Origin of the sequence: Natronospirillum operosum, assembly GCF_004768465.1 — a bacterium.
In the GTDB taxonomy this organism is placed as follows: Bacteria; Pseudomonadota; Gammaproteobacteria; order Pseudomonadales; family Natronospirillaceae; genus Natronospirillum; species Natronospirillum operosum.
The window spans coordinates 845,893-901,883 of the sequence record NZ_SRMF01000001.1; the positions used below are offsets into that span (position 1 = coordinate 845,893).

Consider the following 55,991-nt stretch of genomic DNA (forward strand, 5'->3'; position numbering starts at 1 on the left):
CGTTGCTCGCTACAAATGAGGCACAGGCCCCTGTAGCGAAGCACGTGTAGTGAGGGACGCAAGTCCCGACTGAGGGGCGGCTGATGCCGCCATCGCGACTCGCGTTGCTCGCTACAAATGAGGCACAGGCCCCTGTAGCGAAGCACGTGTAGTGAGGGACGCAAGTCCCGACTGAGGGGCGACTGACACCGCCATCGCGACTCGCGTCGCTCGCTACAGAATTAGGTCCGTCAGCTAATGTGCAGGTCTTCAAACCCCTTGATCAGATCATCCAGCGCCTTCATCTGGCGCAGGAACGGCTTGAGCTGATCCAGCGGCAGGGCACAGGGACCGTCGCACCTGGCGTTGTCCGGGTCGGGGTGAGACTCCAGAAACAGCCCGGCAATCTTCTGTGACAACCCGGCCCGAGCCAGTTCGGTTACCTGCTGGCGACGCCCATCGGCCGAGTCACTGCGGCCGCCGGGTCGCTGCAGGGCATGGGTGACATCAAAGATCACCGGATAGTCGAACTGCTTCATGATGCCGAAGCCCAGCATGTCGACCACCAGATTGTTGTAACCGAAGGCACTGCCGCGCTCGCACAGAATCAGCTGGTCATTGCCAGCTTCCTCGCACTTGTGCAGGATGTGACGCATCTCCTCCGGGGCCAGAAACTGGGCCTTCTTGATATTGATCACGGCACCGGTGCGGGCCATGGCGACCACCAGATCGGTCTGCCGGGACAGAAAGGCCGGCAACTGGATGACATCGGCCACCTCGGCGGCCGGAGCGACCTGGTGCGGTTCATGCACATCGGTAATGACGGGCACCCCGAACTCGGCCTTCACATCGGCCAGAATGCGCAGCCCTTCCTCCAGGCCGGGGCCGCGAAACGAATGCATGGAAGACCGGTTGGCCTTGTCGAACGAGGCTTTGAACACATAGGGGATATCCAGTTCCGCGCAGACGGTCTTGTACTGCTCGGCCACGCGCAGCGCGAGGTCCCTGTTTTCCAGCACATTCATGCCACCAAACAGGGTGAAAGGCTGGTCATTGCTGACGGGGAGATTCTGTACCTTGATGGTTCTGGTCATTCGCTGAGCATCCTGTGCAGTTCAGTCGTGCGGGTTCATGTTGATCAACACCTGCACAGTGCCTGAGCGCCTTGTCCGGCCTGTTCCTGAACCTCGGCACAGGGGTCCCTGACATGGATTCCTGATACACTGTCGCACCGGTATCGATCAATGGCTCCTATGTTAACAGATCAACAGAAACAGCTCATTCAGAAGGCCTATCGGGATTATCTGGCCGCCCGGGAACTGCGTCCGCGCAGTGGTCAGCGGCACATGATCGCCCACATTGCCCGCCGCCTGGGCGGTGTTGCGCCTGAGGCGGCAGCAGAACCCGTTCCGGCCTCCACCGAAGAAGCCTCGGCGTCCGCAGAATCCGATACAGCCGTGGCCGACCGCATTGCGGTGGTGGAAGCGGGCACCGGCACAGGCAAGACGCTGGGCTACCTGATTCCGGCGCTGATTATCGCTGCCGAGGAGCGCAAGCAGGTGGTGCTGTCCACTGCCACCGTCGCCCTGCAGGGGCAACTGATGGACAAGGATCTGCCCGACCTGCAGGCCTATACCGACCTCTCGTTCGATTATGCCCTCGGCAAGGGCCGCGGCCGATTCTTCTGCGAGGTCAAAGCCGAGCAGGCGCGCGGCGAACTGGGCACAGAAGCCACTCTGTTTGATCGCGCTGCCGCCACCAGCCAGGCGCTGATGGAGCGCATTGACGGTCTGACCGAGGCCTTTGCCAGCAAGCAATGGAACGGCGACCTGGATGGTCTGGAAGAGCAGCCTGACCCGGCGCTGCGCCGGGCCATCACGGCAACCAGTTCGGACTGCCTCGGATCCCTGTGCAGCCGCTACAACGAGTGCCCCTATTTCAGTCACCGGCAGCGCCTGAAGGACGTGGATCTGCTGGTGGTCAATCATGATCTGGTGCTCAGCGATCTGGCGCTGGGCGGCGGCGTGGTGCTGCCGGACCCGGCAGATACGCTCTTCGTTTTCGACGAGGCGCACCATCTGCCCGAAAAGGCGCTGTCCCATTTCACCCTGCGACTCGAACTCAGTGCCTTCAGCCAGTTTATCGAGCAGGTCAATCGTCACGCCACCAAGATGGTGTCGGAGCTGCAGGCCTATGATGATCTGGGCGAAGGCCTGGCTGATCTGGAATTTCAGGCCCGTGAGACCCGGGACCAACTGCGTCAGATCAGCGCCATGCTGGATCTGGACTGGCAGGGGCAGGGCGGCGGGCGTCCCGGCTACTACCGCTTCCCGCTGGGGCAGGTGCCGGAGCCGCTGCGCGTGGCCCTGGTCGAGCTGACTCAGCACCTGAAGCCCATCATCGATTTTCTCAACCGCGCACAAAAGCTGATCAATCAGCAATTGCGGGCTGCCAATCCGCCGGCGGGACTGCCGGTGGTGCAGAGCTGGTCACAACAGATCGGCCAGGACCTGGAACTGGTGCAGGCCGCCATCGACCTGTCACGCCAGTATCAGCAGGCTGACGCCGACACGCCCAATGCGTTCTGGGTGGAGAAAGCCGAAGGCCGGGATGATCTGGCCCTGATGTGCAGCCCGTTTCTGGCCGGCGGAGTATTGAACCATTACCTCTGGAACCGGGCCTGGGGGGCTGTGCTGACATCCGCCACACTGAGTGTCGGTGGCGATTTCAGCCGCTTCCGGGTGCATTCCGGCATTCATGACGAGAGTGCTTATCTGCGTGTCGACAGTGCCTTTGACTATGCCCGCCAGGGCGTCATCTGGTTGCCTGGCAATGCAGCCAACGCCGGCCAGCAGGATCAGCACACCCGGGACCTGGTGTCCCGCCTGCCGACGCTGCTCACCGACCATGCGGCGACCCTGGTGCTGTTCTCTTCACGGGCGCAGATGGAATCGGTATACGAACAGCTGCCTTCCGCAGTGCGAGAGGCCATTCAGTGTCAGGGCCAGAAAAGCCGGGAAGCCATTATAGATACCCACCTGCAGCGCCTGGAGCAGGGCAGGAACAGTACCATCTTCGGGTTGGCGAGTTTCTCGGAGGGCATTGACCTGCCGGGCAAGGCGCTGACGCAGGTGATTATCGCCAAGTTGCCGTTCAGCGTGCCGGATGATCCACTGCAGTCGGCTTCGGCAGAATGGATAGAACAACGCGGCGGCAACCCCTTCATGCAACTGACGCTGCCCGAGGCCATTATCCGGCTGACGCAGGCCGTGGGCCGACTGATCCGGCAGGATGACGACGAGGGCAGGGTGGTCATTCTCGATGCCCGGGTGCGCACCGCGCGCTACGGCAGCCTGGTGCTGAATGCGCTGCCGCCGTTCCGGCGCGATTTCTCGTGATGCTCAGGTCCGGTGCGCCGTCTGCTGGGACAACAGATGCCGCGCCAGTTGCTGCCGCATGGGTTCGGGCATGTCCACAAAGGCGGCATGCAGGTTGTAGCCACCGGTGTCCGGCTCACAATTCACGATCTCGGCGCGCGGATAAATAGCCAGATAGGAAGGGGAAAATACCAGTGCCATGGCCACCCGGTCCCCGATCTTGTAGGCCTGGTGCGACCAGAAGCTCAGCCCGCCTTCACTGACGGTAATGGTCTGCGGGTCTTCATCAAGGCGGTCCAGTTGCTGGATCAGCAGATTCTGCCGGAACAGGTCGATTTTGCGGTTGAGTGCCCGCACATAGCGGCTCAGGGCTTTCTCATCCAGGTGCTCGCTCAGCTCCTTCAATTCCTGGTCGACTGCCGCCAGGGCGTTCTCGGCCGTGACATGGCGCAGTTGCGGGAAGTACTCCACCACACTGGGCCGGTCCTCGGCGAATGATGCGGTCAGCACCCAGGCGACATCTTCGATGCGGAAGTAGGCTCTGCGGTCGTATTCCATGGCGGGTCCTGCTGCTTTACCAGATGATGTCTTTACAGACAGAAAGGCCAGCCAGTAGACTGGCTGCCGTTTATCTCTTTCCTGAACTATAAGTGAACTTCCGGATGTTACAAAACCTTTCCGTTTTTATCGGACGACGGTACATCGGAGCCAAACGGCGCAATCACTTCATCTCTTTCATTTCCACGGTCTCCATGATTGGCCTTACCCTGGGGGTAATGGTACTGATCATCGTGCTTTCGGTCATGAATGGGTTCGAGCGTGAACTGCGCGAACGCATTCTTGGCATGGTGCCGCATGGCACAATATCCGGTGTGGAGCCGGTCGAGAACTGGGAGGCCCTGCGCGAGCAGGCGCTGGAACATCCCGAAGTGCGGGGTGCAGCACCCTACATCAGTGATACCTCCATGCTGATTTCACCCCGGCAGAGCCGTGGCGCTCTGGTCACGGGTACAGACCCGGCCTATATCGATGAGGTATCGATACTGCGCAATCACATGGTTTCGGGCAACCTGGACGATCTGACACCGGGGAACTGGAACATTGTGCTGGGGCAGTCCCTGGCGCGCCAACTGGGCGTGCAGGCGGGCGACCGCATCAATGTCATGGTGCCGGAAGTGTCGGTCAACATCATGGGTGTGCAGCCACGCTTCAAGCGTTTTACCGTTTCAGGCATTTTCCAGGTCGGCGCTCAGTTGGATGCGGATACCGCCTTTGTGCACATGGAGGACATGGCCACACTGAAGCGCATGCCGGGGGCTGTGCAAGGCATCCAGTTGTCGATGAATGATCTGTTCCAGGCGCCCCGTGTCACGCGGCAGCTGGCCATAGACATGCCCGGCCAGTACCAGTTCTCGGACTGGACGCGTACCCAGGGCAATCTGTTCCAGGCCATTCAGCTCGAGAAACGCATGGTGGGTCTGCTGCTGTTCATGATTGTGGCTGTGGCGGCTTTCAATATTGTGTCCAGCCTGATCATGCTGGTCACCGAGAAACAGTCCGATATCGCCATTTTGCGCACCATGGGCGCACGGCCCAGCCAGATCATGGGCATCTTCATGGTACAGGGCGGTGTGGTCGGCGTGGTCGGCGTGAGCATCGGCATCATACTGGGTATTCTCGGTGCCCTGACCATTGACCGCATTGTAGCCTTTGTCGAAAACCTGTTCGGCTTCCAGGTGCTGGACGGCAGCGTTTATTTCATCAGCTATCTGCCTTCTGAACTGCGCCTTGATGACGTGATCCTGGTGGCCTGTGTTTCGCTGGTGGCCAGCTTCCTGTCGACGCTGTATCCAGCGTGGCGGGCGTCCCGAACCCTGCCTGCGGAGGCCCTGCGCTATGAGTGAATCTGTGCTGTCATGCCGCGAGCTGACCAAGTCCTACCAGATCGGGCCTGAACCGGTATGGGTATTCGATGGTCTCAATCTGGACATTCAGGCCGGGGACATGGTGTCCATTGTCGGTACCAGCGGTGCCGGCAAATCAACCCTGTTGCATCTGATGGCAGGGCTGGATCTGCCCAGCAGCGGTGCGGTCACCGTCGATGGCGAGGATCTGAGCCGCATGAGCGAGCGTCGGCGCAGCCAGGTACGCAACGAGACGCTGGGCTTTGTGTTCCAGTTTCATCATCTGTTGCATGAATTCACCGCGCTGGACAACGTCCTGATGCCGACCCGCATTCGGCGCAAGCCCAATGCGCAGGATCGGGACTATGCACTCAGCCTGCTGGAAGGCGTGGGTGTGGCGCATCGCGCCGAGCACAAGCCTTCGGAGTTGTCGGGCGGCGAACGCCAACGCGTGGCCATTGCCCGGTCGCTGATGAACCGACCGCGTCTGGTGCTGATGGATGAACCGACCGGCAACCTGGACACCCAGACCTCCGGCCAGATTCAGGAGTTGATTCTGGGCCTCAACAAGACCGCCCAGTGCAGCTTTGTGGTGGTGACGCACAACCACGATCTTGCCGCCCGCATGCCCGTGCGCTATCGGCTGGAGCAGGGGCGTCTGGAGGCCTACTGAGGCGGTTGATACCGCTCAATCGGGACTTGCGTCCCTCGCTACCATGAGGCACAGCTCCCTGTCGGGACTTGCACTGCTCGCTACGAAAAAACCTATCCCTTGGGACTGCCCACCGAAACAGGGCCCCTTGATTTAGGCTCGGGGCTGTCTTGCTGGCTCAGGGAAGAGATCATGAAGCCGGATATCCATTCCTGGCGGGCCTCCTGGGGCATGGGTGGTTTTCTGCTTGGGGCGGCACTGCCGGTACTGTTCCAACCTGTCTGGTGGGCTATCGCTGCGCTGGCCGGCATTTTGGTATGGCGGTTGCGCTCGGACCTTGTTTGCGCTGCCCTGGTGGGCGTCCTGTGGACGCTGGGGGCGGTACACGGCAACGTCAGTCAGTTGCTCAGCGAACCCCGTGCGCTGGACCAGATGCCGCTGCAGATCGAACGCTGCTGGTCCTCGGACTGGTCAAGCCGCTGTCTGGTGAGACAACAGGGCGGTGGCCGCTACTACCTGAACTGGCGCACCGAGGGAACCCCAGAGCCCGGACAGACCGGTATGGCGACCGGGTCGCTGCGTCCCTGGCGAGCAACAGTCAGCCCCGGGCAGACTTCCTTTGCTCTCTGGATGCTGCGCCATCGTATTCAGGCACAGGGCCAAATAGACGACTTCGAGCAGACAGAACCCCGCGCGCTGAACCGCTGGTTGCTCAATCTGCGGGACCGGGTTCGTCAGCGCCCGGTATCGGGTCAGGCCAGAGGCTTCTACGAGGCCCTGGTGCTGGGTGATCGAGCTGCCATGGATGCGCAGGTCAGAGGGCAGGTTGCTCGCACCCAGACACAGCACCTGCTGGCCCTGTCCGGTTTGCATATCGGCAGCCTGGCCCTGTGGGCCTACTGGATAGCAGGCTGGGTCTGGCGCCTGCACCCGGTTGGTGTGCGCCAGGACTGGCAGAAACTGGCGGCACTGGTCATTGCTGGCGGCCTGCTCTGGCTCGCATTGCCGGCAGTGAGTCTGTGGCGGGCTTTTCTGATGGCGTTGCTGCCCGGACTGGCCTGGCTGTATCGCCGCCGTCTGGCGGCCCATCACCTGCTGCTGATCATCGGTTGTCTGATGGTCATCGGCGATCCGCTGCTGTGGCTGGACCTAGGTGCCTGGTTCAGTTGGTGGGCCACTCTGGTGCTGATCATGCTGGCACGCCATATCGGGCACTGGCCGGGCTGGCGGCAACTGGTCGGTATCCAGTTGAGCCTGTCACTGCTGCTGGTGCCGGTGCATGCGCTCTGGTCGTTGCCCCTGTTTCCCGCCGGCATGATGCTGAACCTGCTGCTGATTCCGCTGGTCAGCTTTGTGGCGTTGCCGCTGGCCTTTCTGGCCGCTCTCGGCGTGCCGCTGGCCGCAACCGGGTTTGGCCTGGCGGCCGACCTGTGGCGGCTGTTGCTGGTCCTGTTCGATCAGCCCTGGGCCTGGTTGCCGGTACTGGATCCGCTGCAAAGCCTGTTGCTGGCTGCGGGCTGTGCTCTGGGCCTGCTGGTTCGGGCCAGATGGATCTACTGGCTGCTGCTGATCGCGCTGGCCGGCAGTACCTTGTGGCACCAGAGCCGCGGGCCGGCGCTGGCTCTCGGGGAGTTTGAGCTCTGGGTGCTGGATGCCGGCCAGGGGCAGGCTGCCATAGTGGAAACTGCGGCTGGCCGGGTGGTCATGGATACCGGTACCGGGCCACCGGCAGCACTGAACCTGAGTCAGACCCTGTTGCGCTGGTTCTGGTGGCGCCCCCGCGGGGACTGGACCACGCTGGTGCTGTCGCGCCCGGGCCGGTTTACCGAGGGCGGCCTGGGGTCACTGGCCACCATGGGGTTCGCGCCCCAGCAGGCGTTCTCGGCCCGACCACCCAGGTTCTGGCCAGCCGACTGGTCGGAGCCTCGTTTTTGCGACCTGAATGTGCAGTGGCAGCAGGGCGGGGTGCAGTTCCGGTTTCTGCGTCCGCAGCCAGGCTATCAACCCGAGTCGACCACCGAAGGCGCCTGCATGCTTGAAGTGCGCAGCCCGCATGGGGCCGTGGTGATCTCCGGCGGGGCCGGGGCCACCACCGAGCATGGCCTGCTGTTGCGACAGCAACCGGCCCCGGTCGATGTGCTGGTCAGTAGTCGGGGCGGTACGGCGGCGGCCAATACCCGGGCCTGGCTGGAGGCGCTGCGGCCGCGCCGGGTGGTCCACAGTGCGCAGCGGAACCCTGCCGGTGAGGTTCAGGCCCGCATCGCCGCCGTGGAGGCGGAAGCTCATTGCACCTGTGGCCGGCACAGTTGGTGGTACCGGTTCACGGAATCGGGATTAATGGAGCAGAGCTATGGCCTAAGGTTGCTCCCATGGCTTAGAATCCCAGCGCATCAACATACTTAAAGCGCAGGGAGAATATCAGTGTTCGAGATCGTCAAGGCCGGTGGCTGGCTTATGGTCCCCATTATCATCTGTTCGATCCTCGCCATCGCCATCACTATCGAACGCTTCTGGGTGTTGCGGGCCGATCGGGTGGCCCCGCGCGACCTGCTGCCAGCAGTCTGGAAACAGTTGAAGGACAATCGCCTGTCGGCGGAGTACCTGAAGAACATGCGGCGTGAGACCTGGCTCGGCAGCATTCTGGCGGCGGGCCTGCAACAGAGCCGTATGGGCCGTGAAGCCATGAAGGACAGCGTGCAGCAGCAGGCCAGCCATGTGGCCCATGAGATGGAGCGTTTTCTGAACACCCTGGGCACCATTGCACTCATTTCGCCGCTGCTGGGGCTGCTGGGCACTGTACTGGGCATGATCGAGGTGTTTACCGCCATCATGCTGCAGGGCACCGGCAATGCCGGCGTGCTGGCCGGCGGTATTTCCCAGGCGCTTATTACCACGGCAGCGGGCCTGCTGGTGGCCATACCCGCCATGATCTTCTACCGGGCACTGCGCCGCCGCGTCGACACCATCCTGATCATGATGGAGCAGGACTGCGTCAAGCTGATCGATGCGCTGACGGCCGAACCCCAAAACGCCCAGTCCGGGCAATGAGGCAGTCATGAGTCTCAATTTCCGCCGTGCCCAGGAAGACGATGTCAGCATCAACCTGACGCCATTGATTGATGTGGTCTTTCTGTTGCTGATTTTCTTTATGGTGACGACCACCTTTACGCGTGAAACCCAGCTCGAGGTCGAATTGCCGCAGGTACAGTCGGAACAGGCTGTCACCGATAATTTCAGAGTCGATGTTGTCATTGATGCCAGTGGCAATATAGAGATCAATGGCGAAATGCTGATCAACAGCCAGGCAGATACGCTGCGCCGGGCGCTGGACACCGTGCTGGATGCCGGCAGTCAGCAGGTGGTGGTCATCACCACTGACCGGCAGACGCCGTCTCAGGCCCTGCTGACCGTAATGGATGTAGTCGGGCGCATGGGACACAGCCGGATTGCGTTTGCGGCCCAGATCGATGCAGACTGAAGCGCGAGTCTCCGCCCGATGAGCTGGCCGGCTCACTGGCAGCAGGTGACGCCACTGACGCGCCTGGCCCGCCCGCTGGCAGCTCTGTACGGACGCCTGTCCGCGCTTCATCAGCGCCAGTTGCTGCGCCGACGTCAGCCGTTGCCGGTGCCCGTTATCGTGGTCGGCAATATCGTGGTTGGCGGTACCGGCAAGACTCCCATGATCGGTTGGTTGGCCGATTGGCTGCGCGCTCAGGGGCACAATCCGGGCATCGTCAGCCGGGGCCATGGTGGTCGGGAGCGCGGTCCCAGCCTGGTACAGCAGCAGGACAGTGCGGCCCGGGTCGGCGATGAACCCCTGCTGTTGGCGCACCAGACCGGCTGCCCGGTCGCTGTCGGTCGGCGCCGTCCCGAGGCGGCGCGCCATCTGCTGCAGAAACACCCGGAAGTTGATGTGCTGATCAGTGATGACGGGCTGCAGCACCTGGCTCTGGACCGGCAATGCGAGCTCTGTCTGTTTGATGCAGAGGCAGGCTATGGTAATGGCGAATTGATCCCGGCCGGTCCCCTGCGGGAGCCGCTCAGCCGTCTGAACTCGGTGGACCTGGTGATCTGCAAGGGCAGCACCCGGGCCGCCGCCAGCAGCGCTCTGGCGCCCTGGCAGCCGTTGACCATGGCACTGCAACTTGGTGCTCTGCGAGCCTTGTCTCCGACGGCCAGCAGACCGGTCCCGACGCCAGCCAGTCAGACCGAGCCCGTGGTGGCCCTGTGCGGTATCGGGCAGCCAGAGTCCTTCTTCCGCCTGTTGCGGGCGGAGGGCTGGGCACTGGAGCCACTGGCGCTGTCGGATCACGGGGTGTTGTCACAACGACAACGCGCGGCCCTGCAGGGACGCACTGTGCTGATGACCAGCAAGGACGCGATCAAGCTGCAGGCAGACCCGTTGCCTTGCGCGGCCTATGAAGTACCATTGCAGGTGCAGTTCAGTCCGCTCGATCGGGAGCGCCTGGCGAGAACGCTGCAGCCAGTATTGAACCGACCGACTGCCTGACCGGTAGTCGCCAAGCCGATTGTTCCATTGAAGAGTCTCCGATGACAGCCAACTTGCCCGCTTTCAAGGTAGTGATCCCCGCCCGTTACGCCAGCAGCCGTCTGCCCGGCAAGCCATTGGCGGATATTCACGGTCGCCCCATGATCGCCTGGGTGGCAGATGCCGCTCGGCGCAGTCAGGCGGAGGAAGTCTGGGTGGCGACCGATGACCCGCGCATAGAGTCGGCGCTGCAGGCGATCGAGCTGCCCGTGGTGATGACTGCAGCAGACCATGAATCCGGTACCGATCGACTGGCCGAGGTGGCCAGGCTGCGCGGCTGGTCTGACGACACCATAGTGGTCAATGTGCAGGGTGATGAGCCTGGCATGCCCCCGACCCTGATCAATCAGGTTGCAGCATTGCTGGCGGCGCATCCGGAAGCCGGAGTGGCCTCGCTCTGTACCCCGATAGAGACCCTGACCGAATATCGCAACCCCAATGCCGTCAAGGTGGTCACAGCGGGCAACGGGCTGGCCCTTTATTTCAGTCGCGCCTCCGTGCCGTACCTGCGTGACAGTGCCGACACGGTTCCCGATCTGGCCCGGCGTCATCTGGGGATATATGCCTATCGGGCCGGGGCCCTGCAGGCCTTTACCGGCTGGTCGCCGTCACCGTTGGAGCAGACAGAGAAGCTGGAACAGTTGCGCTTTATGGAGCATGGCGTTGCGATCGCCATGGCCGAGGCCTGCGAGCCGCCACCCAGCGGAGTGGATACACCGGAAGATCTGGAGCAGATCCGCGGTCTGCTGAAGGGAGGTGTTGTGTGAAGCCTGTACGTGTGCTGTTTGTCTGCCTGGGCAATATCTGTCGTTCACCCACGGCCGAGGGCGTGTTCCGTGCGGCGGTGGCCCGGGCCGGCCTGTCAGATCGCATAGAGACAGATTCGGCCGGCACCGGTACCTGGCATGTGGGTAAACCGCCTGACTCCCGGGCGCGGGCTGAAGCCGCTGCGCGAGGCATTGAACTGGACGATCTGCGAGCACGCCAGGTGCAGACGGATGACTTCACCGCCTTCGACTATGTGTTGGCGATGGATAAACAGAATCTGCGGGATCTGGAAGCGCTTTACCGGGACAGCGGAGCTCAGGGGCAGGCTCCGGTGCTGTTTCTCGATTTTGCACCGCACCAGGCCCGACGTGAAGTGCCCGATCCCTACTACGGGGGTGAAGACGGTTTTCGCGATGTGTTTGATCTTTGTACCGAGGCGGCCGAAGGCCTGTTGAAGCACATCCAGGCACGCATGATGCAACAGCCAGGGTCCGACTCCTCGGAGCGCAGCGGGCCTGCCTTGTGATCCTGCATGATTTCAATCTCGGGCGGCTGCAGACCATGGCCTGTGCCAGTGTGGCGCAACACGCGGCCCCGGTTCGATCGCTGGCGGATCTGGAGCAGGCCCTGGCCTGGGCCAGTGAACACGATCAGCCGGTGCGCATCCTGGGGCAGGGCAGCAATGTGCTGGCGGCCGAACAGGTCGATGGCCTGACCCTGATCAATGAACTGTCCGGTCTGCAGGCTCTGGCCTGGGATGAAGACAGCGTGACGGTAGCGGTGGGCAGCGGTATCAACTGGCACTGGTGGGTGCGGTTCAGCAGCGCCCAGGGGTGGTATGGGTTGGAGAATCTGGCCCTGATTCCCGGTACGGTTGGTGCGGCGCCGGTACAGAATATCGGTGCCTATGGGGTAGAGGTGGAAAGCTTTATCGAGCACCTGGAAGCCGTCAGCCTGCATAGCGGAGAAATGCGTCAGTTTGCGCGCGCCGAATGTGCCTTCAGCTATCGGGATTCAGTGTTCAAACACGCCGAGGCGGGCCGCTGGTTTATCACCCAGGTAGTCTTCCGGCTACCGCGCCGGTTCCGTCCGGTGCTCACCTACGGACCTCTGCAGCGGCTTGTGCAGCCGACACCGAGGCAACTGATCGAACAGGTCTGTTCCGTACGACTGGAAAAGCTGCCGCAACCCCGGGCCGTCCCCAATGCGGGCAGTTTCTTCACCAACCCCATGGTTACCAGCAGCCATGCTGCGGCTTTGCAGGAGCGCCATCCTGATCTGCCCATGTTCAGGTCCGCTGATGGTCGCACCAAGCTGGCTGCAGGATGGCTGATCGATCAGGCTGGCTGGAAAGGCTGGCGTGATCCGGATAGCGGGGTGGGTACCTGGCATCAGCAGGCACTGGTGATCATCAATCCCCAGCGGCGTCCGCGCAGCGATGTGCTGGCAGTGGCGGGGCGCATTCAGGACGACATCGAGCAACGGTTTGGTGTGCGCCTGGAGCGGGAGCCCCGCCTGTTCGGCTGACTGTCGATTGGACGGATACAAAAAAGGCGGCCCGAAGGCCGCCTTTTTTAGGCTGGTGCAAGGTCAGACTCAGGAGTCTGCCTGCTGACGCTTGCGCATCTCACGCGGGTCGTTGGGCGCTCGGCCCGACTTCCGGCCCGAAGAGGCTTCTGCACTGTCCTTGTCGTTTGCCGGCGCCGATTGCTCTGCGCTGGTGGCAGCCGGTGGCGCTGCGGCCTCAGGCTTTTCCACCTTGGGCGGTTCGGCTTGGGGTGCTGCTGTCACGGGCGCTTCGGCCTTGGGCTTTTCGACCTTCGGTGCCTTGGCGGCCGGGACTTCAGCTTTTTCTTCAGCAGCCAAAGCTTTGGGGGCTTCTGGCGCCGGTTCAGGCTTGCTGTCTGTCGGCGCCGCAGGCTTTGCTTCCGGTTCGGCCTGCGCAGTAGCCTGATCCTCGGCTGTCGGTTTGGCCGGTTTTCTGGCTCTGGAAGCGGCTTTTGGCTTGTCGGCCTTGGGCTTGTCGGCCTGGACAGGAGCTTCCGCCGGCTCGCTGTCTGCTTCAGGTGCTGCCTGTGCGGCAGCAACCTTGGCGTCGGTCTGCGGCTGCTGGTCGGTCTGAGCATCGCTGTCAGTAGTTGCGGTGCCTTTCTGGTCCCCGGACTCGGACTCATTGCCGGCATCCTGGCCGCTGCTTCTGGAGCGCTTGGCGCCGCCACGGCTGCCGCGCTTGCGACCACCTGACTTGGGCTTGCTGTCTTCGTCGCCGCTGGCGCTGTCCTGGCTGTCTGCCAGTTGGTCCGCCTTCGCTTCTGTGGTTGCTTCCGCGTCTGCCGGTGCATTCTGTGCCTGCTCGGCCTTGCGCGGGGCCCTGGGCTTGCTCTCTTTCTTGCTGTCAGTAGCGGCCTGATCGCTGGCTGCTTTCTTTGCAGGGGCCTCTGCCGCAACATTGCCCTTGGCCGGTGCTGACTGTTCGGTGGCCGCAGTCTCCGTAGCCTGCTTCAGTTCTTCAGGGCGTTCATCACGACGCTCCTTGCGGTTCTGGCCCTTGGCGGCCTGACCTTGTTCACGGCCGGGACGCTTGCTCGGGCTCGCCATCGGTGCAGTGTCGTCTTGCGGCTGCTCGGCCTGATCATTCTGGTCTTTCTGCCGGTTGCCACTGCGACCGCCACGGCCTCTGCCGCCGCGAGCGTCATCCTGCTGACGACCACCGCGACCCCGGTTGCGCTCACCGGTGCCGCCACGCTCATTGCTGCGTTCGCCGTTGCCACCGCGCTCACTGCTGCGTTCGCTGTTGCCACGCTGGTCATTCTGCTGACCACCCTTGTTGTCGGTATTGGTGCCGCCCTTGCCACGACTGCCGCGACGACGATTATTGCCGCCCTGGCTGCTGTCATCGCTCTTGTCGGTACCACGGCCGCCACGGTTGTCAGCCTGATTCCGGTTGCCGCTGCCGCCGCGGGTGTTGTTACGCCCCCGGCTGTCGGCGCTGCGTCGCTGTTGAGCGCCACCGCGAGTCTGGGTGCCGCTGCGGCGACGGTCACTCTGGCGACCGCCCCGACGATTGTCATCGTCATTGCTGTCACTGCTGAACAGGTTGCTCAGCCAGCCACCCAGGCGGCTCATGACGCCGGGCTCTGCTCTGGCTGCTGCCGGTTTGGCCGCAGGGGCAGGGGCGCTGGGCTGCTGCGCTGCCGCAGGGGCCGGTGCAGGCGGTGCCATGACACCGGAAATGGCCGCTTCCTCCGGCTTGTGGCTGCGCTCCAGTACCGCTTCCTGCTCGGTGGTGGAATTGTCTTCCAGCTTCAGGGCGTAGGAGGGTTCATCGGTCAGGGTTTCATCGTCATCCCGCACACGGGTGACTTCATAATGCGGGGTCACCATGTCCGGGTTCGGAATGACCACCACCTGAACCTTCTGTGTGGCTTCGATACGTGCCAGATTCTCCCGCTTTTCGTTGAGCAGGAAGGTCGCTACCGGCATAGGTACAATGCACCGAACCTGAGCGGTGCGGTCCTTGAAGGATTCTTCTTCCATCAGACGCAGAATGGCCAGTGACAGCGACTTCACATCGCGGATCACACCATGGCCTTCACAGCGCGGGCACACGATACCGCTGGTTTCACCCAGAGAAGGACGCAGACGCTGGCGAGACATCTCCAGCAGCCCAAAACGGGAGATGCGGCCAATCTGAACACGGGCCCGATCGGAATCGGTGGCGTTTTTCAGACGGTTTTCCACTTCCTTTTGATTGCGGCTGCTCGACATGTCGATAAAGTCAATGACCACCAGGCCACCCATATCGCGCAGACGCAACTGGCGGGCGATCTCGTCGGCCGCTTCCAGGTTCGTGTTGAGTGCGGTTTCCTCGATATCACCACCCTTGGTGGCGCGTGAGGAATTGATGTCGATGGCGACAAAGGCTTCGGTCGGGTCAATAACGATGGAGCCGCCGGAAGGCAGTTTCACTTCGCGCTGGAAGGCGGACTCGATCTGCGCCTCGATCTGATAGCGGCTGAACAGCGGCACCTGATCTTCATACAGCTTGAGCTTGGCCTCGAAGTGCGGCATGACCTTGCGTACAAAATCCATGGCGTGTTCGTAGACTTCCTTGTTGTCGATCAGCACCTCGCCGATATCCTGGCGGAGATAGTCGCGGATGGCACGGATGATGACATTGCTCTCCTGCAGAATCAGGAAAGGGGCCGGGCGTTCACTAGCCGCGCCGTCAATGCTCTCCCAGAGTTGCATGAGGTAATCAAGATCCCACTGCAGTTCTTCCGAGGTACGGCCAATACCGGCCGTGCGCACGATGACACCCATGCCTTCGGGAATATTCACTCCACGCATGGCGTCTTTCAGGTTGGAACGTTCCTCACCCTCGATACGTCGGGAAATACCTCCGGCGCGCGGATTGTTGGGCATCAGCACCAGGTAGCGACCAGCCAGACTGATCAGGGTGGTCAGGGCGGCGCCCTTGGTGCCACGTTCTTCCTTGTCCACCTGCACAATGACTTCGGTGCCTTCGGCAACCACTTCCTTGATATTCACCCGTCCCTGAACATTCGGGTCCTTGAAATAGGTGCGGGCGATTTCCTTCAGCGGGAGAAATCCGTGGCGCTCGGAGCCGAAGTCGACAAAGGCGGCTTCCAGGGAGGGTTCTACGCGGGTGATCTTGCCTTTATAGATGTTGGCTTTTTTCTGCTCGTGGGAACCGTTTTCGATATCCAGATCGTAGAGGAATTGACCATCGACGAGGGCGACCCGAATCTCTTCGGACTGGGTCGCATTGATCAGCATTCTTTTCATAGAGAATCTGTACTCTTTTCCATGATTTTACGGAGTAGAGCCACAGTCTCAGTGCCTGAATGAAGCGTGCTCATGGGAGCAGACAGTGTCTGACCCGAGCAGGGCAGGTGGTACAGGCGGCACCCAACACAGGGGCGGGCCCGACCAACAGCGGGAATACTTTTGGGGACGGTATTGATAACGGCACAGCTCGGGGCTGTTTTAACCTGCCGGGCTCCGGGATGTCAGCGCGCCTGCCCGACGGCCTTGGCCGTCGCGGGGAAGAAACGATGTTGTCCAATTGACGTGCAATCCGGCTGCGAAATCTGGCTTAGGGCCGCAGGAAACCGTGTCTGACCGTCCAGTCTTACATTCAGTGAACCGAAGACTTGTCGCTCGGTTTTGGGTGGCCCGGCTCTTCTGAAGCCGCACACACCACTAAAATTGCGTCGCGTTTTCGTGTCAGCAGGGCAAGCCGGCATGTTCTTGGCCGGGGCCTCTGCGACTCTACGCAATATATCAGAAAATGGCGATACAGCAAATGCCTGCCAATGGTTCCTCCGCACGCAGGCTGATACCATACGCGCCATGACAGACTCCTCTCCAATCAATGCTGCGGCCGACACCACGGCCGATCAGCCGTACCGCGTGCGTCATGTGCGTATAGATGCCGGCCACGAAGGCCAGCGGCTGGACAATTTCCTGCTCCATGAACTGAAAGGCGCCCCCAAGAGCCTGATCTATCGCATTATTCGCAAGGGTGAGGTGCGCGTGAACAAGAAACGCGCCAAGCCTCTGCAGAAGCTGTGTATTGGCGATGACGTGCGGGTGCCACCGGTGCGTCTGCAGCAGAGTGATACTCCGCCGCCACCCTCGGCACAGCTCAGCCGCACGCTGCGCGAACGCATACTGTGGGATGATGATGCCTTCATGGTAATCGACAAACCCAGCGGTCTGGCCGTGCATGGCGGCAGCGGCATTACGCTGGGTCTGATCGAGAGCCTGCGGCAGATCTACCCCGACTATCATCACCTGGAACTGGTGCACCGGCTCGATCGCGAAACTTCCGGCTGTGTGATGATTGCGAAAAAACGCAGCGCTCTGCGTCAGTTGCACGCCATGCTGCGTGAGCATCATATCGACAAGCAGTATCATTGCATCGTGCACGGGCGCTGGCCGGACCACCGCACCCGCGTCAATGTACCGCTGCGCAAGCAGGTGCTGCAGTCGGGTGAGCGCATGGTCAAGCCGGAAACCGAGGCCGGTGACGGTGCCAAGCGGTCGGATACCCGCTTTGCCGTGGAGCAGGTTCTGAGCGGGCCGGGGCTGACGCTGGTCAGGGCCAGCCCCAGGACCGGACGCACACACCAGATTCGTGTGCATGCGCAGGTGGCCGGCCACCCCATTCTGGGTGATGACAAGTACGCCACCAGCGAGCAATTGGCAGAGGCGAGAACACTGGGCGTTAAACGGCTGCTGTTGCATGCCAGCGCCCTGAATTTCCGCCACCCGCTGACCGATGAGCCAGTGGCTATCGAAGCGCCGCTGCCGGAAGCCTTTACCCGGCTGCTGTCGTAGCGAGGGACGCAAGTCCCGATCAATTTCGACGCCTGACACCAGGCGCAGACACAAGACAAAGGAAGACACACCATGGCAGATAACAACGAAACCTGGGACCGCCGTCCACGCCCCGAAGGTGACAGCTCCGGTCAGAACAACCCTGGCAATAGCCAGGACAGCCCGGCCAGGGTCTCGCGCCGCGAAGCCAAGGAATGGCAACTGATCGAGAAGATCGTGCTGACCCACAGCAACGAACTGAAGCGCAGCCGCCGCTGGGGCATCCTGTTCAAGTCGCTGACCTTTATCTATCTGTTTGCATTGCTGTACTACCTGGTCATCGCGCCTGGCGTCATGACCCGGGGGCCGGTACAGACCGGCGGCCATATTGCCGTGGTCGAAATGCACGGCCAGATCGCGGACAACTGGGACATCTCCATGGAGACCCATCGCGAGCCGCTGCTGGATGCCTTTGCGCATCCGGATACTCAGGCTGTGGTGCTGGATATCAACTCGCCCGGCGGCAGCCCGCTGCAGGCGCATCTGCTGTATGAACTGATCAATGACCTCAAGGCCGACTACCCGGACATCCCGGTGTACGCCGTAGTTGGCGAGATGGCAGCCAGTGGTGGCTACTACATTGCCGCTGCCGCCGATGAAATCTATGCCGGCGGCTCCAGCCTGGTCGGTTCCATCGGCGTGATTTCCGGCAGCTTTGGCTTTGACCGCGCGCTGGAAGAACTGGGTGTGGACCGCCGCATCTACACGGCCGGTGAAAACAAGGCCTTCCTGGACATGTTCTCGCCCGAGAACGAGGAGGCCGTGGCGCACTGGCAGACCGTACTCGACAGCGTGCACGAGCAGTTCCTGGAAGCCGTCATTGCCGGCCGGGGCGATCGACTGGATGACAGCAACCCCGATGTGCTCAGCGGCTTCCTGTGGTCCGGCCGGCAGGCTGTCGACAATGGACTGATCGATGGCATCGAATCCATCTACAGCCTGGCCAACCGGCTGGAGATCGACGAATTGCTGTATTTCGATCCGAAACGGGACCCCTGGCGCCAGATTCTGGACGACCTGGGCATCGCCGTGGGGCAGGGTATTGGCCAGGCCATACAGGCCGACCGCTGGTTCGAACTGCGCTGAAGCACCAACTGGCTCAAGCCTGACTTGCCCGGACTGCAGCTTGCAAATCCGGGCGGGTCAGCTATACCTAGAGTCAGGTCCGAACAGGCTCCACCCCAAGGACCCCACAAACCGAAGGCACAAACCGAAAGATTGGACAGCCACCTCACCCGGCCGGGCGGTAGCGTGCCCAGACTCCTTGTAGCGAGGCACGCAAGTGCCGATCTGGGGCCCTTGGCCGCGCACACCACGACTACCGCACCTCGAGCGACGCTACCTTGTGACTGACGCCCGAAGAGCTGCTTCGGCGCTTTCTGCTGCATGTCTTGCCCAAGGGCTTCATGCGCATCCATCACTATGGTTTTCTGGCCAATGCGGTCAAACGGCGCTGCCTGTCGCTGATCCGCCGGCAACTGCCGGGCCAGCAGAGGCAAAAAGACAAGATCACGTCGGCGTCGACGGACAGGCCTGGCGCGCACTGCCCGAATTGCGGCCACCAGCCGGTGGCGTGTCTGGGTGAGGATCAACCTAGTGGGCACCGGATGCCCAGGCACAGAGTCACACAGAGACTGGATAGCAGTTAGCAGCCGACAGAACGGAATCAAAACCCTTGCTTTGGGGTGGGCCCGAGGGGTGGCCTTGTCGCAGGGGCAGCAGGGGTGTACGACCGGACAAGGTCTTCTCGTCGTGGATGGCGAGCGTGTTCGACGGCACAGTCGGACCATACCCCTCGCTGACGAGCAGGGACGCCCGAGGCAAAAAAAATTCCCTAGACAACGAGGTCAGGCGGCGTTCAACATGCGGTTGTAGCGGCGCTGCGCTGCCGTATAACCGCTTATTTGTTGGGCGGCAAAGCTAGGCAGCCACCAGAGCATTACACACACTATCAGGGAGTAAAACTTGCGCGAAGTTAGTTTCAAAGAGGCGCTGGCCGTTTGGATTCGAATTGGGTTTCTGAGTTTTGGCGGACCAGCGGGGCAAATTGCCTTGATGCATAGGATTCTAGTCGATGAAAAAAAATGGCTGGATGAATCCCGCTTTCTGCACGCGCTCAATTACTGCATGCTCCTTCCGGGGCCGGAAGCCCAGCAGTTGGCTACCTATGTCGGATGGTTGCTGCATGGGGTAAAAGGTGGGATTGTCGCTGGCGTTCTATTCATCCTTCCGGGTGCAGTCGCCATCTTTGCGCTTTCCTGGTTGTACGTATCTCTTGGTGATCTGGCGGTGGTTGAAGGCGTCTTTTTTGGCTTGAAGGCTGCTGTGCTCGCTATCGTCGTACAGGCATTGATGCGCATTGGCCGCCGAGCACTTAAAAATACATTGATGCCGGTATTGGCGGTGGCGGGATTCATCGCCTTGTTCGTATTTGACTTGCCGTTTCCGCTCGTGGTTCTGGGCGCGGGGGCCATTGGCTATACCGTCGCAAAGAGGATGGCGATGCAGGGTAGACTCCAATCGGAGCCTGATATCAACACGGAAACTGTCGTTCGAGCTGGAACCAAACGAGCGGCCGTGGTGTGCTTGCTGCTGTGGCTGCTGACCGTGGGTGGTTTGCTGGCATTATTAGGCTACGACAACGTATTCTCCCAAATCGCAGTTTTCTTCTCGAAGATGGCGACGGTAACATTCGGCGGCGCGTATGCGGTACTTGCTTATGTCGCCCAGCAGGGGGTAGAAAACTTCCAGTGGCTTGAGCCCGGCGAAATGCTAGAGGGGCTTGGCCTGGCCGAAACCACGCCAGGTCCCCTCATTCTGGTAACCCAGTTTGTTGGGTTCCTTGCCGCTTACCGAGAGGCCGCTATTGAGCCTAGTATTTTTTATGCATCAATGGGGGCATTGCTGACTCTCTGGGTGACGTTTCTGCCTTGCTTCCTTTGGATTTTTGCCGGGGCACCTTATGTGGAGAAGCTGCGAGCAAATCAATCACTTTCCACAGCTTTGGCGGCAATCACGGCCGTTGTGGTCGGTGTGATCGCAAATCTGGCTTTATGGTTTGCTATCAATGCGTTATTTGCAGAGCAGCACCGAATTTCAGGATTCGGCGTGGATATGAGTTTGCCTGTTCCAGGGAGCGTGGATCTTCCAATGTTGGCTTTATCAGCGGTCGCCTTTGTTCTGGTGTTCAGGCTGCGGTTGGGAATTCTGCCCTTGCTCGGCATTTCGTCAATGCTCGGTGCGCTGTGGGTTCTTTGGATCGCATGAATCGGTCGAACCTTTTCAGGGCGCCCAACACATATGAGACGTCTCGGCACAACAGGCAATAACGATTTTTTTTTGGCCGCGCCAAGCGGCCACTATCAAAACCATGAGCGAGCGCATCTACTTCGTCAGCCTTCGTGGGCTGTCGCACCAGGTGCTTACAGCAAACATATATTGAAGCTCACTTATTGTGGTTCTCACCACTGCCTGACCGGTTCGTTCCCTCCTGTCGGTCAGGTTACAAAATTCCACTTATCACCGCGATGGTTTTTAGGGGGGATTACCTTCTATGTTTTGGATAATATTAGTGAAATTTAAAGTAGTTTTTTCTTGCGCTGTTTTATTTTCTTCCTCATATTTGATTGCCGATGAAGGTCTTCTGATTAGTGAGATCGAACGTATTGAAAGCCATCTTGATGCACGCGTCGGCTTTGCCGCATACGACACGGAATCAGACATGAGATGGGAGTACAACTCCGAGCAACGCTTTGCACTAGCTAGCACATTTAAAACTCTAGCATGTGCGGCACTATTGGCGCGAGTAGACGCAGGAAGCGAACAGCTGACAAGGAGCATAAGTGTTTCATCATCGGATCTGGTAACTTACTCGCCAGTTTTAGAAGAGTATGCTGACAACCGTAATATAAATCTTTCAGAGCTTTGCGAAGCTACGATGACAATAAGTGATAACACAGCGGCCAACCTTATTTTACAGAGTTTAGGCGGGCCAGAAAGTGTCACAGCATTTGCTAGACAGCTAGGCGATGATGTTACGCGTTTGGACCGCTGGGAAACAGAGCTTAATGAAGCAGTGCCGGGTGATGAGCGAGATACAACGACACCAAATGCAATGATTGGCAACCTTGAGCAGTTGCTACTTGGTAATGTTTTAACAGAAGAGTCTATAAATTTATTAAAGACGTGGTTGATTAATAATCAAGTTGCAGATGATTTGTTTCGGTCGGTCAAACCCGATGGCTGGATCATTGGCGATAGAACTGGCGCAGGTGGATTTGGATCTAGAGCTATTACTGCAGTTATTTGGCCTCCCGAACGAAAACCGATCTTCGTAGCATTCTATATAACAGAAACAACAGCCTCATTCGAAGAAAGAAATGCTGCGATAGAACAGCTTGGGCGTGTTCTTATGGAATCAATAGAGTCAAGCGAATAAGTGCATGACAAGGCGCAGCAGTTCGCCACTGAACCTGCCCCGATAAAACGGGCACCCCAAAATTGCCCGAAGGTGTCCCATGCCAAAGTCCAACCTGGCCAAGAAAACCCGTCAGTACAGCCTTGAATTCAAGTGCAAGACCGTTGAAATGATGCTCAACCCGGAAGTCCTGATCAAGGACGTCGCCTAGCGCATGGGCATCCATCTGTTCATGCTGTCACGGTGGCGCAAGGAATACAGAGAAGGCCTGCTGAGGAGAACCAGAACCGTGGCCCCGAAGAAGCCCCGCAAGCCCAAGCCAGAACAATAGGATAGCGCTGTGGCAGCCCCTCTCTGTCAACCTAGTTGTCCATTCGGCGATTTCGCCGTTTAGCTCCTCGAGAGGGTGCTTTGGACAACGCTATGCCACGCTATTCAAAAGAGCGGAAAGCCGACGTGCTCAGCAGCATGAACCGACCAGGGCACTGTACTGACAACGGCTATGCCGAATCGTTTTTACACTCGCTGAAGGCCGAATTAATACATGGCACAACCTATAACACCGACCATGGGCTGTACACCGCAGTCCGTGACTACATCAATGACTTCTACAACACGCAGCGCCTGCATTCTGGCATCGGCTACCGAAGCCCGATAGAGTATGGGCAGACCGTTGCCTAACAGAAATGTGTCCGATTTATCGGGGCGAGATCACAGCCTTTCCGTTGCGGCTTCGCCTGCACTCCAAAGCTGCGCGTGTTGGGGACGTTGTGTTGATTGGGGCCAGCGATGCTCTCAAAAGTCATAAGTGGTGGACAAACCGGCGCCGACCGGGCGGCTCTTGACGCCGGTCTAGAGGCAGTCTTCCCAATTGGAGGTAGTTGCCCAGTGGGGCGAATGGCGGAAGATGGGCCGATCAGTAGCGCATATACTTTGACAGAAATTGGTGGCGGCTACCGACAGCGTACTAAGCAAAATGTCGCGAGTTCTGATGGTACCGCAATTTTTTATGAATCTTATGTGCAAGGCGGCACTGAAACTACGGTTCTCTTTTGTATTCGGCAAGGTAAGCCCTACAAGTTGATTGATATTGAGCTAGTTGAGCCCGATCGCGCAGCAGAGCTTTTGACTTCTTTCGTCCGTCAGTACAGCGTCGATGTTTTGAATGTGGCAGGACCCAGATCAAGCAGTTGCCCTAGAATTTATGACTATGTGAAGCAGGCCATCAGCCTGGTCATACAAAAATCAACATAGCCAGTGCAGGCACAGCGACGTCCTTTCCATTGCGCCTTTGGCTCCATTCCAAGGCCGCGCGTGCTGCAAACGTTATGTTCCATTGCGACCCTTCTTGCCAACATCACAGCTCAGGAGTGCACTTGGACGTACCATTAAGCGTACATAAGTGATTGCCATGTCAAAAATTCGCGTCGATGAAGATATTCGCCCCCTGTCTGAGTTTCGGGCGGGAGTCGCTACATTTGTGAAGCAGATCGATGAAACCCGTCGCCCTATGGTGTTAACTCAGAGGGGGCGCGGAGTTGCCGTGCTGATGGACATCCAGGAATACGCGAGAATGGAAGAGCGCCTGGAGCTGCTGGAGGATGTTGAATGGTCAGCTACTGCGGATATCTGAGTTTGGTGATGCAGTGGCTAAAGAGCCCCAGGCGGTCATAAAAGCATTGAGTGCATAGCGCAGATGCTGACAGTCCAATTCTTGTGCCCTTTGTGGAATCAGAGTCCAATCCGAGGAGGCCGGCGCAATGTCTACATCCGAGTGCAATGACATGTTGCCACCCTGGCTTCAGTATCCTGACATTCCGCTGGGGTCCATGGGTTGGCGCATGGGCCCGGGCGAAGAGTACTGGTATCAGTTTGTCGCCTGGCTCGGTGAGCTCAGTGCGGCGGAACGAGAAGCCTACAAGAGGCGGCACCCCAGGCCGGAAAGCTGGGCGGTATTCTGGCCCTACGTCCCTGAACAGCTGGCGGCCTTTTTTGACACGGAGGCATGAAATGGCGGGCCGCAGGGTAGAGCAGGGGCGGCAGTCTTGATTGATGCTTGACCAGTCAATCATTTCATGTATATGATTGAGCTATCAACTATCAAGCAAGGATCTTCCGCATGCCCGTTTCATCTCAACCGGCGCTGCTGCTCAAGCTGGTCGCTCTGCACTCGAAGATACAGCGGCAACTGGCCGGTCAGCTGTCATTTCATGGGATCAGTTTTACCGAGTATCTGGTACTGCGGCAGTTGCATGAAGCACCCGGCAACAAACTGCGCCGGGTCGATCTCGCGCAACGTGTCGGGCTGACCGCATCAGGCGTCACCCGCTTGCTGAACCCCATGCAGAAAACCGGCCTGATCGACAAGGAAGATGCGGCGCGCGATGCCAGGGTCAGCCTGGTGACGCTGACCAGCGCCGGTGCAACCATCTTCAAGGATGCCGATGTTTCGTTCACCGAGGTTGCACAGTCATTCTTTGAGCCATTGGCGGCTGAAGATCAGCGTGACCTGCTCCGAATGACAAGTGCCCTGATCTGACGCTGCGAACAACCACGGCGCTCAACGGTGTCAGGGCTATCGACATGCTGTTCGATATTCTGTGATTCATGTCGTATAAGAGACCTGTTACACAAGGCATTGAATCGTTTGAAATTTGACCGCCACCCGGCTTCAGACTAGTTTCTGACTAATAGCAGACGCCAGGACTGAGGGTATAAGGTGAGCTCAACGTTAAGTGCCAGCCAGGCAGATTCCAGAAATGTGACGCTCATGTCCGGCCGGGAGTCTGATTCAGACGGTTCTGTGACGGCACATCATCAACTGAGTATTCTCCTGATTGAGGACAACCCGGGTGATGCCGATCTGTGTGAGTCCTATCTGCATGAGGCCTTCGGTCCGCGCATTGAAGTTGTTCAGCTTGGCCGGCTCAGCCAGGCAGAAGCTATGCTGGAACAGCGGCCCTTCGATATAGTCCTGCTGGATCTGGGGTTGCCGGACAGTTCTGGCATTGACTCGCTCATCAGTCTGAGATTCAGTGTTCCCTCCGTACCCATCATCGTATTGACCGGTAATCGGGACAGTCGCATCGGCATCTGCGCGATTCGTGAGCATGCACAGGATTTCTGCGCCAAGCAGGACCTGAGTCCGGGAATGCTCTATCAGTCCATTCGCCATGCCATGGAGCGTCACCGTCTGCAGGAACAGTATTTGCGGGTTCTTGAAACGAACCCTGATGGCATGATTGTCCTTGACCGGCAGGACTGCCTTCTTTTTGCCAATCAGGCGGCTTGTCATCTGCTGGATATCAGTTTGCCTCAGGACATTGGGCATCGACTGTCGCTGGATATCATGCGGGCAGATGGTACAGAGCTGGCATTGCCTGCAGAGCGCTATGTAGAAATCCGCACGGCACACCTGGATTGGAACAGATCACCTGCAACGCTGATTGCCTGCCATGATATTACGGCGCGCAAGGAGGCCGAGCAGAAACTTGTGCAGATGGTGCAGGTAGACCAACTGACTGGTCTCTCCAGCCGCAGTTATTTCTTCGACTATTTGCAAAGGCTGCTGCCGCATGCTGACCGGGAAGGCGGCACAATTGCCATACTGTTCATCGACCTTGATCGTTTCAAGCACGTGAACGACACCCTGGGTCATGTTGTGGGCGATGAGTTGTTGCGTCTGGCCGGGGAGCGACTCCGCGCCAACTGCCGCCGCAGTGACTTTGTCGCGCGCATGGGCGGAGATGAATTTGCCATTGCACTGCCGGATGTGAAAGGCCCTGATGATGGTGCTCATATGGCAGAGAAGCTGATTAAAGCGTTCCGACAGCCCATAGACATTGGTGCATCCAGTGTCAGTATTGGTCTGAGTATCGGGATTGCCACCTACCCGCATTGCGGCACTGATGCTCAAGGGCTGTACGCTGCTGCTGACACGGCCATGTACCAGGCCAAGACTCAGGGCCAGAACCACTATCAGTTCTTTTCCGAGAAACTGCAGCATGAGGTGGAGGTTCGTTTGCACCGAGAGCAGATGGTGCGCCGTGCTGTTGCAGAGGACCGGCTCTGGCTGGCATTCCAGCCCCAGGTGTGCGCCAGAACCGGAAAAACAATGAGTTTCGAAGCCTTGTTGCGCTGGCCGAAAGGCTGGGGCACGCCGTTGTCACCGTCAGAGTTTGTCCCGGTGCTGGAAGACACAGGCCTGATCGAGCAGGTGGGCTTTCAGGTCCTGATGCAAGCTGCGGTATTTGCAAAAGAACTGGAGCGTGTAACAGGTGCTGCATACCGAATGGCGGTCAATGTGTCCATGCGCCAGCTATATGGTTCCGGGCTTTATGAGCAGGTGGCACAAGTGCTCGCTGCCACTAATCTGGCCCCGGATCGCCTCGAACTGGAGCTCACAGAGAGCGCGACCATGGTTGATCTGGAAACCACGGTCAAGACACTGACTTCTCTGCGCCAACTGGGCATAACGATCGCCATCGACGACTTTGGAACCGGCTACTCTTCGCTGAACTATCTGCGCCGTCTTCCTGTTGATGCGCTGAAGATTGATCGAAGCTTTGTCACCGAGATAGGCAACAACAGAGAGACGGAAGCGATTCTGCACAGTCTGCTGAGCCTGGCGCGAGCGCTACGCCTGAAAGTCATTGCCGAGGGGGTGGAAAATGCCCGGCAGGAGAAATTCCTGCGCAAGGCGGGCTGTGATCTGTTGCAGGGTTATCGGATCTGCAGGCCAGCGCCCACCGGGACCATCCTCGACTGGTTGGAACAGCAGAAAGATTCCTCTGAGGAACATTCATGACCGACCAGACAGGCAGTGTCAAAAAAAAGCATCTGGCCCGCAGCGCTGAGCACCAGCACCTGTCTGCCGGCTGTTCCCCGCAGGAAGCAGAATTGGAGGCAGAGCGTCGCCGCTACCGGGATATCATAGAAGCTTCGCCTTCGGCCTTGATTCTGGTTGGGCCTGACGGAGGTATTGTGCTGGTGAACCGCGCCACCGAAAGGCTTTTCGGTTACAGCCGGGACGAGTTGCTGGGCAATCCGGTCGAGATGCTGATCCCGACGTCTGTGCGCACTGGTCACAAGAAATATCGCAAGAGCTACTTTGCTGAGCCTCAGCCCAGAATCATGGGGCAGGGCAGAGATCTTTACGGGCTGAGCAAGAATGGCGAGGAGGTTCCGATAGAGGTTGGCCTGACACCGATTCAAATGCCCAACGGGATTCATGCACTCAGCGCCATCATTGACCTGACCCGACGCAAGCAGGCCGAAGATGCCCTGGCACTCCAGGCTGATGAACTGGCACGTTCCAACGCGGAGCTGGAACAGTTTGCCTATGTCGCCTCTCATGACCTGCAGGAGCCTCTGCGCATGGTGCGCAGTTATACCGAGCTGATGCAGAAGCGTCTGCCTGATGATCTCGATGCAAGCGCCCGCAAGGCCATGAAATATGTGGTTGAAGGGGCAGAGCGAATGCAGCTGTTGATCGACGATCTGCTCCTGTATTCCCGCGTTGGGCGAGCAGACCTGGCGATTGACCGGGTAGATGTCAATGCGGTGGTGGATCATGTGATCAACCTGGTCAGTGTGAGTCTTGCGGAACAGCCGGGTGCCTGTATTACCCGTGATGAACTGCCGACAATACGGGCATCCGAATCCATGCTGGTACAGCTGTTCCAGAATTTGATTTTCAATGGCCTCAAGTTTCACGGCGAAGAGCCGGCGCGGGTCCATGTCAGCTGCAAGGAGCTGAAAGACCGCTGGGATTTCTCGGTTCAGGACAATGGCATTGGCATTGATGCAAAGTATGCAGAACGGATTTTTCAGGTCTTTCAACGCTTGCACGAACGAGAGCGTTATCCGGGGACCGGCATCGGTCTGGCCATCGCCAAGCGCATTGTCGAGCGCCACGGCGGTGAAATAGGGTTCAAGTGCAAAGTGGGAAAAAGGGGCACCCGGTTTTACTTCAAGTTGCCCAAGGATCCTGCTGGTAGAAGGGGGGGCTCCCATGAAACAGCAGTCGAGACCGATTGAAATCCTTCTGGTGGAAGATAATCCGGCAGACGTGGATCTGACGCTGGAAAGCTTTGCCGAGATCAGCACCCGCAATCGACTGCACCCGGTCAAGGATGGCGAGGAAGCTCTGCGCTTTCTGCGCCAGCAGGGAGAATATACCAACGCTGTCCGACCCGACATGATTATGCTGGACCTGAACCTGCCGCGCATGGATGGCCTCGAGGTACTGGAAATCATAAAGAGTGATCCGGAGCTCAAAACCTTGCCGGTGCTTGTGCTGACCTCATCGCATTCGCAGAAAGACATTCTCGCCAGTTACAGCCTGCACGCCAATTGCTACCTGACCAAACCGCTCGGACTGGACCGGTTCTACCAGATTGCACGCGCTGTAGAGTCATTCTGGTTCGACCTGGTGGCACTGCCCAGGACAGAACGTCCGGGTTGAGAAATGTCGCCCATAGACACCGTTCTGTTGGCACAGTAGCCAACTTCCATGCTCTATCAGGCTTCGCTAGCCGATGCTAGAATGCGGTCGCTGTGTATTGTCCAAGCCGCATTTCCCGAGAACAGGTTTGTACAGCGCCCTGTCGAGCAAGGAGAATCTTCATGGGTATAGCGATTGCTCTGCATACTCTGGCCGCAGTGATCTGGGTCGGTGGCATGTTTTTCGCCTACATGGCGATGCGACCAGCGGTCGTGGAGACTGTGGAGCCTGCTGAGCGCGGGCTGTTGTGGCATCGAACACTGAACCGTTTCTTTCTGTGGGTCTGGGTTTCGATCGCTGTGCTTTTGCTGACCGGCTACTGGATGGTGTTCAGCGTCTTTGGAGGCATGGCTGGTGCCGGGTGGCATATCCATCTGATGCAGGGCCTGGGTATCGTAATGATGCTGGTCTTTCTGCATGTCTATTTCGCGCCATTTCGGCGCTTGCGGCTGGCCATAGCCGACAGCAATCCCGAGGAAGCAGGCCGGCGGGTAGGCCAGATTCGCAAGCTGGTGGCGTTCAATCTGGTTCTGGGGGTGATTGTCGTGCTGGTCGGTTCCGGGGGACGTTTTTTCTGAAGCAAAAGGGATTTTATGAATTTATCGCTGCTTACGTCATTGCCCGTCATGGGCGCGCTCATGGTAGGGGCGACAGTGGTCGGCATTGCCTGGGCTCTGGTAGTGATTCTGACCAGTGATGACCCGCTGGCGTTGATACTGGTCCCCTTGATCGTCGCGCCGTTTGCCGTGCCGCTTCTTCTGGGCACCTTCCTGTGGCTGGGGCATGGCTGGGCCCTGATGGCGCTGCGGATAACCCTGGTACTGCTGATGGCCTGGGCCCTGTTTCTGGACCGGGCCTACGCGCTGAACCTGTTCGTTGTACTGCCCTTGATGAACTATGTGTTCGTCTTCTATGTGGCCTGGCTGTTGCTGTCGTTTGCCTGAATGAATAGACAACGTATTGCTGTGATTGGTGCCGGTACTGCTGGTCTTGCGGCGGCAACCCTGCTGGCACGCCAGGGGCACGACATCACCCTTGTCGAGCGCGCCAGCGCGCTGGAGCCAGTGGGTGCAGGGTTGCTGCTGCAGCCTTCGGCCATCGCAACCCTGGCGGACATGGGTTGTCTCGAGCACCTGCTGCAGTACGGCCAGAGAATCGATGCTCTCTATGGCTGGACCGGTGGTGGCCGGGCGATCATGCAGGTTGAATATGCCCACCTGAAAGACAGCAGCGAGGTGTTCGGGCTCGGGGTTCACAGGGCCGCACTGTGCCATGTGCTGGACAGCGCCCTGAGCGCGGTGCAGCATCGACGCTGGCTGGGCTCTGAGGTGTTGTCGATCGAGCAGGGCGAGCGGGAGGCCATAGTCAGCTTCCGTTGCCAGGCACAGGTCCATAGCGAAGCGTTTGATGCGGTGCTGGTGGCCAACGGCAGCGCCAGCCAACTGCGACCGCAATCACTGGTGCGTCATGATCGCCTGTACCCCTGGGGTGCGATGTGGCTGATTCGCCCCTTGACGCACAGCCTGTCAGCCCTGAACAAACCCTGGCTGCAGCAGAAATATGATGGTTCTGCGGTGATGCTGGGCGCCTTGCCCACAGGATGCATGCCGACGGATACCGCGACACCGATGCTGAGCCTGTTCTGGAGCCTCCCGGTCGCGGCCATTCCTGACTGGCAGGCCGGGTATCTGGATCTGGCGCAGTGGAAAGAGCGCGTAGTGACCTTGTGGCCCGACCTGCAAGGGCTGATCAGTCACATTGAAAGTCCGTCCGAGTTGCTGCCGGCCACCTACCGAGATGTCATCCTGTCGCGCTGGGGGGAAGGGCGCACCGGCGTGATCGGAGACGCTGCACATGCGATGAGCCCGCAACTGGGGCAGGGGGCCAACATGGCGTTGCTGGATGCTGCTACTCTGGCGCGGGCAGTACAGAGCAGTGCAGACTGGGACAGCGTCTGGGCACAGTTTCATGTGGCCAGGCAGGGTTCCATTCGCTTCTATCAGCGCATGAGTCGCCTGCTGACGCCGCTTTTCCAATCCAGAATAGTCGGTGCATCATGGGCGCGCGACCTGGCGTTGCCGCTGTCACACCGGGTTCCCTGGATGCGTCGGCAGATGGCAGAAACCGTCGCTGGCAGAAAGCAGGGCTGGTTACTGAAATGAAAGGAATTACAGAGGAGGTTGTGCCTCATGGTTGAACCATTGACCCCGGATCATGTGAAGGCGGCGCTCGAAGCGCTGGGTTTGAAGGTGTCGATAGAGCATTTCGACAGTTCAACGGCGACATCGCAGGAAGCAGCCGATACGCTGGGGACGGAGCTGGGCAGTATCGTCAAGAGCCTGTGTTTCCTGATCGGCGACGAGCCGATCATGGTGCTTGGTGCCGGCGACCGGCAGATGGATGATCGCAAGCTGGCAGCATTGCGTGGTGTGGGTCGCAAGAAAGTCAGGATGGCCAGACCGGAGCAGTCCATCGAGTTCAGCGGTTACGCGCCCGGTGGGGTGCCGCCGATTGGTCACCGCGTGAGCATGCCGATCTATATCGACGACACGCTGGCCCGATTCGAGACCGTATACGCAGCAGCAGGGGCCTCCGATACGATATTCCGGATCGCCTACAGCAAGTTGCTGGAGGTTACCGGGGGCGAGGTAGTGGATGTGGCTCGCAATGTCTGAGGGCGCTCACTGATGTCGACCTGGTCGCAGAATTTATGGGTGAAAGCAACTCCGGTGCTGTTTGTGTTGCTGTGGAGCACGGGCTTTATCGGCGCCAAGTACGGTCTGCCCTATGCCGAGCCCTATACCTTCCTGTTCGTGCGCTTTGTGTGCACGCTGTTTCTGCTGTACCTGCTGATTCGCCTGTTGGGCGAACACTGGCCCACCGAGCCCAGGCTCTGGTTCCATATCGCCGTGGTCGGGGTGCTGGTGCACGGCATCTACCTGGGGGCGGTGTTTACCGCCATCAAGCTGGGCATGCCGGCCGGGGTCACGGCGCTGATCGTGGGCCTGCAACCGCTGGTAACGGCAGGTCTGGCGCGCTCCTGGCTGGGTGAGCGCATCAGCGGCCGCCAGTGGATCGGAATAGTGCTGGGTCTGGTCGGTATTGTCATGGTGATGGGCGAGAAGCTCGACCTGGCCAACCCCGAAGCACTGTTCGTCGGTTTTGGCTGGGCGGCTGTGGTGTCGGCATTTTCGGCGTTGTTGGGTATCTCTGTGGGTACTCTGTATCAGAAGCGCCACTGCACCGGCATGCCGCTGGTCACCGGCACCTTTATCCAGTACATGGGGGCCATGGTGGTGCTCGGCGTGGCCGCAATGCTGTTCGAGACACGAGAAATTGACTGGACTCCTACCTTTGTTGCGGCCTTGCTGTGGCTTATATTCGGGCTCTCCATCGCCGCCATCCTGTTGCTGATGACGCTGATCCGCCGCGGTGAGGCGTCCCGGGTGGCCAGCCTGTTCTATCTGGTGCCACCAGTGACCGCACTGGAGGCCTGGATACTTTTCGGGGAGCGCCTTGGTCCCATGGCCCTGGTAGGCATCGCAGTGGCTGTCAGTGGTGTGGCACTGGCCAACCGACGGTAACAGATATGAATGTCATCGAAGAGTCGATCCGCCTGCACGACCTTGCTTGGCGCGATCACAGCCGGTTCGCCGAGCATCTGGAGCAAGCTGCGAAGCTGCTGCGGGCGGAGTACGAGGATGGTGAGCGGGACTCGTTGCTGATCAACAACTATGCGGCAGTGCTGCTTGATCTCCATAGGGATGCGGAAGCACTGGCGTTGCTGCAGTCATCAGTGCCTGATTGTGCCGAGCATTGTTTGAACACTGCCATTGCCATAGCGAAATCAGCTTATGATCTGGCCCGGATCAGACAATGGAATCTGGCAACTGCGGACTATCCGCGCCGGCAGGGTGCTCTGGTGGCCTATATGGACTGGCAGGGACTCTGATCGCAGTGTCGGCTGGGCGCTTTATCAGGCCAACAGAATGGCCGCAACCGGACTGAAACCCTGAACAGAGAGGAAGCATGACATCATGAGCGAAATCGCCCAGACCCCGAAGCCGCCCTACTATGCGGTTATCTTTACCTCCCTCCGCACCGAGGGGGACCATGGCTATGGTGCCATGGCCGACCGCATGCTGGCCCTGGCCGCGCAACAGGAAGGCTTTCTGGGCATTGAGTCGGCACGCGAGGGGCTGGGTATCACGGTATCCTACTGGGACAGTCTGGAAGCCATCAGAAACTGGAAGCAGCACAGCGAGCACCAGGAGGCGCAGCAACTCGGGCGTTCAACCTGGTACTCGGCATTCAGGGTGCGGATCACGAAAGTCGAGCGAGAATACGGAGCCTGAACAGGCTCCGTTCCTGTTCAGTTCAGCCGTCGGTAGCGGTAGCGCGTACTGTAGTCATCCTGCGAAATGCACTGGAAACTGCCGTCAGGCTCCCTGCGCACCACTTCACAGCGCACAGGCTCTGCTTCCAGGACCTCCCAGGGTGAGAAATCATCCTGGCAGCTGTTGCGTTCGCGGGCTTCACGCGGTCCCCAGATCAGGGCGCGGTTGTCCGCCGACCACTCGAAACGTTCTTCAAAGACACTGCAGTTGCCTTCAATCTCGGCGTATTCGGCCTGTCCATCCGTGCCCAGATAATCCTCACCAATATCGAACCAGCTGCATTCCTCGAAATAGGAAAGCTGGTACCGGCCGGGCTGGATGGGCATGCCTGCCGAAGCAGATGGCTGCACCTGCAGCGTCTGGGTGAGGGCCAGACCGTCTGGTGCCATGCCCAGCCAGCCGCCGATATCGAGGTGTTCCAGATGGTTGGCCATGTCGGTCAGGTTCATGAGGGCATCACAGTTGCCGGCCATGTCCATGCCGCCGGTGGCGGGCTGCGGGTAGCTGTCCATTGGCAGGTCTTCCAGATGGCGCACGAAGCCGGGCAGATCCATGGACCCGGCGAACAGCGCATTGCGGTGCTCGACGGAACCCAGGACCAGCGCACGATTGCGGGCCTGTTCGCCATGGTAGACCACCAGATAATCACCGCTGATACGCACCTGCATCGGCGCGTCTGGCAGGGGCAGGGTGGCCGAATCTCCGCTGTCCGGTACCTGAAAGCCTGGCGGCAATTCCAGGGCTTCGGCCAGAATCATGGCCAGCCGCTGCGGGTTTTCGGCCCGTATGGCGAGCAACCCGTCGAATGATGTCCAGTCTTCCTCCTCTGCTGCCTGCAGGTCCATGTCGAACAGTTCCAGAATCAGGCCCTCGGCTCCCTGCGCCATGGCGGAGCCTGCGAGGACAGCAGCCATGTTGATGTCCGCCAGATCGGACTGCAGTTCCACCAGGGGTGGACAGGTCCAGTCGGCATTGATGGCCCGGTTGCGCCAGGCCAGCAGGGTGTCTCCCAACTGATTGACATTCAGGGTCAGGCCCATGCGCAGCAGGCTGTCTCCGGGCTGGTCCAGATCGACCGGTAGACGGCCTTCCAGAGCGGCGAGCTCCTGCAGCACCTGGGCGTCGCTCAGTGTCAGCACGCCAAATCGGTCCAGTTGCAATTGCCCGTCCTGCACGGTGAGGTCGCTCATACCCCAGAGTATCTCCGGGGTGACCTCGGCGAAATCGATCAGCTCGGCCCTGCAGAGCGCCATGTCCGGATCGTCCATGGCCGTCCGATACTCGGGTACAAAGCGTTTCAGGTCCTGGGTCAGTGACGGGTTGTCGGCGGCCAGCACAGCGCGGGTCAGGCCGGCATAATCGAACCACCAGAAATCCGATCCGGTCAGGCTGTGCCGGCTGATCAGATCGTCCACCCGACCACTGTCGGCGAACGAAGGGGCCTGAAGGCTTTCTTCCAGACGCTCTGCGATCTGAGCTCCGGTCATCTCGCCGGGGCTCATCATGAACCGGGCAGTATCGGCAGACACCCAAAGATGGCTGTGAATCGGCACAGCGGGATCATTGTTCAGCGGGTAGAGCCGGCCGCCGGCGGTTTCCTGGACTGCGTTTGTCGCTACCGGCAGGCCCTGCTCGGACAGCCAGCTCAGCAGTTGGGTGTCCGAGGTCAGGTCAACCCGAATCACTGCCACCAGGCCGGCGTGGTAGGCCGTAAGCCAACCTTGCGGGTCAAGGCCCAGAGTGGACTCCACCGTGTCCGGGCCGTCGGCAAACAGGCGCTCCACTTCAGCCTGCAGGCGCACGAACAGAGGAATGTCCTCCGCTGCCAGGTCCTGCATGGTGCTGAGAAAAGTCTGCTGCCGGATGTCACCCATCAGACTCTGGGTGGCTACCAGATCATCCAGCCGGGTCTGGTAGTGAAACAGGCTGTCCGCAGGTATATCGGCAAGATGGGGGTTGGTGTCCGCGAGCAGCGCCTGAAATCCGGTGGCACTAAGCAGGGTAGCCAGCACTGCGGTGCTGGCGAGGCGAGAAATCAGAGTCATAATGCTTCCTTTCTGAAATACAGAAGTCCTGAAGAAGCGCATTTTGGACAATGTCCCGCCCGCTGGCAACTGTGGCAGTGCCATAGAGTGACAAAGATCACGGCGTCGGCTCTGCCGGAGCGCGGTTACTCGAGGCGGAAGCCGATCTTCACCACGACCTGGAAGTGGGCAATCCTGCCGTCCTCGATATGGCCCCGTGACTCGATCACTTCATACCAGTCCATGTTGCGCACACTCTCCGAAGCCTTGGCGATGGCATTGCGGATGGCGTCATCGGTCCCGGTGCTGGACGATCCGGCGATTTCTATGAGCTTGTAGACATGATCGGACATTTCTTCTCTCCTGCTGGTCGGCTTTGACATGGGTGTCGCTGACAGTGTAGACGCCTTGCGCCGTCTTCGCGGCCCGCAGGCCGTAATCTGCACTGGCTCACAAACTGGCCCGGCTGCGGTTTGTCTTTTCGCTGCAAGGCGATACCCTGAGCGCTGACAGGCGGGATGCCGCATGGAATCCGACTATTCAGACAGGGAGATCGGGATTGTGCAAGACGATAGCAGGGAACGCCTGAAGGCGGTTCAATGGAAAGACCTGTTGCAGCTTGGGCCGCGGGATGTAGTCCATGAAATGACACTGTCGCTGCCCTGGCTGCTGGCCTCCTGGGTAGCGGCGGCATATGGCCAGTACGTGGTGGCCCTGGCTTGTTCCTTCATGTTCTTTCTCACCGGGCTGCGCCAGGTGCACAATGCCTACCATTATGCTCTGGGGATTCCCCGCCGCAGTACCGAGTGGTTCATGGGGGTATTCAGCGTGCTGATGCTGGGGTCCATGCATGCGGTCCAGATCAACCACCTGCGCCATCACCGCCACTGCATGGACGACGAGGATGTGGAGGCCATGAGTGCCCGCATGCCGTGGTGGAAGGCGTTGCTGTTCGGGCCGCTGTTTCCGTTGCTGCTGCACCGCAAGGCGCTACAGGTCGGCCGGCCCCGACAGCGCCGCTGGATACTGGCCGAGCTCGCGGCCAACCTGGTGTGGATCGGACTGGTCTTCGGCGTACTGGACTGGACCTGGCTGCAGTATCATGTGGTCGCCATGGCCATTGGCCAGTGTCTGACCGCTTTCTTTGCGGTCTGGCTGGTGCATCACGGCTGTGAGCCGGGTGGCGTTCTTGCGCGCACGGTGCGGGGCAGGGCAAAGGCCTGGCTGACCTACAACATGTTCTTCCATATTGAGCACCACCTGTTTCCGGCCGTACCGACCCGCCGCCTGCCCGTGTTGGCAGAAAGAATCGACCGGCAGCGGCCGGATCTGGCGGCGAAGCGGGTGTTCTGAGCTGTTGCAATCAGCCGATCAGTAGATCCAGCTCAGCCCGTACAGCCACAGGCTCAGAAAGACCAGACAGAACAGCAGGTAGTGGCCATTCCAGTAGTAGGCCAGGTAGCGCGGAGAGACTCGGGCCAGGCGGGCGGTGACAGCGACCGAGATGGTAAAGGGAGAGGAGTTGACCGTCAGACTCCAGGCCGACATCAGACCCAGCGCCAGCAGCTCCTGCGTCAACCCGAACAGCTCAACTGGCTGCAGTGCTGCTGCCAGCAGTGTTACCGACACGATCGGGTTGAACCCGACCTGACCCAGCAGAATGGTCAGCACCATGGCTGCAATCAGCAACGGCACCCCCTGCAGGTGCAACAGGTTCAGCAACCAGACGACCTGGTCCACACTGATCAGCGCCGTGGTGACCGAGCCCAGAAAACCGGCAGCCGCCAGCAGCCCGACCTCGCCGCTCAGCGGCACAACCTGCCCCGGCACGGTTTTGCGCAGGCGGCGGGCGGTCAGCCGCGGAGCCCAGGCCCAGCCGGCACGTCGGCCCTGCCAGACAAACCAGGCCAGACTGAACAGCGGGCTCAGCACCAGCACGGACATGGGCAGGTTCAGCACGGTGTTGCCTTCCAGCATGAAGGCGGCCCCTACCAGAGTTGCGATCAGTGCGATCAGTTGCACGGCGGCCTGCCAGGCATCGGCCGGCGGTCGTGCGCGCGGGCCGGGAGGGTGGACATTTCTGTGCTGGTAGTGATCCAGTATCCAGCCGATCAGGATCAGCAGCACTGCGGTAACCAGGCCAATGGGCAGTATGGCCTGCCAACGCAGATCTGGAATCATGGTCAGCAACACGATCAGCGTTACCGAGAACGGCGAGGCCAGGGGCAGGGCGGCAAAGCCACGCAGCATGGCCTGGCTCATGCGCTTCTGACGCAGGCGCTGAATGGACTCCTGCCCCCAGGCCGCAACCAGGCTGTTGCCGCGCAGCACCATCAGACCGAGCAGATGCAGGACACCAAAATTGAGGATGGTGCCAAACAGGGCAGTGGCATAGCTGAGCATGCCATAGCGCCGACCCGGCGGCTGGATGACAGCCCATTCGCCGCACCGCCGGATCATGCGTGACTGCTGTGCGGCCAGGCGCAGAAAGGTCAGAGAAATCAGAAAGGTAGCGAAGTAGCCGCCGCGCTCGAAGGCTTCGCGCAACACACTTGCGGGTGCGTCCAGCCAGGGCAGGGTCAACGCACTGGCTGCGGCCAGGCCGATGAGAATGCGTGGCGAGTTGGACATGGCATGCCAGCGCAATACGAGGAAAGCCAGGATGGCCGGACTCGCCAGCCACAGCCCCCAGTCCAGGTCAGCCAACTGGTACAGCAGGGTGCCGATGAAGATAAACGCCAGCGCCACCAGCGGCAGGATTCGGTCCGTCATGACATGCTCGTTGAGAATAGTGATGCCCTTTGCTGCACTGGCTCGACTCACCACATCAGGTCGTCGGGAATCGGGAAGTCCTTGTAGGGATCGTCCTCATCCACCTCATTGGCTTTGGGGTCGGCAAGGAATATCAGTGCTTCCGGAAAGCGTTCCGCCACCTTCTCGGCAATCGTCTTGGGCACGACAACATACTGGTCGTCGGTGGCGCAGATGGCGAGACGCCCCTTGGCCAGTTGGTCCTGAATCTCGCTGGTTACATACAGACGCTTGATCTTGTTGATGCGCGGGTCGGTGAAATTGAAGCGGATATCACCGTCCACCGGCTGGCGGTTGTGTTGCAGCATCTGCTTTGCCTGCGCCTGCATGGCGCGGGCTTCTTCCGCCGCCTTGCGCTCCCGGTTCAACTGCCGGTCGCGTTCGACTTTTTCGGCCTGCTGCAGCAGTAGCCGGGCGCGAGTGTCGTCTTCGGCAGCCTGACCCTTCAGTTGCTGCTTCTTCTGCTTGCGTTTTTCCTGCTGAATCTTCTTGGCTTTCTTGTCGTCCACCAGCCCGGCGCTTTTCAGTTGATCTGCCAGTGACTTGGCCATGACACGGAATTCCTGTTGGTCGAATTGAGAGGCGGCCAGTTTACGCAACCGAGAGGCAGGTGCTCAAGTGATAAAAGCTAATACTTAGCTGTTGACCTAACTATTGTTATGGGTTAATACTTAGGCACATGACTAACCATGAAGTGGAACTCAATCAACTGTTCAGTGCGCTGTCGGACCCCACCCGACGCGGCGTGCTGGCCAGACTATGCGAAGGGCCCGGCACGGTCAGCGAACTGGCCAGGCCCTATGACATGACTTTGCCTTCATTTACTCAGCATTTGAAGGTGCTGGAACGCAGTGGTCTGGTCAGGTCGCACAAGGAGGGCCGGTCTCGCCTCTATCAGGTGGAGCCTGAACAGTTGAAACGGGTCGAAGGTTGGCTGGAGCAGCAGCGCCAGGTCTGGGAGCAGCGCCTGGACAGGCTGGATGACTATCTATTGCAGATGAAGGAGAAACACTGATGAGTGCCAAATTGCCCTTTACGCCGAATCCCGAAACCGACCTGGTGCTGGAGCGGACGGTCGATGTGCCACCCGAGTGGGTCTGGGCTGCCTGGACCAACCCGGAGCACCTCAAGCACTGGTTCTGCCCGCGGCCCTGGTCGGTCGCCGAGTGCAAGATTGATCTGCGTCCCGGCGGTGTGTTTCGAACGGTCATGAAATCTCCGCAGGGTGAACTGATGCCTGCCGGCGACGGCTGCATTCTGGCCCTGGAAGAGAATCGGCGTCTGGTCTGGACGTCGGCCATGGAACCCGATTTCCGTCCTGTCGAGTCCGGCGAGGATGCTTTCCTGTTCACCGCCCATATTCTGATCGAGCCTGACGGAGCCGGCACGCGCTATGTCGCTATAGCCATGCACCCCGATGAAAAGGGTCGTCAGAAGCATGAGCAGATGGGGTTCCATGAGGGCTGGGGTACGGCGCTGGATCAGCTTGTCGAATACATGCAGTCTCGTGCTTCCTGAGAACAGGATTTGGACAGTTTTCCCGGCGCACCAGGATTCAAAGCAAAGAATCTTCAATAAAGATACTTGACTGTCAAGATAGTTGCATGTGATGCTGGGCTCGTCAACAGAAGAGGGCTCACATGGATGAATTTGGCTGGGTGTCGGTGATCGTGGTCTGGTGGCTGGGAAGGATGCTGGCCATGCTGCATGCTCGGAGCTACAACTTCTCGACGCGCTCCCGATGGGCGCGCAGGAATGCCTGCGAGCGTCTGAGATAACCAAGAATGAGTTTCAGTTCATCCTCTGAATAATGGTCCAGCAACGACACGGCCTCCTCGGCCAGAGGGCCCCAGATCGGCTCGGTCCTCTGGCGTGCGTGGTCGGTCAACTCCACAAAAACCCGCCGTCGGTCCTTGTCGTCGCGACGACGCGTGGCATAGCCGGCGCGTTCCAGGCGGTCGAGCAGGGTGGTAGTGGAGCCCGTCGTCAGATGGGCTGCACGGGCCACAGTTGATGCAGGAACAGGGCCCATGCGGTCAAGAATGTCCAGCACCCGCAAGTCAGTGAGATGAATCCCCAGGTGTCTGGCTGCAGCCTCGTCAAAGGCCTGCGTGATTTCCTGCTCCTGCCGCACGGCTTCAAAAAACTGTCCGAGCAGCTCTACTCTACTATCGCTTGACAATCGAGATACCCTTGTGTGAAGCTAAATTGGTCTAGTGAAATGTACATCAGAACCATAGGTAATCCAAGTTGAATAGCAGGAGTGGACAATGAGTGAATGGATCTGGGTGTCGGGTATTGTAATGGGTGGTCTGCTGGCGATGGTTTTTCTGTGGCAGATTCTGGAGATAGGGAAGCAACATTCGATCAGGGAAGCACCTGGCTCCGGCCAACTGCAGAAAGAGGTGGAAAGCCTGGCCGAACGTGTCAGCCGGCTTGAGCAGGAGTTGGCCTCGAAACAGTCCTGATGCATCCGACAGGAGGGGCCATGGCACATTCCGCTTGCTGAGGGTATAACGGTGCATGGACCCATAATGAATCCGTCGACTATCATGGAAAAACCGTTTTCCCAGGCCTGCGAGAACAACAAGGCCCCCATTCTCGGGATTTTGCAGCAGGTTTTGCCGGAGCCGAAATGGCGCGGAACCCGGGTGCTGGAGATAGGCTCAGGCACTGGTCAGCACGCCGCCTTTTTCGCACCTCGGCTGCCCTGGCTGCACTGGCAGCCGACCGATCAGGCCCAGTATCTGCCGGGGTGCCGACTGTGGGTGGAAGACGCTCGCGCAGCCGGTGCTGATAATCTGCTGGAGCCACTGGTGCTGGATGTACTGACTCCCGAGTGGCCGTTGTCGCAAGCCGATGCGGCCTTTTCCGCCAATACCGCCCATATCATGCACTGGCCGGCGGTGGAGGCCCTGTTTCACGGGCTGGGGCAGCGACTGCCGACAGGTGGTCTGTTTTGTCTCTATGGTCCGTTCCGCTATCAGGGCAGACATACCAGCGACAGCAATGCGCGCTTTGACCGTCATCTGCAACAGCAGGATCCGGGCATGGGCATTCGGGATCTCACGGCGGTGGAACCATTGGCTGCGAACGCCGGTTTCCGGTTGCTGGCGGATCACGCCATGCCGGCCAACAACCGAACCCTGATCTGGCAGCGCAGCCCCTGATCTACCGCAAATCAAGGATGTTCAGCGCTGTCCGAGTGCGTTAGATTAGCCGCCCAATCAGATTCGGGTCAGGAGCAGGGCGATGATTTACTGGGTACTGCTGGCGGTCGCCATTGCAGCCGAAGTGGTGGCCACGTCGGCGCTGAAAGCCAGTCAGGAGTTCTCCCGCTTCTGGCCGTCAGTGATCGTGGTGGTGGGCTATGGTATTGCGTTCTACTGTCTGGCGCTGACACTGCGCGTCATTCCCGTGGGCGTGGCCTATGCGGTCTGGGCAGGTCTGGGTATCGTGCTGATCGCGCTGGTGTCCTGGCTGGTTTATGGTCAGCGCCTGGATCTGCCGGCCATCATCGGCATGGCCCTGATCATCGGTGGCGTAGTGGTGATTCAGCTGTTTTCCCGGACCAGCGCCCACTAGTGTCCTTGCCAGGGGCGCTGTCCGAAGTGCCAGGGCAGTCAGAGCGGCTTGATGGGGCTCGTCTCTGCAGGGCGAACAGCAATCGGATTGCGCAGGGCCCGGCCAAAGGGCTCTGCCTCAATCTCGAAGATATCTCCCGCGCGTGTTTCAATGCTGTCGGCAAAGCTCAGCGTGGCGGTGCCGAAAAAGTGCAGGTGAGCATCGCCGGGCTGCCGGAACAGTTCGTATTTGAAGTGATGATGCTCCAGGTTGTCCAGGCTGTGGCACATGTTGTCCTCGCCGCTGAGAAAAGGCTTCTCCCACAGGATCTGCCCATCACGCCAGATACGTGAATACCCCTCGATGCGTGCCGGCAGCTCGTCAATCAGCAGCTCGGGCCCGATCGAACAGGGGCGCAGCTTGGAGTGCGCCAGCAGCAGATAGTTCTGACGCTCAGTCTTGTGGTCGGAAAATTCATTGCCCAGAGCATAACCAATGCGCCAGGGCTGGCCCTTGTCGTCATTGACATAGCAGCCGGCAATTTCCGGCTCTTCTCCGGCGTCCAGAGCAAAGTCGGGAGAGGGCAGCGGTGCCTCCGGAGCAACCACCGCCGTGCCGTTGCCCTTGTAGAACCACTCCGGCTGGGCGCCGGTCTGACCGGCCTCGGGCTTGCCACCGGCCACCCCCTGCTGGAACATCTTCATGCTGTCGGTCAGGTCAGCTTTTGCCGTATTTTGGGTCTTGGCGTGCATGCTGGCCCGGGTGTCCGCACTGCCCAGGTGAGTCAGGCCAGTACCGGTGACAAACAGCCGCGACGGTTCCGGATGCGTGAAGGGAGACAGCAGGCGACCTGACCGGATCAGATCATCGTAACTGAGGGTCTCCCTGCCCAGGGCCCGGGTTATTGCGGTCTTGAGTGAAATGCCCTCGCGCAGGGCACCTTGCGCCAGCGCATAGACACTGCGGACGGAATCGAGAACCTGTATCTCGGTGGGAGAAATGACCTGGCCGACGGCGGGCGTATCGGCAGCGGACAGAAACTGTATCAGACGCATGGTTGCTTCCTGTTTTTATATTAGTCATACAATAGTACCAGAAAGCTTGGCGCAGTAAATGCTGCCGGGCAGGTCGGACGGCCTGGTGTTGTCGTCAGAGTACGGCGATACCCTGACGGCGCAGACATTCACAGAGCGCAATCAGCGGCAGGCCGATCAGGCTGGTAGGGTCGGCGCCCTGGTGGCGCGCAAAGAGGGCGCTGCCGAGACCTTCGGACTTGAAGCTGCCGGCACAGTCCAGCGGCCGTTCCTTCCTTATATAGGCTTCTATTTCAGCGTCGCCCAGATCGCGGAACTGAATCTCGTAGCGGTCTACCAGCAGTTCCTCGGCACCCGTCTGGGTATTGAGCACACAGAGGCCGGTATAGAACAGCACCGTCTTGCCGCTGGCAGCACGGAGCTGCTCAAACGCCTTCTCTTCGGTGCCGGGCTTGCCTACCGGGGTCAGGTCATCCAGGGTGGATACCTGATCGCTGCCGATGATCAGGCTGTCGGGAAACCGGGTACGCAGGCTGGCCGCTTTCAGGTGTGCCAGTCGACCGGCCAGTTGCTCCGGCGTCTCGCCCTGCAGGGGTGTTTCATCGGCGTCCGGGCGGGCAGTCTTGAAGTCCAGTTGCAGTCTTGTCAGCAGTTCGCGTCGATAAGGTGACGTGGATCCCAGTACCAGTTGCATAAAATCATGATTTCGTTTTGACAGTGACAGGGCGCGAGCATATCATACCGCGCCTATGACGAACCCGCAGCTCCCCGAATTTATTGCGCCCTATCGGTTGGCTGACCGTGAAGGTGTGTTGGAAGGGGTTGTAGGGCCCGAAGCACTGCCCCGATTGCAGGCGGCAGTACTGGGCCTGGAAGCCGTTGAAGTCATGGCGCGTTTCTGGCGCAGTGACGACGGCGAGCGACTGGCCGAGGGTACGATCAGGGCAGAGGTCCGGATGACCTGCGAGCGCTGTCTTGGCCCCATGACACAGGTTCTGGCTACAGAGTTCCTGCTGGTGATGGTTACTGAAGAAGCACAGTTGTCTTCAGTGCCGAAGAAATACGACCCCTGGCTAGTGGCGCCGGGGGAGGATATACCCATCGCCGAGCTGCTGGAAGACACCATGCTTCTGGCCTTGCCACCGTTTCCGATGCACCCGGAAGGGGAGTGTCGGATAAAAACGTCTTTCGGCGGCGCCGATGATGCGGAGGAATCCGCTTCGGGGTCGCCAGAGAAAACCAATCCGTTTAGTGTGCTGGCCGAACTGAAAGGCGGCCGGAAAAAACAGGAGTAACACCATGGCTGTTCAGCAGAACAAAAAGACGCGTGCCCGCCGCGGCAATCGTCGTTCTCATGACGCGCTTGGCACCGCCACGCTGTCCGAGGATTCAGTAACCGGTGAAAAGCACCTGCGTCACCACGTGAGCCCCGATGGTTTCTATCGTGGCCGCAAAGTGGTCGACAAGGGTGACGAGTAATCCAGGTCAAGGTTGACCCTTGATTCGGCTGGCGGTGGATATTCATGGCGGTGACCAGGGTCCCGCTGTGATTATCCCCGCTGTCCTCGCTTTTCTTGAACGCCATTCGGACGTTCAGGTCACTCTGTTCGGCGATACGGCCGAAAACCAGGCCTGGCAGGCCATAGAATCCCGCGCTGACACTCCCCGTCTGCAATGGCAGCATGGTCGTCATTATCCGGCCACGGCGCTGACATTGCGCGAGCTGCTGCAAGCTCCTGCTGCGGATGACGCACTCGCACGCATGCTGCGCGAGCATCAGCGGGGCGATTCGGATGCGGTGGTAACCGCTGCGGATACGCGCACCCTGTTGCTGCGCTGCCGGCAGATACTGGGCCTGCAGTCCGAGGTTCGGCGGCCGGCTCTGGGCGCCTGGATACCGGCACAGACCGGCCAGGTGCTGTTGCTGGATGCGGGAGCCTCGGTGGCGCCGCGAGCAGACGATCTGGTCCGCCTGGCAACGCTGGGCCATCGCTTTCTGCAGGCCCGGCACTACAATCGCAGACCGCGTCTCGGTCTGCTCAATATCGGTACCGAAGAAACCAAGGCCAAACAGCGTCTGGGACCGGTGGCAAAGCGCCTGGCCGCTGATGAGCAGTTTGACTACCACGGCTTCGTCGAGCCGGCGCAGATTTTCAGCCATGCGGTTGATCTGGTGATCACCGACGGTTTCAGTGGCAACATTCTGCTGAAATCCATGGAAGCCAGCGTCGAGTTCGCCCGCCAGCGCATGACGGAAGTGCTGACCGAACACTGGCATGGCCGTCTGCTGAGCCTGCTGATGGTCAGCCTGTATCGCAAGCGCCTGCGGGCCCTGGCGCCGGAAACCTACAACGGGGCGCCACTGCTGGGCGTGCGCGGCTGGGTGGTCAAGAGTCATGGCAGTGCGCGCATGGCGGCCTTTCTGCAGGCCCTGGAACAGGCGCGCTCACAGGTCAAATCGGGGGTGCCCCAGCAGTTGCTGTAGGGGCATTGTTTGCATGTGGTTGAAAGTCTTTTGCTGACCTGACCTTGGCAAGCCGACTTTGGGGCACCATAATGTCGCGCACCAATTTTTAAACAGCTATCGGGAACACAGACCATGACCGATCACAAGCGCGCTTTTCTGTTTCCTGGCCAGGGTTCTCAGGCCGTAGGCATGCTGGGTGACATGATCGCGAATGCAGACGTGGTCAGGGACACCTTTGGCGAGGCCGGGGAGGCTCTGGGCTATGACCTGCTGGACCTGGTCAGCAATGGCCCGGAAGACAGCCTGAATGCCACCGAGCGCACGCAGCCCGCCATTCTGACTGCCAGTGTCGCTCTGTGGCGCCTCTGGCAGCACAAGGGCGGCCCTGTACCGGATTATCTGGCCGGGCACAGCCTGGGCGAGTACAGTGCGCTGGTTGCTGCGGGTGTGCTGAAGTTTGCCGATGCAGTGCGACTGGTGGAAAAGCGCGGACAATTGATGCAGTCTGCAGTGCCGGCAGGCGAGGGCGGCATGGCCGCCATTATCGGCCTGACGGATGAGCAGGTGCTGGAAGCCTGTGCCGCCGCCGGGACCGATGTCTGTGAAGCGGTCAATTTCAATGCGCCGGGGCAGGTGGTTATCGCCGGCAGCAAAGCGGGTGTCGACAAGGGCATGGCCGCAGCCAAGGAACTGGGTGCCAAGCGCGCCCTGCCACTGGCGGTCAGTGCGCCAAGTCATTGCGTGCTGATGAAACCTGCGGCAGAGAGCCTGGCGGCAGAGCTGGCCAGCATTGATCTGCAGCCGGCGCAGATTCCGATCGTGCAAAACGTGGATGCGCGAGCCTATACTGAGGTGGCTATTTTGCGTACCAATCTGGTCGAACAGCTGTATCGGCCGGTGCAATGGGTACAAACGGTGCAGAATCTGGCCGCAGAAGGGGTTGGTGAAGCCTTCGAGTGTGGCCCCGGCAAGGTACTGGCCGGTCTGGTCAAACGCATAGAACGCAGCATGACGGTGAGCCCTCTGGAGCAGCCGTCTGCTTTTGAAGATGCCGTGAACGCGGCCCGCAACTGAAACAGAAAAGGGATGCAATACGCATGACAGACACAACGACAGCCCGGGTAGCTCTGGTCACTGGCGCCAGCCGTGGTATCGGCAAGGCTATTGCCACGCAACTGGGCGCGCGCGGCTTCATTGTTGCCGGTACTGCGACCTCGGACAGTGGTGCGGAACGTATTTCCGCCTATTTGCAGGAAGCAGGCGTGCAGGGCAAGGGGTACAATATGAATGTCACAGACAGTGACAGCATTGCCGCCGCCCTGCAGCAGATCAAGACCGACTTCGGTGATCCGCTGGTGCTGGTCAACAATGCCGGCATCACGCAGGACAACCTGTTCCTGCGCATGAAGCAGGAAGAGTGGGATGGTGTCATCGAAACCAATCTGAGCTCCGCCTTCCGTGTCGTCAAGGCCTGCATCAAGGCCATGACCAAGGCGCGCTGGGGGCGGGTGATCAATGTCAGTTCCGTGATCGGCTCCATGGGCAATGCCGGTCAGGTCAATTATGGTGCTTCAAAGGCCGGCATCGAGGGCTTCACGCGCTCGCTGGCCCGCGAGGTGGCAACGCGCAACATCACCGTGAATGCGGTGGCACCGGGTTTCATCCAGACCGACATGACGGATGAACTGCCGGCAGAACATCGTGACAAGATTCTGGCCCAGGTCCCTCTGGGTCGTCTGGGACAGCCGGAAGAAGTGGCAAAAACCATTGCTTTTCTGGCCAGCGATGACGCAGCCTACGTGACTGGGGAAACCCTGCACGTCAATGGCGGCATGTACATGGGCTGATTGTGAAATTTCTGCAAGTGTTTTTTGACTTGCGGGGGCTTCAGGCCTTTTACTACACTAGCGCCTGTTTAGGTGCTTACAATTTCTAGGGAGCATTACAATGAGTACTGTTGAAGAGCGCGTAAAGAAGATCGTCTGCGAACAGCTTGGCGCCAAAGAGGAAGATGTGACACCGCAAGCTTCTTTCGTTGATGACCTGGGCGCTGACTCACTGGACACTGTTGAGCTGGTAATGGCTCTGGAAGAGGAATTCGAAACCGAAATTCCTGATGAAGAAGCCGAAAAGCTGACCTCTGTTCAGGATGCCATTGATTATATCAATGCTCACCTGCAGTAATCTGCTGAACCGCTAAAAGGGTTTCAGAAAGCCGTATTGTGAACCCACAGTACGGCTTTTCTTTTTTCAGACGAAACAGTTGATTGAGGGGACGATACAGTTATGTCTCGACGTCGTGTAGTGGTCACCGGGCTGGGAATGCTTTCTCCGCTGGGTGGAAATGTGAAAGACACCTGGGAAGGCATTCTGGCCGGCAAGAGTGGTATCGGCATGATCGAACACTTTGACGCCAGTCCCTTCAATACTCAGTTCTGCGGGCGGGTCAAGGGGTTCGAAGCCACGGACTATATTGACCGCAAGGATACCAAGAAGATGGACATGTTCATCCAGTACGGTATTGCTGCGGCCATCCAGGCCGTGGAAGATTCCGGTCTGGAAGTGACAGCAGAAAACGCCGGTCGTATTGGCTGTTCCATCGGCTCCGGTATCGGTGGCCTGGAAACCATTGAACGGAATCACACCACTCTGGAGAAATCCGGTCCGCGCCGTATTTCACCGTTCTTCATTCCTGCCGCCATCATCAACATGATTGCCGGCAACCTGTCGATTCGCTACGGGCTCAAGGGCCCCAATATCGCCATTACCACGGCCTGCACCACAGGCAGCCATTCCATTGGCTATGCGGCGCGCACCATTGCCTATGGTGATGCCGATGCCATGGTGGCCGGCGGTGCCGAGTATGCCTCCACGCCGCTGGGCATTGGTGGTTTCTCGGCGGCACGTGCATTGTCATCGCGCAATGACAACCCGCAGGGTGCCAGTCGGCCCTGGGATCGCGACCGGGATGGCTTCGTGCTGGCCGACGGTGCCGGGGTGGTGGTACTGGAAGAGTACGAACGCGCCAAGGCGCGTGGTGCCAAAATCTATGCCGAGTTGACCGGCTTTGGCATGAGCGGCGATGCCTATCACATGACCTCACCACCGGAGGACGGTGCGGGTGCTGCGGCCTCCATGCAGAACGCGGTCAATGACGCCGGTCTGAACGCCACGGATATCGACTACATCAATGCGCATGGCACGTCGACCCCCAACGGGGACAGAGCCGAGAGCCAGGCCGCCAAGTCTCTTTATGGCGCGGACTACAAGCAAATTCGCATGAGCTCGACCAAGTCGATGATCGGCCACCTACTGGGTGCTGCGGGTGCGGTGGAAGCCATTTTCTCGGTGCTGGCCATCCGTGATCAGGTGGCACCGCCGACCATCAACCTGGAAAACCCGGATGAAGGCTGTGACCTTGACTATATCTCCGGCAGTGCCCGGGACATGCCGATTCGCCATGCCATGAGCAACTCATTCGGCTTTGGCGGTACCAACGGCACCCTGGTGTTCAGCAAGCTGGATGACTGAACCAGGCCTGCAGTTGCGCCTGCTTGATGGGCAGTTGCAGCCGTCCGGGGTGCCATCCCGGGCGGAGCTGCTGGGTCAGGGCCTGTTCGAGACGCTGTACTGGAATGGCTCGACGTTTCCGCTCCTGATGCAGCACGAGCACCGCCTCAAGCAGAGTGCCGAATGGCTGGGCTATGACGCTGACCAGGTATGGTCGGCTTTTTGTTCGCAATGGGCTGCCCACGGCAAGTCTGCCTGCGACGGCATGCAGGCCATGGTGCGCTTCCAATGGACTCACCAGCAGACCGCCCGTGGCTATGGTTCATCTGCCGGCCCGGCGGTGACGCTGTGGCAGGTCAGCCAGACCACCGCTGATCCCGTGCAGACACTGGACAGGCTGGTACTGGCCGCACGGCCGATGCCTGACAATCCCGGGCCACCCTGCAAGCACAGCAGTCGTGTCGATCAGGTGGTGGCTGCTCGCGAAGGCGGCTCGGACCAACTGCGCTGTGATCAGCACGGCTTTCTGCGCGAGGGCCTGAGTGGCAACCTGGTCTTCTGGCGCCATGGTCACTGGTACACCCCGGGACTGCAACGCCACGGTGTGGCCGGTACTCTGCTGGCCTGGCTGTGCCAGCACTGGGCGGATCAGGACCAGCCGGTATTGAGTGGCGATTTCCCGCCCCGCATACTGCACAGTGCCGAAGTCGTGCTGCTGACCAATGCCCTGGGTGCAAGGGTGGTTAACGACTTTGAAGGTGTCCGGTACAATCGCGCCCATCCGGTATTACAGACAACGCTCCAGACAATCAGACAATTATATTCATGAAATGGTTCAAACGTTTTCTGGCCATCAGTTCCCTGCTGGTCATTGTTGCCATCGCCGCCGGCGGTGGCTGGATCTACTCCCTGTATCAGACCCCGACACAAAATCAGGTCGAACAGATTGTCGATATTCCTCGCGGCACCTCTTTCAGGGCAGCGACCCGCATGCTGGCCGATAAAGGGGTCTACCCGCATGCCGACTTTCTGTACTACTGGGCTCGTGTGACCGATCAGACGACACTGCAGGCCGGTGAGTACTCCATTTCACCGCAGCAGGCATTGCCTGATCTGCTGGCTCTGCTGGCCAGTGGTCGTACGGTGCAGTATCGGGTGACTCTGGTGGAGGGCTGGCATTTCAGCCAGTGGCGGGATGCTCTGGGTCGGCTGGACAATATCGAGCAACGACTGCCTGACATGACGGATGAAGAGGTGGCCGAGTTTCTGGGCCTGGAAGAAGACCACCCGGAGGGCTGGCTTTATCCTGAAACCTACTCCTATACCCGGGGCGCGACGGATCTCAGCATTCTGCGCCAGGCGCATGAGCGTATGCAGCGCGTGTTGACCGAGGAATGGGCAGCCCGATCAGATGGCGCCGTGGTCGAGACCCCCTACGAAGCCCTGATTCTGGCCTCCATCATCGAGCGGGAAACCGGTGCAACCTGGGAGCGCGAAGACATTGCCGGCGTGTTTACCCGGCGTCTGCAGCGGGGCATGCGTCTGCAGACAGACCCGACCGTCATCTACGGCATGGGTGACAGCTATGACGGGCGTATCCGGCGCAGTGACCTGGAAACCTCGACGCCCTGGAATACCTACCGCATCTCCGGCCTGCCACCGACGCCCATTGCCATGCCGGGGCGCGGGTCCATTCATGCGGCGCTGAACCCGGCGCCGGGTTCGGCCCTGTACTTTGTGGCCCGGGGTGACGGCACGCATCATTTCTCTGATACTCTGGTCGAACACAATGCGGCAGTGCGACGCTATCAACTGCAGCGCCGTGAAGACTACCGCAGTGCACCACCGACCACACTGCCCGAGGAGGGCTCATGACAGCGAGTCGACCAGGACGCTTTCTGACGCTCGAGGGGCTGGAAGGTGTCGGCAAAACCACCAATCTGGCTTTTGTCGAATCCTGGTTACAGCGCCATGAAATCCCGTATCTGGTGACTCGAGAGCCCGGTGGCACGCCGCTGGCCGAAGAATTGCGGCACCTGCTGCTGAACCCGCGCACGGAAGCGGTCGACCCCTGGTGCGAACTGCTGATGGTGTTCGCCGCCCGGGCTCAGCACCTCAATACCCTGATCCGCCCGGCGCTGGCCGCTGGCACCTGGGTACTGAGTGATCGTTTTACCGATGCCACCTATGCCTATCAGGGGGCCGGGCGCGGCCTGCCATTGCCGGATATCGAGGTGCTGGAGAATCTGGTCCAGCGGGAACTGCGGCCGGACTGTACCTTCCTGCTTGATGCACCGCCGGAAGTGGGTCTGTCCCGGGCCCGTGATCGCGGTGAGCTGGACCGTTTCGAGCGGGAAAAAGTCGACTTCTTCGAGCGCGCGCGCCGGATCTACCTGGACCGCGCAGCAGCGGCCCCGGAACGCTACCATGTGCTGGATGCCACACAACCTCTGGCTGCCGTACAGCAGGATATGGCTGCACGGCTGGAGGCCTTGCGCCCATGATCGGACTGCCCTGGCTGGAAGCCGCCGGTCGCCAACTGCGCGACCAGTATCGACAGCAGCGCCTGCCACACGGCTTGCTGATCGTGGGCGGGAGCGGACTGGGGGCAGACAGGCTGATTCAGTGGCTGGAAGGCGTGCTGTTGTGTCAGCACCCGGATCGGGCGCCCTGTGGCCAGTGTCACAGCTGCAACCTGCGCCTGGCCGGCAACCATGGTGACCTGCTGCACCTGCAGCCGGAAGGCAAGGGACAGCAGATCAAGGTAGGCGCGGTCAGAGAACTGGTCAGTTTCAGCCAGGGCAAGGCTCAGTACGGCCAGAATCAGGTGGTGCTGGTACAGCAGGCGGAACGTCTGAATCTGGCTGCGGCCAACGCGCTGCTCAAGGTGCTGGAAGAGCCCCCGGCGGGCACCTATATGCTGCTGCAGAGCGCCGATCCGGCCCGCCTGTTGCCGACCATCCGCAGCCGCCTGCAGTGGTTCCGCTGTCCGGCGCCGCCAGTGGCTGAAGGGCAGAGCTGGCTCGAAGGGCAGGGCGTGGAGCAGGCGGCCGCCGAGTTGGCGCTGGCGCTGGCGGATCATCAACCCTGCAATGCACTGATGCTGGCGACCGAGGACTTCATGAGCCGACGCCAGCGCTGTCTAGAACTGCTGCGCGGCCAGATCGAGCGACCTTCGCCCAATCTGGAGGTGCTGACCGGATTGCTGGAACAGGAGCCCGCGCAGGTGCTGTCGATCTGGCGGCCCTGGCTGGCCGATGCAGCCCGTCTGGCTCAGGCCGGCACCAGTGTACCCCTGCGCAATACGGATCAGGCAGACGCCCTGCAGTCACTGGTAGGCCGGTACCCGACAGCAGCGCTCTGGCTGCGACTCTATGATGCGGTGGAGCAACTGCGCATTCAGGTCGAGGCCGACAATAACCTGAACTGGCAATTGCTGTTGGAGCAGTTCTGGCTTAGCATTCCCCGAGAGATCAGACGAACGGCTTAGGAGCAGCACATGGGCCCCGGCAGCGGAATATTGCAGCTCACCATGAAGGACAAGGCGGTACTGTACGCCAACTACATGCCCTGGGTGAGCGGTGGCGGCCTGTTCATCGCCACCAACAGGAAGTTCGGTCTGGGTGATGAGGTGTTCCTGTTGCTCAACCTGATGGACGAGCCGGAAAAGATTCCGGTCACCGGCAAGGTGATCTGGATTACGCCCAGAGGTGCTCAGGGCAACCGCGCGTCCGGCATCGGCGTCCAGTTCGACACCAAGAGTGAACTGGCCAAGGACAAGGTGGAAACCTATCTGGCCGGCGCCATGAAATCCGATCGTCCCACCCATACACTCTGACCTCCCTTAATCATGCGCACTCCGGCCTACCACAACCCGGGCCTTCCGGCGCCGGAAATGACGTTGCTGAATGCGGCGCTCAATCTGATGATCCGCAATGACCCCGACAGCATTACCGTGACCCAGATCTTCCGTGCCGCCGGCGTCAGCAAAGCCACCTTCTATCAGTATTTCTCGGGGCGGGAAGATCTCTGGTGCGGCATCCTGCTGGAAGAAGAACGCTGGCGGCTGGAAGGGCTGGAGCAGGTGGCACCACAGGACGACCCGTGCGCCTGGGAACTGTTGTTTCGTGATATTTTCCAGTCACCCGACAAGCTGGCCGCACTGCAGTTCATGGAATCACGGCTGCGGGCTGCGCCACCGGATATTCGACGCTATCATCACTGGCAGGCCCTGCGTTCCACCATGCTGGACCGGATGGTGACCGTGGTCAATCGCGTGGCCGGAGCACCGGTACCCAAGAGCCAGCAGGTCGTGGCCAGCATCTGGTGCCAGATGGATGGCTGGCTGCGCGTGTATCGGGACCCGGAGTTTGCCGGTCTGAGCGGGGGACGCCGCCAGTTTGCACGCTGGCTCGCCAGCGACTGTGCACGGAGGATGACCCAGTATGTTGAATCTTGAGTCCATCGGGCGTGAACTGCCCCCTGGCCAGCCTTTCCGGCGGCCGCCCACCGAACGCTGGCAGCCTGAACACTGTGGTGATATCGATATCCGCATCGATGCTCAGGGGCAGTGGTTTCACGAAGGTCTACCCATTCGCCGCGCCGGGCTGCTGCGTCTGCTGGCCAGTGTGCTGGTCAGGGAAGAGGGCAACTACTGGTTGAAGACACCGGTGGAGAAGATGCGCATCCAGGTGGACGACGCGCCCTTTGTGGTGCAGGAACTGAACCGCACTGACACCGGGGTGGCCATGGTGACCAATGTGGGTGAAGTGCTGGCACTGAGCAGCCCGTGGACTCTGCAGGAGGACCCGGACGGAGAATTGCGGCCCTGGATTGCGCTGACCGATACCCTGGGCGCACGGCTGTCGCGCAATCTGTTCTATCATCTCAGCCATGAGGCGGTGAATCAGACCCCTGACGCCAGTTCGGGCGATATTCTGTACTGGCCTGCCGGCGGCCAACAGTGGCCGCTGGGGCGCCTTTGAGCACCTGCCAGCGACCACTGTCGAGGTTCTGGTGCTTACATATTGGGGTAGTTCGGGCCACCGCCGCCTTCCGGCGCCACCCAGTTGATGTTCTGACTGGGGTCCTTGATGTCGCAGGTCTTGCAGTGCACACAGTTCTGCGCATTGATCTGGAAGCGTTTCTCGCCGTCTTCTTCCACCACTTCATAGACCCCGGCCGGGCAGTAGCGCTGGGCCGGCTCGCGGAACTGCTCCCAGTGCAGGCCGGTGGGCAGTGCCGGGTCCGCCAGTCTCAGATGCACCGGCTGATCTTCCTCGTGATTGGTGTTGGACAGGAAAACCGATGACAGCTTGTCAAAGCTCAGCTCGTTGTCCGGTCTGGGGTATTCGATGGTGGGTTGCTGATCGGCCGGCTTGAGGCTGTTGTGATCGGCCACCGGATCACGCCAGGTCCAGGGCAGACGACCGCCGAACAGATTCAGGTCGATAAACGCATAGGCGGCACCGAGAATGTTGCCGAAGCGATGCATCGCTGGCCCGAAATTGCGCTGCTGATACAGTTCCTGCCAGGCCCAGGAGGCCTTGAACGCCTCGTCATAGGGCAGGGCGGCACCGGCACCGGCACCGGCCCAGTCCTGCTGCGCCTCCTGCCAGACCACTTCCGCCGCCACCATGCCGGACTTCATCGCCGTATGGCTGCCCTTGATCTTGGCAAAATTCAGGGTGCCGGCATCACAGCCGATCAGCAGGCCACCGGGGAAACTCATTTTCGGCAGCGACTGAATGCCGCCCTTGGCAATGGCGCGCGCGCCATAGGATACCCGCTTGCCGCCCTTCAGCACGCCGGCAATGGCCGGGTGATGCTTCATGCGCTGGAATTCATCGAATGGCGACAGGTGCGGGTTTTCATAATTGAGGTCGGTGATCAGACCCAGTACTGCCTGACCGTTTTGCAGATGATAGAGAAAGGCGCCGCCGTTGGCGCCATGTTCGCGCAACGGCCAGCCGGTCGCATGCACCACCTTGCCGGGCTTGTGCTGAGCCGCAGGGATGTCCCAGAGCTCCTTGATGCCCAGACCGTAGTGCTGCGGGTCACAGCCTTCATCCAGGTTGAACTCGCGGACCAGTTGCTTGCCGATATGGCCGCGGGCACCCTCGGCAAACAGGGTCACCCGGGCGCGCAGTTCCATGCCCGGCATGAAGCTGTCCTTGGGCGTTCCGTCGGCGGCCACGCCCATGTCCCCGGTCAGCACACCCACAACCTTGCCGTCTTCGATCAGCGGCGACTGGGCGGCAAAACCCGGGAATATTTCCACACCCAGAGCTTCGGCCTGTTCGGCCAGCCAGCGGCACAGGTTACCCAGCGAAATGATGTAGTTGCCATGGTTGTGCATGGTCCTGGGGGCCAGAAAATTGGGTACCTTGAGCGCCGATTCCGCATTGCGCAGCAGGAGGATGTCGTCACTGTCAACCGGGGTGTCCAGCGGTGCGCCTTGCGCCTGCCAGTCCGGCAGCAGCTCATTCAGCGCGCGCGGCTCAAAGACCGCGCCGGAGAGGATGTGTGCCCCGACCTCGGAGCCTTTCTCCAGCACGCAGACATTCAGTTCCTGATCCTGCTCTGCGGCAAGCTGTTTCAGGCGGATGGCGGCACTCAGGCCAGCCGGTCCGGCACCTACAATCACTACGTCGAATTCCATCGACTCCCGCTCGATTGCCGTATCCTGAACGTCGTTGGCCATGATCTTTGCACCTCTAATTGTTTTGAGCAGGCGGTACTATAACCTGCACGTTCATAAATTCAAACGAGTGTTTGAATTCGTGTCTGGAAAGTCTCATGATAAGCGCTACCTGAATACATGACTTTGCTGTTAACGTCATGAGTCTGAACTGGATAGACAACAGAGAGCCCTGATATGAAAGTTCTGGTCGCGGTTAAGCGCGTCATTGACTACAACGTCAAGGTCCGGGTCAAGCCGGATGAAAGCGATGTGGATCTGGCCAACGTCAAGATGGCCATGAATCCGTTCTGTGAAATAGCGGTCGAGGAAGCCGTGCGCCTGAAAGAGCAGGGCGTGGCCAGCGAGATCGTGGTGGTGTCGATCGGCCCGGCGAAAGCCGAGGAGCAGATTCGTCAGGCGCTGGCACTGGGCGCGGATCGCGGCCTTCTGGTGACCACTGAGGACGATCAGAGCCTGACCTCGCTGCAGGTGGCCAAAACGCTGCAGGCGGTGATGGCAGAAGAGAAGCCTGATCTGGTGATTCTGGGCAAGCAGGCCATCGACAGTGACAACAACCAGACCGGACAGATGCTGGCCGCGCTGACCGGGCTGCCGCAGGGCACCTTTGCTTCCAGAGTCACGGTGGAAGATGGCAAGGTCGCGGTCACCCGTGAAATCGACGGCGGTCTGCAGACGATACGCCTGTCCCTGCCGGCCGTGGTGACCACGGACCTGCGCTTGAACGAGCCGCGTTTTGCCAAGCTGCCCGATATCATGAAGGCCAAGCGCAAGCCCATGGACAAGAAGTCGCTGGCTGATCTCGGTATCAGTATGGACAGCGGTGTGACCATCGTGAAGGTGACGCCACCGGCCGAGCGCAAGGGTGGTGGCAAGGTGGCCAGCGTGGAAGAGCTGGTCGACAAGCTGAAGAATGAAGCAAAGGTGA

At 59.9% G+C, this 55,991-nt stretch carries 61 protein-coding genes and 1 pseudogene (1 of these 62 running past the window's edge); 51 read left to right on the plus strand and 11 right to left on the minus strand.

All coding sequences use genetic code 11. The features are described 5' to 3' along the window. Positions 1–230 precede the first annotated feature (230 nt). Positions 231–1,073 carry a 3-deoxy-8-phosphooctulonate synthase gene (gene kdsA, locus E4656_RS03950; RefSeq protein ID WP_135481355.1) on the minus strand — a complete coding sequence of 281 codons (843 nt, stop codon included), beginning with the start codon at positions 1,071–1,073 and terminating at the stop codon, positions 231–233. A gap of 159 nt (positions 1,074–1,232) precedes the next feature. On the opposite strand from kdsA, the gene dinG reads away from it, so the two are divergent. Next, positions 1,233–3,377, plus strand: a complete 2,145-nt coding sequence (gene dinG / locus E4656_RS03955; protein ID WP_167855921.1) for an ATP-dependent DNA helicase DinG — start codon at positions 1,233–1,235, stop codon at positions 3,375–3,377. A gap of 3 nt (positions 3,378–3,380) precedes the next feature. Here the strand turns inward: dinG and E4656_RS03960 are convergent, their stop codons facing one another. Further along, entirely contained in the window at positions 3,381–3,914 is a 534-nt protein-coding gene (locus E4656_RS03960) for a PilZ domain-containing protein (protein ID WP_135481358.1), read from the minus strand. Between the two features lie 104 nt (positions 3,915–4,018). Here E4656_RS03960 and E4656_RS03965 point away from each other — a divergent pair, with 104 nt between their 5' ends. The 9 genes from E4656_RS03965 (at position 4,019) to murB (ending at position 12,756) form a co-directional block, all read left to right on the plus strand. Next, positions 4,019–5,260: a lipoprotein-releasing ABC transporter permease subunit gene (locus E4656_RS03965; RefSeq protein WP_135481360.1), complete on the plus strand. Its 1,242-nt coding sequence runs from the start codon at positions 4,019–4,021 to the stop codon at positions 5,258–5,260. Beyond that, a complete protein-coding gene (locus tag E4656_RS03970) occupies positions 5,253–5,933 on the plus strand; it encodes an ABC transporter ATP-binding protein (protein ID WP_135481362.1) in 681 nt (226 codons plus the stop codon). Before E4656_RS03965 ends, E4656_RS03970 begins: the two co-directional genes overlap by 8 nt. A gap of 171 nt (positions 5,934–6,104) precedes the next feature. Continuing rightward, positions 6,105–8,315 carry a ComEC/Rec2 family competence protein gene (locus E4656_RS03975; protein ID WP_135481364.1) on the plus strand — a complete coding sequence of 737 codons (2,211 nt, stop codon included), beginning with the start codon at positions 6,105–6,107 and terminating at the stop codon, positions 8,313–8,315. An 18-nt stretch (positions 8,316–8,333) separates the two neighbouring features. Continuing rightward, on the plus strand, positions 8,334–8,960 hold the full coding sequence (locus E4656_RS03980; protein WP_205849087.1) for a MotA/TolQ/ExbB proton channel family protein: 627 nt from the start codon (positions 8,334–8,336) through the stop codon (positions 8,958–8,960). 7 nt (positions 8,961–8,967) lie between these two features. Next, entirely contained in the window at positions 8,968–9,390 is a 423-nt protein-coding gene (locus tag E4656_RS03985) for an ExbD/TolR family protein (protein ID WP_135481366.1), read from the plus strand. A gap of 18 nt (positions 9,391–9,408) precedes the next feature. Beyond that, on the plus strand, positions 9,409–10,422 hold the full coding sequence (lpxK, locus tag E4656_RS03990) for a tetraacyldisaccharide 4'-kinase (protein WP_135481367.1): 1,014 nt from the start codon (positions 9,409–9,411) through the stop codon (positions 10,420–10,422). Positions 10,423–10,463: 41 nt separating this feature from the next. After that, on the plus strand, positions 10,464–11,228 hold the full coding sequence (gene kdsB / locus E4656_RS03995; RefSeq protein ID WP_135481369.1) for a 3-deoxy-manno-octulosonate cytidylyltransferase: 765 nt from the start codon (positions 10,464–10,466) through the stop codon (positions 11,226–11,228). Further along, a complete protein-coding gene (locus E4656_RS04000; RefSeq protein WP_135481371.1) occupies positions 11,225–11,755 on the plus strand; it encodes a low molecular weight protein-tyrosine-phosphatase in 531 nt (176 codons plus the stop codon). Before kdsB ends, E4656_RS04000 begins: the two co-directional genes overlap by 4 nt. Then, on the plus strand, positions 11,752–12,756 hold the full coding sequence (murB, locus tag E4656_RS04005) for a UDP-N-acetylmuramate dehydrogenase (RefSeq protein WP_135481373.1): 1,005 nt from the start codon (positions 11,752–11,754) through the stop codon (positions 12,754–12,756). Before E4656_RS04000 ends, murB begins: the two co-directional genes overlap by 4 nt. A 69-nt stretch (positions 12,757–12,825) precedes the next feature. On the opposite strand, the gene rne is transcribed toward murB, so the two are convergent. After that, a complete protein-coding gene (gene rne, locus E4656_RS04010) occupies positions 12,826–16,038 on the minus strand; it encodes a ribonuclease E (RefSeq protein WP_135481375.1) in 3,213 nt (1,070 codons plus the stop codon). A 567-nt stretch (positions 16,039–16,605) separates the two neighbouring features. On the opposite strand from rne, the gene E4656_RS04015 reads away from it, so the two are divergent. The 20 genes and pseudogenes from E4656_RS04015 to E4656_RS04110 all read left to right on the plus strand — a co-directional run bounded on the left by E4656_RS04015 (position 16,606) and on the right by E4656_RS04110 (position 32,911). Further along, positions 16,606–17,595, plus strand: a complete 990-nt coding sequence (locus E4656_RS04015; RefSeq protein ID WP_135481377.1) for an RluA family pseudouridine synthase — start codon at positions 16,606–16,608, stop codon at positions 17,593–17,595. Between the two features lie 72 nt (positions 17,596–17,667). After that, positions 17,668–18,720 carry a S49 family peptidase gene (locus E4656_RS04020; protein WP_135481379.1) on the plus strand — a complete coding sequence of 351 codons (1,053 nt, stop codon included), beginning with the start codon at positions 17,668–17,670 and terminating at the stop codon, positions 18,718–18,720. Positions 18,721–18,995: 275 nt separating this feature from the next. After that, a pseudogene (locus tag E4656_RS04025) lies at positions 18,996–19,115 on the plus strand (transposase); the annotation flags it as partial. A gap of 484 nt (positions 19,116–19,599) precedes the next feature. Then, entirely contained in the window at positions 19,600–20,901 is a 1,302-nt protein-coding gene (gene chrA, locus E4656_RS04030) for a chromate efflux transporter (protein ID WP_135481381.1), read from the plus strand. A 286-nt stretch (positions 20,902–21,187) separates the two neighbouring features. Beyond that, positions 21,188–22,072 carry a class A beta-lactamase gene (bla, locus tag E4656_RS04035; RefSeq protein ID WP_135481382.1) on the plus strand — a complete coding sequence of 295 codons (885 nt, stop codon included), beginning with the start codon at positions 21,188–21,190 and terminating at the stop codon, positions 22,070–22,072. 402 nt (positions 22,073–22,474) lie between these two features. Beyond that, positions 22,475–22,732, plus strand: a complete 258-nt coding sequence (locus E4656_RS04040) for an integrase core domain-containing protein (RefSeq protein WP_167855922.1) — start codon at positions 22,475–22,477, stop codon at positions 22,730–22,732. 108 nt (positions 22,733–22,840) lie between these two features. Next, positions 22,841–23,305: a putative molybdenum carrier protein gene (locus E4656_RS04045; RefSeq protein WP_135481386.1), complete on the plus strand. Its 465-nt coding sequence runs from the start codon at positions 22,841–22,843 to the stop codon at positions 23,303–23,305. Positions 23,306–23,462: 157 nt separating this feature from the next. Further along, a complete protein-coding gene (locus E4656_RS04050) occupies positions 23,463–23,684 on the plus strand; it encodes a type II toxin-antitoxin system Phd/YefM family antitoxin (RefSeq protein ID WP_135481388.1) in 222 nt (73 codons plus the stop codon). Positions 23,685–23,811: 127 nt separating this feature from the next. Then, the gene (locus E4656_RS04055; RefSeq protein ID WP_135481390.1) at positions 23,812–24,060 is read left to right on the plus strand and encodes a hypothetical protein; all 249 of its coding nucleotides are present in this window, start codon (positions 23,812–23,814) and stop codon (positions 24,058–24,060) included. 110 nt (positions 24,061–24,170) lie between these two features. After that, positions 24,171–24,590: a MarR family winged helix-turn-helix transcriptional regulator gene (locus E4656_RS04060; RefSeq protein ID WP_135481392.1), complete on the plus strand. Its 420-nt coding sequence runs from the start codon at positions 24,171–24,173 to the stop codon at positions 24,588–24,590. A 264-nt stretch (positions 24,591–24,854) separates the two neighbouring features. Then, complete coding sequence (locus E4656_RS04065; protein ID WP_167855923.1) at positions 24,855–26,858, plus strand: putative bifunctional diguanylate cyclase/phosphodiesterase; 2,004 nt, start codon at positions 24,855–24,857, stop codon at positions 26,856–26,858. Beyond that, positions 26,855–28,090, plus strand: coding sequence for a sensor histidine kinase (locus E4656_RS04070; protein ID WP_135481395.1), 1,236 nt, complete (start codon positions 26,855–26,857; stop codon positions 28,088–28,090). The genes E4656_RS04065 and E4656_RS04070 overlap by 4 nt, the downstream gene beginning before the upstream one ends. Continuing rightward, entirely contained in the window at positions 28,065–28,517 is a 453-nt protein-coding gene (locus E4656_RS04075) for a response regulator (protein WP_135481397.1), read from the plus strand. The genes E4656_RS04070 and E4656_RS04075 overlap by 26 nt, the downstream gene beginning before the upstream one ends. A gap of 161 nt (positions 28,518–28,678) precedes the next feature. Further along, positions 28,679–29,134 carry a CopD family protein gene (locus E4656_RS04080; protein WP_135481399.1) on the plus strand — a complete coding sequence of 152 codons (456 nt, stop codon included), beginning with the start codon at positions 28,679–28,681 and terminating at the stop codon, positions 29,132–29,134. Positions 29,135–29,149: 15 nt separating this feature from the next. Further along, positions 29,150–29,500: a hypothetical protein gene (locus E4656_RS04085; RefSeq protein WP_135481400.1), complete on the plus strand. Its 351-nt coding sequence runs from the start codon at positions 29,150–29,152 to the stop codon at positions 29,498–29,500. Next, entirely contained in the window at positions 29,501–30,718 is a 1,218-nt protein-coding gene (locus tag E4656_RS04090) for an FAD-dependent oxidoreductase (protein ID WP_135481402.1), read from the plus strand. It begins immediately after the preceding gene. Between the two features lie 27 nt (positions 30,719–30,745). Continuing rightward, complete coding sequence (locus tag E4656_RS04095) at positions 30,746–31,231, plus strand: YbaK/EbsC family protein (RefSeq protein ID WP_135481404.1); 486 nt, start codon at positions 30,746–30,748, stop codon at positions 31,229–31,231. A 12-nt stretch (positions 31,232–31,243) separates the two neighbouring features. After that, complete coding sequence (locus E4656_RS04100) at positions 31,244–32,140, plus strand: DMT family transporter (protein WP_135481406.1); 897 nt, start codon at positions 31,244–31,246, stop codon at positions 32,138–32,140. 5 nt (positions 32,141–32,145) lie between these two features. Further along, entirely contained in the window at positions 32,146–32,508 is a 363-nt protein-coding gene (locus E4656_RS04105; RefSeq protein WP_135481408.1) for a hypothetical protein, read from the plus strand. Positions 32,509–32,593: 85 nt separating this feature from the next. Continuing rightward, positions 32,594–32,911, plus strand: a complete 318-nt coding sequence (locus E4656_RS04110) for an antibiotic biosynthesis monooxygenase family protein (RefSeq protein WP_135481410.1) — start codon at positions 32,594–32,596, stop codon at positions 32,909–32,911. 17 nt (positions 32,912–32,928) lie between these two features. Here the strand turns inward: E4656_RS04110 and E4656_RS04115 are convergent, their stop codons facing one another. After that, positions 32,929–34,998, minus strand: coding sequence for a hypothetical protein (locus tag E4656_RS04115; RefSeq protein WP_135481411.1), 2,070 nt, complete (start codon positions 34,996–34,998; stop codon positions 32,929–32,931). A 125-nt stretch (positions 34,999–35,123) separates the two neighbouring features. Further along, complete coding sequence (locus tag E4656_RS04120; protein WP_135481413.1) at positions 35,124–35,330, minus strand: dodecin; 207 nt, start codon at positions 35,328–35,330, stop codon at positions 35,124–35,126. Between the two features lie 208 nt (positions 35,331–35,538). On the opposite strand from E4656_RS04120, the gene E4656_RS04125 reads away from it, so the two are divergent. Next, a complete protein-coding gene (locus E4656_RS04125; protein ID WP_205849088.1) occupies positions 35,539–36,330 on the plus strand; it encodes a fatty acid desaturase family protein in 792 nt (263 codons plus the stop codon). An 18-nt stretch (positions 36,331–36,348) separates the two neighbouring features. On the opposite strand, the gene E4656_RS04130 is transcribed toward E4656_RS04125, so the two are convergent. Next, complete coding sequence (locus E4656_RS04130; protein ID WP_135481417.1) at positions 36,349–37,749, minus strand: hypothetical protein; 1,401 nt, start codon at positions 37,747–37,749, stop codon at positions 36,349–36,351. A 47-nt stretch (positions 37,750–37,796) separates the two neighbouring features. Continuing rightward, positions 37,797–38,339: a DUF2058 domain-containing protein gene (locus tag E4656_RS04135; protein WP_135481418.1), complete on the minus strand. Its 543-nt coding sequence runs from the start codon at positions 38,337–38,339 to the stop codon at positions 37,797–37,799. A gap of 128 nt (positions 38,340–38,467) precedes the next feature. Between E4656_RS04135 and E4656_RS04140 the strand changes: the two genes are divergently transcribed. Beyond that, the gene (locus E4656_RS04140) at positions 38,468–38,803 is read left to right on the plus strand and encodes an ArsR/SmtB family transcription factor (protein ID WP_135481419.1); all 336 of its coding nucleotides are present in this window, start codon (positions 38,468–38,470) and stop codon (positions 38,801–38,803) included. Then, positions 38,803–39,306, plus strand: coding sequence for an SRPBCC family protein (locus tag E4656_RS04145; RefSeq protein ID WP_135481421.1), 504 nt, complete (start codon positions 38,803–38,805; stop codon positions 39,304–39,306). The genes E4656_RS04140 and E4656_RS04145 overlap by 1 nt, the downstream gene beginning before the upstream one ends. 199 nt (positions 39,307–39,505) lie before the next feature. On the opposite strand, the gene E4656_RS04150 is transcribed toward E4656_RS04145, so the two are convergent. Further along, positions 39,506–39,970, minus strand: coding sequence for a MarR family winged helix-turn-helix transcriptional regulator (locus E4656_RS04150; RefSeq protein WP_135481422.1), 465 nt, complete (start codon positions 39,968–39,970; stop codon positions 39,506–39,508). 88 nt (positions 39,971–40,058) lie between these two features. Here E4656_RS04150 and E4656_RS04155 point away from each other — a divergent pair, with 88 nt between their 5' ends. The 3 genes from E4656_RS04155 (at position 40,059) to E4656_RS04165 (ending at position 41,373) form a co-directional block, all read left to right on the plus strand. Further along, positions 40,059–40,256, plus strand: coding sequence for a hypothetical protein (locus tag E4656_RS04155; RefSeq protein WP_135481424.1), 198 nt, complete (start codon positions 40,059–40,061; stop codon positions 40,254–40,256). 66 nt (positions 40,257–40,322) lie between these two features. Beyond that, the gene (locus E4656_RS04160; protein ID WP_135481425.1) at positions 40,323–40,958 is read left to right on the plus strand and encodes a DUF938 domain-containing protein; all 636 of its coding nucleotides are present in this window, start codon (positions 40,323–40,325) and stop codon (positions 40,956–40,958) included. 82 nt (positions 40,959–41,040) lie between these two features. Continuing rightward, complete coding sequence (locus E4656_RS04165) at positions 41,041–41,373, plus strand: DMT family transporter (RefSeq protein WP_135481427.1); 333 nt, start codon at positions 41,041–41,043, stop codon at positions 41,371–41,373. 38 nt (positions 41,374–41,411) lie between these two features. Here E4656_RS04165 and araD1 read toward each other — a convergent pair whose 3' ends face one another. Together araD1 and E4656_RS04175 are read right to left on the minus strand one after the other, a co-directional pair. Continuing rightward, complete coding sequence (gene araD1 / locus E4656_RS04170) at positions 41,412–42,407, minus strand: AraD1 family protein (RefSeq protein ID WP_135481429.1); 996 nt, start codon at positions 42,405–42,407, stop codon at positions 41,412–41,414. Between the two features lie 94 nt (positions 42,408–42,501). Further along, a complete protein-coding gene (locus E4656_RS04175; protein ID WP_135481431.1) occupies positions 42,502–43,080 on the minus strand; it encodes a Maf family protein in 579 nt (192 codons plus the stop codon). A 55-nt stretch (positions 43,081–43,135) separates the two neighbouring features. On the opposite strand from E4656_RS04175, the gene E4656_RS04180 reads away from it, so the two are divergent. The 14 genes from E4656_RS04180 to E4656_RS04245 all read left to right on the plus strand — a co-directional run bounded on the left by E4656_RS04180 (position 43,136) and on the right by E4656_RS04245 (position 53,348). Beyond that, positions 43,136–43,681: a YceD family protein gene (locus E4656_RS04180; protein ID WP_135481433.1), complete on the plus strand. Its 546-nt coding sequence runs from the start codon at positions 43,136–43,138 to the stop codon at positions 43,679–43,681. A 4-nt stretch (positions 43,682–43,685) separates the two neighbouring features. Further along, complete coding sequence (gene rpmF, locus E4656_RS04185; protein ID WP_135481435.1) at positions 43,686–43,865, plus strand: 50S ribosomal protein L32; 180 nt, start codon at positions 43,686–43,688, stop codon at positions 43,863–43,865. Between the two features lie 19 nt (positions 43,866–43,884). After that, on the plus strand, positions 43,885–44,871 hold the full coding sequence (locus E4656_RS04190) for a phosphate acetyl/acyltransferase (RefSeq protein WP_135481436.1): 987 nt from the start codon (positions 43,885–43,887) through the stop codon (positions 44,869–44,871). 114 nt (positions 44,872–44,985) lie between these two features. Next, positions 44,986–45,927, plus strand: a complete 942-nt coding sequence (gene fabD, locus E4656_RS04195; protein ID WP_135481438.1) for an ACP S-malonyltransferase — start codon at positions 44,986–44,988, stop codon at positions 45,925–45,927. A 23-nt stretch (positions 45,928–45,950) separates the two neighbouring features. Beyond that, positions 45,951–46,700: a 3-oxoacyl-ACP reductase FabG gene (fabG, locus tag E4656_RS04200; RefSeq protein ID WP_135481440.1), complete on the plus strand. Its 750-nt coding sequence runs from the start codon at positions 45,951–45,953 to the stop codon at positions 46,698–46,700. 100 nt (positions 46,701–46,800) lie between these two features. Then, complete coding sequence (acpP, locus tag E4656_RS04205) at positions 46,801–47,037, plus strand: acyl carrier protein (RefSeq protein ID WP_135481442.1); 237 nt, start codon at positions 46,801–46,803, stop codon at positions 47,035–47,037. A 102-nt stretch (positions 47,038–47,139) separates the two neighbouring features. Next, a complete protein-coding gene (fabF, locus tag E4656_RS04210) occupies positions 47,140–48,384 on the plus strand; it encodes a beta-ketoacyl-ACP synthase II (protein WP_135481443.1) in 1,245 nt (414 codons plus the stop codon). Next, positions 48,377–49,192, plus strand: a complete 816-nt coding sequence (locus E4656_RS04215; protein ID WP_135481445.1) for an aminotransferase class IV — start codon at positions 48,377–48,379, stop codon at positions 49,190–49,192. Before fabF ends, E4656_RS04215 begins: the two co-directional genes overlap by 8 nt. Further along, complete coding sequence (gene mltG, locus E4656_RS04220; protein WP_135481447.1) at positions 49,189–50,238, plus strand: endolytic transglycosylase MltG; 1,050 nt, start codon at positions 49,189–49,191, stop codon at positions 50,236–50,238. Before E4656_RS04215 ends, mltG begins: the two co-directional genes overlap by 4 nt. After that, positions 50,235–50,867, plus strand: coding sequence for a dTMP kinase (tmk, locus tag E4656_RS04225; protein ID WP_135481449.1), 633 nt, complete (start codon positions 50,235–50,237; stop codon positions 50,865–50,867). The genes mltG and tmk overlap by 4 nt, the downstream gene beginning before the upstream one ends. Then, positions 50,864–51,853, plus strand: coding sequence for a DNA polymerase III subunit delta' (holB, locus tag E4656_RS04230; protein ID WP_135481451.1), 990 nt, complete (start codon positions 50,864–50,866; stop codon positions 51,851–51,853). The genes tmk and holB overlap by 4 nt, the downstream gene beginning before the upstream one ends. 9 nt (positions 51,854–51,862) lie before the next feature. Beyond that, entirely contained in the window at positions 51,863–52,201 is a 339-nt protein-coding gene (locus E4656_RS04235) for a PilZ domain-containing protein (RefSeq protein ID WP_135481453.1), read from the plus strand. 57 nt (positions 52,202–52,258) lie between these two features. Continuing rightward, positions 52,259–52,822, plus strand: a complete 564-nt coding sequence (locus tag E4656_RS04240; protein WP_167855924.1) for a TetR/AcrR family transcriptional regulator — start codon at positions 52,259–52,261, stop codon at positions 52,820–52,822. Then, complete coding sequence (locus tag E4656_RS04245; protein WP_135481456.1) at positions 52,809–53,348, plus strand: DUF1285 domain-containing protein; 540 nt, start codon at positions 52,809–52,811, stop codon at positions 53,346–53,348. The genes E4656_RS04240 and E4656_RS04245 overlap by 14 nt, the downstream gene beginning before the upstream one ends. Before the next feature lie 35 nt (positions 53,349–53,383). On the opposite strand, the gene E4656_RS04250 is transcribed toward E4656_RS04245, so the two are convergent. Next, complete coding sequence (locus E4656_RS04250) at positions 53,384–55,066, minus strand: electron transfer flavoprotein-ubiquinone oxidoreductase (protein ID WP_240753891.1); 1,683 nt, start codon at positions 55,064–55,066, stop codon at positions 53,384–53,386. A 174-nt stretch (positions 55,067–55,240) separates the two neighbouring features. On the opposite strand from E4656_RS04250, the gene E4656_RS04255 reads away from it, so the two are divergent. Then, a protein-coding gene (locus tag E4656_RS04255) for an electron transfer flavoprotein subunit beta/FixA family protein (protein ID WP_135481458.1) crosses the window boundary here: on the plus strand, positions 55,241–55,991 show its 5' portion. Its footprint extends 5 nt past the window's final position; the window shows 751 of its 756 coding nt (coding positions 1–751); it begins with the start codon at positions 55,241–55,243; the stop codon falls past the right edge of the window.

Coding starts and splice junctions, on each gene's coding strand:
- kdsA (WP_135481355.1), bottom strand. CDS start 1,073: ATGACCAGAACCATCAAGGTACAGAATCTCCCCGTCAGCAATGACCAG.
- dinG (WP_167855921.1), top strand. CDS start 1,233: ATGTTAACAGATCAACAGAAACAGCTCATTCAGAAGGCCTATCGGGAT.
- E4656_RS03960 (WP_135481358.1), bottom strand. CDS start 3,914: ATGGAATACGACCGCAGAGCCTACTTCCGCATCGAAGATGTCGCCTGG.
- E4656_RS03965 (WP_135481360.1), top strand. CDS start 4,019: ATGTTACAAAACCTTTCCGTTTTTATCGGACGACGGTACATCGGAGCC.
- E4656_RS03970 (WP_135481362.1), top strand. CDS start 5,253: ATGAGTGAATCTGTGCTGTCATGCCGCGAGCTGACCAAGTCCTACCAG.
- E4656_RS03975 (WP_135481364.1), top strand. CDS start 6,105: ATGAAGCCGGATATCCATTCCTGGCGGGCCTCCTGGGGCATGGGTGGT.
- E4656_RS03985 (WP_135481366.1), top strand. CDS start 8,968: ATGAGTCTCAATTTCCGCCGTGCCCAGGAAGACGATGTCAGCATCAAC.
- lpxK (WP_135481367.1), top strand. CDS start 9,409: ATGAGCTGGCCGGCTCACTGGCAGCAGGTGACGCCACTGACGCGCCTG.
- kdsB (WP_135481369.1), top strand. CDS start 10,464: ATGACAGCCAACTTGCCCGCTTTCAAGGTAGTGATCCCCGCCCGTTAC.
- rne (WP_135481375.1), bottom strand. CDS start 16,038: ATGAAAAGAATGCTGATCAATGCGACCCAGTCCGAAGAGATTCGGGTC.
- E4656_RS04015 (WP_135481377.1), top strand. CDS start 16,606: ATGACAGACTCCTCTCCAATCAATGCTGCGGCCGACACCACGGCCGAT.
- E4656_RS04020 (WP_135481379.1), top strand. CDS start 17,668: ATGGCAGATAACAACGAAACCTGGGACCGCCGTCCACGCCCCGAAGGT.
- bla (WP_135481382.1), top strand. CDS start 21,188: ATGTTTTGGATAATATTAGTGAAATTTAAAGTAGTTTTTTCTTGCGCT.
- E4656_RS04040 (WP_167855922.1), top strand. CDS start 22,475: ATGCCACGCTATTCAAAAGAGCGGAAAGCCGACGTGCTCAGCAGCATG.
- E4656_RS04045 (WP_135481386.1), top strand. CDS start 22,841: ATGCTCTCAAAAGTCATAAGTGGTGGACAAACCGGCGCCGACCGGGCG.
- E4656_RS04050 (WP_135481388.1), top strand. CDS start 23,463: ATGTCAAAAATTCGCGTCGATGAAGATATTCGCCCCCTGTCTGAGTTT.
- E4656_RS04055 (WP_135481390.1), top strand. CDS start 23,812: ATGTCTACATCCGAGTGCAATGACATGTTGCCACCCTGGCTTCAGTAT.
- E4656_RS04060 (WP_135481392.1), top strand. CDS start 24,171: ATGCCCGTTTCATCTCAACCGGCGCTGCTGCTCAAGCTGGTCGCTCTG.
- E4656_RS04070 (WP_135481395.1), top strand. CDS start 26,855: ATGACCGACCAGACAGGCAGTGTCAAAAAAAAGCATCTGGCCCGCAGC.
- E4656_RS04075 (WP_135481397.1), top strand. CDS start 28,065: ATGAAACAGCAGTCGAGACCGATTGAAATCCTTCTGGTGGAAGATAAT.
- E4656_RS04080 (WP_135481399.1), top strand. CDS start 28,679: ATGGGTATAGCGATTGCTCTGCATACTCTGGCCGCAGTGATCTGGGTC.
- E4656_RS04085 (WP_135481400.1), top strand. CDS start 29,150: ATGAATTTATCGCTGCTTACGTCATTGCCCGTCATGGGCGCGCTCATG.
- E4656_RS04090 (WP_135481402.1), top strand. CDS start 29,501: ATGAATAGACAACGTATTGCTGTGATTGGTGCCGGTACTGCTGGTCTT.
- E4656_RS04095 (WP_135481404.1), top strand. CDS start 30,746: ATGGTTGAACCATTGACCCCGGATCATGTGAAGGCGGCGCTCGAAGCG.
- E4656_RS04100 (WP_135481406.1), top strand. CDS start 31,244: ATGTCGACCTGGTCGCAGAATTTATGGGTGAAAGCAACTCCGGTGCTG.
- E4656_RS04105 (WP_135481408.1), top strand. CDS start 32,146: ATGAATGTCATCGAAGAGTCGATCCGCCTGCACGACCTTGCTTGGCGC.
- E4656_RS04110 (WP_135481410.1), top strand. CDS start 32,594: ATGAGCGAAATCGCCCAGACCCCGAAGCCGCCCTACTATGCGGTTATC.
- E4656_RS04115 (WP_135481411.1), bottom strand. CDS start 34,998: ATGACTCTGATTTCTCGCCTCGCCAGCACCGCAGTGCTGGCTACCCTG.
- E4656_RS04120 (WP_135481413.1), bottom strand. CDS start 35,330: ATGTCCGATCATGTCTACAAGCTCATAGAAATCGCCGGATCGTCCAGC.
- E4656_RS04130 (WP_135481417.1), bottom strand. CDS start 37,749: ATGACGGACCGAATCCTGCCGCTGGTGGCGCTGGCGTTTATCTTCATC.
- E4656_RS04135 (WP_135481418.1), bottom strand. CDS start 38,339: ATGGCCAAGTCACTGGCAGATCAACTGAAAAGCGCCGGGCTGGTGGAC.
- E4656_RS04140 (WP_135481419.1), top strand. CDS start 38,468: ATGACTAACCATGAAGTGGAACTCAATCAACTGTTCAGTGCGCTGTCG.
- E4656_RS04145 (WP_135481421.1), top strand. CDS start 38,803: ATGAGTGCCAAATTGCCCTTTACGCCGAATCCCGAAACCGACCTGGTG.
- E4656_RS04155 (WP_135481424.1), top strand. CDS start 40,059: ATGAGTGAATGGATCTGGGTGTCGGGTATTGTAATGGGTGGTCTGCTG.
- E4656_RS04160 (WP_135481425.1), top strand. CDS start 40,323: ATGAATCCGTCGACTATCATGGAAAAACCGTTTTCCCAGGCCTGCGAG.
- E4656_RS04165 (WP_135481427.1), top strand. CDS start 41,041: ATGATTTACTGGGTACTGCTGGCGGTCGCCATTGCAGCCGAAGTGGTG.
- araD1 (WP_135481429.1), bottom strand. CDS start 42,407: ATGCGTCTGATACAGTTTCTGTCCGCTGCCGATACGCCCGCCGTCGGC.
- E4656_RS04175 (WP_135481431.1), bottom strand. CDS start 43,080: ATGCAACTGGTACTGGGATCCACGTCACCTTATCGACGCGAACTGCTG.
- E4656_RS04180 (WP_135481433.1), top strand. CDS start 43,136: ATGACGAACCCGCAGCTCCCCGAATTTATTGCGCCCTATCGGTTGGCT.
- rpmF (WP_135481435.1), top strand. CDS start 43,686: ATGGCTGTTCAGCAGAACAAAAAGACGCGTGCCCGCCGCGGCAATCGT.
- fabD (WP_135481438.1), top strand. CDS start 44,986: ATGACCGATCACAAGCGCGCTTTTCTGTTTCCTGGCCAGGGTTCTCAG.
- fabG (WP_135481440.1), top strand. CDS start 45,951: ATGACAGACACAACGACAGCCCGGGTAGCTCTGGTCACTGGCGCCAGC.
- acpP (WP_135481442.1), top strand. CDS start 46,801: ATGAGTACTGTTGAAGAGCGCGTAAAGAAGATCGTCTGCGAACAGCTT.
- fabF (WP_135481443.1), top strand. CDS start 47,140: ATGTCTCGACGTCGTGTAGTGGTCACCGGGCTGGGAATGCTTTCTCCG.
- E4656_RS04215 (WP_135481445.1), top strand. CDS start 48,377: ATGACTGAACCAGGCCTGCAGTTGCGCCTGCTTGATGGGCAGTTGCAG.
- mltG (WP_135481447.1), top strand. CDS start 49,189: ATGAAATGGTTCAAACGTTTTCTGGCCATCAGTTCCCTGCTGGTCATT.
- tmk (WP_135481449.1), top strand. CDS start 50,235: ATGACAGCGAGTCGACCAGGACGCTTTCTGACGCTCGAGGGGCTGGAA.
- holB (WP_135481451.1), top strand. CDS start 50,864: ATGATCGGACTGCCCTGGCTGGAAGCCGCCGGTCGCCAACTGCGCGAC.
- E4656_RS04235 (WP_135481453.1), top strand. CDS start 51,863: ATGGGCCCCGGCAGCGGAATATTGCAGCTCACCATGAAGGACAAGGCG.
- E4656_RS04240 (WP_167855924.1), top strand. CDS start 52,259: ATGACGTTGCTGAATGCGGCGCTCAATCTGATGATCCGCAATGACCCC.
- E4656_RS04245 (WP_135481456.1), top strand. CDS start 52,809: ATGTTGAATCTTGAGTCCATCGGGCGTGAACTGCCCCCTGGCCAGCCT.
- E4656_RS04250 (WP_240753891.1), bottom strand. CDS start 55,066: ATGGCCAACGACGTTCAGGATACGGCAATCGAGCGGGAGTCGATGGAA.